45 protein-coding genes and 1 pseudogene are annotated in these 46492 nt (G+C 72.7%); 20 read left to right on the top strand and 26 right to left on the bottom strand.

The features are described 5' to 3' along the window. Positions 1 to 268: 268 nt before the first annotated feature. On the bottom strand, positions 269 to 1816 hold the full coding sequence (locus ABZ484_RS23820) for a DUF3152 domain-containing protein (RefSeq protein ID WP_358867929.1): 1548 nt from the start codon (positions 1814 to 1816) through the stop codon (positions 269 to 271). Between the two features lie 569 nt (positions 1817 to 2385). After that, entirely contained in the window at positions 2386 to 3573 is a 1188-nt protein-coding gene (locus ABZ484_RS23815; protein ID WP_358867928.1) for an alpha/beta fold hydrolase, read from the bottom strand. A gap of 200 nt (positions 3574 to 3773) precedes the next feature. Here ABZ484_RS23815 and ABZ484_RS23810 point away from each other — a divergent pair, with 200 nt between their 5' ends. From ABZ484_RS23810 to ABZ484_RS23795, 4 genes are all read left to right on the top strand, one after another. Continuing rightward, on the top strand, positions 3774 to 4001 hold the full coding sequence (locus ABZ484_RS23810; protein WP_030176217.1) for a hypothetical protein: 228 nt from the start codon (positions 3774 to 3776) through the stop codon (positions 3999 to 4001). Positions 4002 to 4211: 210 nt separating this feature from the next. Continuing rightward, entirely contained in the window at positions 4212 to 4862 is a 651-nt protein-coding gene (locus ABZ484_RS23805; protein ID WP_358867927.1) for a TetR/AcrR family transcriptional regulator, read from the top strand. 240 nt (positions 4863 to 5102) lie between these two features. Continuing rightward, positions 5103 to 5330, top strand: coding sequence for a DUF3107 domain-containing protein (locus tag ABZ484_RS23800; RefSeq protein ID WP_030176223.1), 228 nt, complete (start codon positions 5103 to 5105; stop codon positions 5328 to 5330). 188 nt (positions 5331 to 5518) lie between these two features. After that, positions 5519 to 5788 (top strand): hypothetical protein, encoded by a 270-nt coding sequence (locus ABZ484_RS23795; protein WP_358867926.1) that lies wholly within the window; start codon positions 5519 to 5521, stop codon positions 5786 to 5788. A 63-nt stretch (positions 5789 to 5851) separates the two neighbouring features. Here the strand turns inward: ABZ484_RS23795 and ABZ484_RS23790 are convergent, their stop codons facing one another. Then, positions 5852 to 6598 carry a ferritin-like fold-containing protein gene (locus ABZ484_RS23790; RefSeq protein WP_358867925.1) on the bottom strand — a complete coding sequence of 249 codons (747 nt, stop codon included), beginning with the start codon at positions 6596 to 6598 and terminating at the stop codon, positions 5852 to 5854. Between the two features lie 506 nt (positions 6599 to 7104). Between ABZ484_RS23790 and ABZ484_RS23785 the strand changes: the two genes are divergently transcribed. Further along, a complete protein-coding gene (locus ABZ484_RS23785) occupies positions 7105 to 9762 on the top strand; it encodes a DEAD/DEAH box helicase (protein WP_358867934.1) in 2658 nt (885 codons plus the stop codon). Between the two features lie 129 nt (positions 9763 to 9891). Next, on the top strand, positions 9892 to 10806 hold the full coding sequence (locus ABZ484_RS23780; RefSeq protein ID WP_358867924.1) for an alpha/beta hydrolase: 915 nt from the start codon (positions 9892 to 9894) through the stop codon (positions 10804 to 10806). 33 nt (positions 10807 to 10839) lie between these two features. Here the strand turns inward: ABZ484_RS23780 and ABZ484_RS23775 are convergent, their stop codons facing one another. Continuing rightward, positions 10840 to 11748 (bottom strand): NYN domain-containing protein, encoded by a 909-nt coding sequence (locus tag ABZ484_RS23775; RefSeq protein WP_358867923.1) that lies wholly within the window; start codon positions 11746 to 11748, stop codon positions 10840 to 10842. A 207-nt stretch (positions 11749 to 11955) separates the two neighbouring features. Between ABZ484_RS23775 and ABZ484_RS23770 the strand changes: the two genes are divergently transcribed. Beyond that, entirely contained in the window at positions 11956 to 12132 is a 177-nt protein-coding gene (locus tag ABZ484_RS23770; RefSeq protein ID WP_159007048.1) for a hypothetical protein, read from the top strand. Between the two features lie 73 nt (positions 12133 to 12205). On the opposite strand, the gene ABZ484_RS23765 is transcribed toward ABZ484_RS23770, so the two are convergent. From ABZ484_RS23765 to ABZ484_RS23755, 3 genes are all read right to left on the bottom strand, one after another. After that, positions 12206 to 12811, bottom strand: coding sequence for a MarC family protein (locus ABZ484_RS23765; protein WP_358867922.1), 606 nt, complete (start codon positions 12809 to 12811; stop codon positions 12206 to 12208). 52 nt (positions 12812 to 12863) lie between these two features. Then, the gene (locus ABZ484_RS23760; protein ID WP_358867921.1) at positions 12864 to 13721 is read right to left on the bottom strand and encodes a PHP domain-containing protein; all 858 of its coding nucleotides are present in this window, start codon (positions 13719 to 13721) and stop codon (positions 12864 to 12866) included. Positions 13722 to 13901: 180 nt separating this feature from the next. Beyond that, the gene (locus ABZ484_RS23755) at positions 13902 to 14543 is read right to left on the bottom strand and encodes a DUF6758 family protein (RefSeq protein ID WP_358867920.1); all 642 of its coding nucleotides are present in this window, start codon (positions 14541 to 14543) and stop codon (positions 13902 to 13904) included. A 185-nt stretch (positions 14544 to 14728) separates the two neighbouring features. Between ABZ484_RS23755 and ABZ484_RS23750 the strand changes: the two genes are divergently transcribed. After that, complete coding sequence (locus tag ABZ484_RS23750) at positions 14729 to 15958, top strand: MFS transporter (protein WP_358867919.1); 1230 nt, start codon at positions 14729 to 14731, stop codon at positions 15956 to 15958. 31 nt (positions 15959 to 15989) lie between these two features. Here ABZ484_RS23750 and ABZ484_RS23745 read toward each other — a convergent pair whose 3' ends face one another. Beyond that, positions 15990 to 16586 carry a suppressor of fused domain protein gene (locus ABZ484_RS23745; RefSeq protein ID WP_030176240.1) on the bottom strand — a complete coding sequence of 199 codons (597 nt, stop codon included), beginning with the start codon at positions 16584 to 16586 and terminating at the stop codon, positions 15990 to 15992. A 474-nt stretch (positions 16587 to 17060) separates the two neighbouring features. On the opposite strand from ABZ484_RS23745, the gene ABZ484_RS23740 reads away from it, so the two are divergent. Together ABZ484_RS23740 and ABZ484_RS23735 are read left to right on the top strand one after the other, a co-directional pair. Then, positions 17061 to 18176, top strand: a complete 1116-nt coding sequence (locus tag ABZ484_RS23740; protein WP_358867918.1) for a magnesium and cobalt transport protein CorA — start codon at positions 17061 to 17063, stop codon at positions 18174 to 18176. A 62-nt stretch (positions 18177 to 18238) separates the two neighbouring features. Continuing rightward, complete coding sequence (locus tag ABZ484_RS23735) at positions 18239 to 18751, top strand: hypothetical protein (protein ID WP_358867917.1); 513 nt, start codon at positions 18239 to 18241, stop codon at positions 18749 to 18751. A 60-nt stretch (positions 18752 to 18811) separates the two neighbouring features. On the opposite strand, the gene ABZ484_RS23730 is transcribed toward ABZ484_RS23735, so the two are convergent. Next, positions 18812 to 19582, bottom strand: coding sequence for a hypothetical protein (locus ABZ484_RS23730; protein ID WP_358867916.1), 771 nt, complete (start codon positions 19580 to 19582; stop codon positions 18812 to 18814). 357 nt (positions 19583 to 19939) lie between these two features. Here ABZ484_RS23730 and ABZ484_RS23725 point away from each other — a divergent pair, with 357 nt between their 5' ends. From ABZ484_RS23725 to ABZ484_RS23715, 3 genes are read left to right on the top strand one after another with little or no spacing between them, the layout of a single operon-like run. Continuing rightward, complete coding sequence (locus ABZ484_RS23725; RefSeq protein ID WP_358867915.1) at positions 19940 to 21319, top strand: CBS domain-containing protein; 1380 nt, start codon at positions 19940 to 19942, stop codon at positions 21317 to 21319. Then, a complete protein-coding gene (locus ABZ484_RS23720; protein ID WP_358867914.1) occupies positions 21309 to 21905 on the top strand; it encodes a DUF1003 domain-containing protein in 597 nt (198 codons plus the stop codon). The genes ABZ484_RS23725 and ABZ484_RS23720 overlap by 11 nt, the downstream gene beginning before the upstream one ends. 43 nt (positions 21906 to 21948) lie before the next feature. Next, positions 21949 to 23082: an Mrp/NBP35 family ATP-binding protein gene (locus ABZ484_RS23715; protein WP_358867913.1), complete on the top strand. Its 1134-nt coding sequence runs from the start codon at positions 21949 to 21951 to the stop codon at positions 23080 to 23082. Between the two features lie 108 nt (positions 23083 to 23190). On the opposite strand, the gene ABZ484_RS23710 is transcribed toward ABZ484_RS23715, so the two are convergent. The 5 genes from ABZ484_RS23710 to sigE all read right to left on the bottom strand — a co-directional run bounded on the left by ABZ484_RS23710 (position 23191) and on the right by sigE (position 29319). Further along, complete coding sequence (locus ABZ484_RS23710) at positions 23191 to 23862, bottom strand: hypothetical protein (protein ID WP_358867912.1); 672 nt, start codon at positions 23860 to 23862, stop codon at positions 23191 to 23193. Positions 23863 to 24100: 238 nt separating this feature from the next. Beyond that, the gene (locus tag ABZ484_RS23705; RefSeq protein WP_358867911.1) at positions 24101 to 24565 is read right to left on the bottom strand and encodes a sec-independent translocase; all 465 of its coding nucleotides are present in this window, start codon (positions 24563 to 24565) and stop codon (positions 24101 to 24103) included. Between the two features lie 228 nt (positions 24566 to 24793). Further along, positions 24794 to 26692 carry a trypsin-like peptidase domain-containing protein gene (locus ABZ484_RS23700; RefSeq protein WP_358867933.1) on the bottom strand — a complete coding sequence of 633 codons (1899 nt, stop codon included), beginning with the start codon at positions 26690 to 26692 and terminating at the stop codon, positions 24794 to 24796. A gap of 918 nt (positions 26693 to 27610) precedes the next feature. Further along, the gene (locus ABZ484_RS23695; protein ID WP_358867910.1) at positions 27611 to 28609 is read right to left on the bottom strand and encodes a zf-HC2 domain-containing protein; all 999 of its coding nucleotides are present in this window, start codon (positions 28607 to 28609) and stop codon (positions 27611 to 27613) included. Continuing rightward, positions 28606 to 29319, bottom strand: coding sequence for an RNA polymerase sigma factor SigE (gene sigE, locus ABZ484_RS23690; RefSeq protein WP_358867909.1), 714 nt, complete (start codon positions 29317 to 29319; stop codon positions 28606 to 28608). The genes ABZ484_RS23695 and sigE overlap by 4 nt, the downstream gene beginning before the upstream one ends. Positions 29320 to 29567: 248 nt before the next feature. On the opposite strand from sigE, the gene ABZ484_RS23685 reads away from it, so the two are divergent. After that, a complete protein-coding gene (locus tag ABZ484_RS23685) occupies positions 29568 to 30263 on the top strand; it encodes an O-methyltransferase (RefSeq protein WP_358867932.1) in 696 nt (231 codons plus the stop codon). 125 nt (positions 30264 to 30388) lie between these two features. On the opposite strand, the gene ABZ484_RS23680 is transcribed toward ABZ484_RS23685, so the two are convergent. Continuing rightward, positions 30389 to 30556: a DUF3117 domain-containing protein gene (locus ABZ484_RS23680; RefSeq protein WP_003966491.1), complete on the bottom strand. Its 168-nt coding sequence runs from the start codon at positions 30554 to 30556 to the stop codon at positions 30389 to 30391. A gap of 388 nt (positions 30557 to 30944) precedes the next feature. On the opposite strand from ABZ484_RS23680, the gene ABZ484_RS23675 reads away from it, so the two are divergent. Continuing rightward, positions 30945 to 31748 carry an enoyl-CoA hydratase-related protein gene (locus ABZ484_RS23675; protein ID WP_358867908.1) on the top strand — a complete coding sequence of 268 codons (804 nt, stop codon included), beginning with the start codon at positions 30945 to 30947 and terminating at the stop codon, positions 31746 to 31748. 28 nt (positions 31749 to 31776) lie between these two features. Here ABZ484_RS23675 and ABZ484_RS23670 read toward each other — a convergent pair whose 3' ends face one another. Continuing rightward, complete coding sequence (locus ABZ484_RS23670) at positions 31777 to 32361, bottom strand: DNA-3-methyladenine glycosylase I (RefSeq protein ID WP_358867931.1); 585 nt, start codon at positions 32359 to 32361, stop codon at positions 31777 to 31779. 86 nt (positions 32362 to 32447) lie between these two features. Continuing rightward, entirely contained in the window at positions 32448 to 32804 is a 357-nt protein-coding gene (locus ABZ484_RS23665) for a DivIVA domain-containing protein (protein WP_358867907.1), read from the bottom strand. A 134-nt stretch (positions 32805 to 32938) separates the two neighbouring features. Here ABZ484_RS23665 and folP point away from each other — a divergent pair, with 134 nt between their 5' ends. After that, the gene (gene folP, locus ABZ484_RS23660) at positions 32939 to 33799 is read left to right on the top strand and encodes a dihydropteroate synthase (protein ID WP_189895457.1); all 861 of its coding nucleotides are present in this window, start codon (positions 32939 to 32941) and stop codon (positions 33797 to 33799) included. A 206-nt stretch (positions 33800 to 34005) separates the two neighbouring features. Here folP and ABZ484_RS23655 read toward each other — a convergent pair whose 3' ends face one another. Beyond that, positions 34006 to 34764: a TIGR00730 family Rossman fold protein gene (locus ABZ484_RS23655; protein ID WP_358867906.1), complete on the bottom strand. Its 759-nt coding sequence runs from the start codon at positions 34762 to 34764 to the stop codon at positions 34006 to 34008. Between the two features lie 196 nt (positions 34765 to 34960). Beyond that, positions 34961 to 36040 carry a succinyl-diaminopimelate desuccinylase gene (gene dapE, locus ABZ484_RS23650; RefSeq protein WP_358867905.1) on the bottom strand — a complete coding sequence of 360 codons (1080 nt, stop codon included), beginning with the start codon at positions 36038 to 36040 and terminating at the stop codon, positions 34961 to 34963. 94 nt (positions 36041 to 36134) lie between these two features. Between dapE and ABZ484_RS23645 the strand changes: the two genes are divergently transcribed. Together ABZ484_RS23645 and ABZ484_RS23640 are read left to right on the top strand one after the other, a co-directional pair. Then, a complete protein-coding gene (locus ABZ484_RS23645) occupies positions 36135 to 37145 on the top strand; it encodes a heavy metal transporter (protein ID WP_358867904.1) in 1011 nt (336 codons plus the stop codon). A gap of 383 nt (positions 37146 to 37528) precedes the next feature. After that, positions 37529 to 37945: an ATP-binding protein gene (locus ABZ484_RS23640; RefSeq protein ID WP_358867903.1), complete on the top strand. Its 417-nt coding sequence runs from the start codon at positions 37529 to 37531 to the stop codon at positions 37943 to 37945. A 128-nt stretch (positions 37946 to 38073) separates the two neighbouring features. On the opposite strand, the gene ABZ484_RS23635 is transcribed toward ABZ484_RS23640, so the two are convergent. Next, positions 38074 to 39165, bottom strand: coding sequence for a bifunctional succinyldiaminopimelate transaminase/glutamate-prephenate aminotransferase (locus ABZ484_RS23635; protein WP_358867902.1), 1092 nt, complete (start codon positions 39163 to 39165; stop codon positions 38074 to 38076). A 135-nt stretch (positions 39166 to 39300) separates the two neighbouring features. Next, entirely contained in the window at positions 39301 to 39621 is a 321-nt protein-coding gene (gene fdxA, locus ABZ484_RS23630; RefSeq protein WP_020942069.1) for a ferredoxin, read from the bottom strand. A gap of 140 nt (positions 39622 to 39761) precedes the next feature. Between fdxA and ABZ484_RS23625 the strand changes: the two genes are divergently transcribed. Together ABZ484_RS23625 and ABZ484_RS23620 are read left to right on the top strand one after the other, a co-directional pair. After that, positions 39762 to 40781 carry a GNAT family N-acetyltransferase gene (locus tag ABZ484_RS23625; protein ID WP_358867901.1) on the top strand — a complete coding sequence of 340 codons (1020 nt, stop codon included), beginning with the start codon at positions 39762 to 39764 and terminating at the stop codon, positions 40779 to 40781. Between the two features lie 73 nt (positions 40782 to 40854). After that, the gene (locus tag ABZ484_RS23620) at positions 40855 to 41718 is read left to right on the top strand and encodes a transglutaminase-like domain-containing protein (protein ID WP_358867900.1); all 864 of its coding nucleotides are present in this window, start codon (positions 40855 to 40857) and stop codon (positions 41716 to 41718) included. A 132-nt stretch (positions 41719 to 41850) separates the two neighbouring features. Here ABZ484_RS23620 and ABZ484_RS23615 read toward each other — a convergent pair whose 3' ends face one another. The 5 genes and pseudogenes from ABZ484_RS23615 to ABZ484_RS23595 form a co-directional block, all read right to left on the bottom strand. Beyond that, positions 41851 to 42465: a response regulator transcription factor gene (locus ABZ484_RS23615; protein ID WP_358867899.1), complete on the bottom strand. Its 615-nt coding sequence runs from the start codon at positions 42463 to 42465 to the stop codon at positions 41851 to 41853. Beyond that, positions 42462 to 43649, bottom strand: a complete 1188-nt coding sequence (locus tag ABZ484_RS23610) for a histidine kinase (RefSeq protein WP_358867930.1) — start codon at positions 43647 to 43649, stop codon at positions 42462 to 42464. Before ABZ484_RS23610 ends, ABZ484_RS23615 begins: the two co-directional genes overlap by 4 nt. Positions 43650 to 43654: 5 nt before the next feature. Further along, on the bottom strand, positions 43655 to 44395 hold the full coding sequence (locus tag ABZ484_RS23605) for an ABC transporter permease (RefSeq protein WP_358867898.1): 741 nt from the start codon (positions 44393 to 44395) through the stop codon (positions 43655 to 43657). Continuing rightward, on the bottom strand, positions 44392 to 45321 hold the full coding sequence (locus ABZ484_RS23600) for an ABC transporter ATP-binding protein (protein ID WP_358867897.1): 930 nt from the start codon (positions 45319 to 45321) through the stop codon (positions 44392 to 44394). Before ABZ484_RS23600 ends, ABZ484_RS23605 begins: the two co-directional genes overlap by 4 nt. Positions 45322 to 45540: 219 nt before the next feature. Then, positions 45541 to 46492 (bottom strand): annotated as a pseudogene (locus ABZ484_RS23595) (hypothetical protein); the annotation flags it as partial.

The raw sequence follows: 46492 nt of genomic DNA, 5'->3' as shown, positions 1-46492 counted from the left end.
CACCCTCGACGAGGACACCACGGGAAGACGCACAGGAGGCCGGACATGTCACGTCCACATCCACGTTCACTGGAAGGCAAGGTCGCGCTGGTCGCCGTCGCGCCACCAAAAGGGGTGAACGGTCGTAACTTTCCCGTGCGGGTCGCGTTCTGTCGCGCTAGGAGATCATTCGGACACGTGACGTCATGCCCGCGTCGACGGTTCGACTCCCTTCGCGCGCGCCCCTGCGGCCGGCGGCGGCATCACGGTCGAGCGTCGGCGGCTCGCGTCAACTCACGGGATACGGCCAGGGGTTGGGCAGGCAGTGGATTCCGTCGTGGTCCAGGAACTTCGTCTGCTGCTGCATGACCGGCGCGAGCGCGCCGTCCTTGTCGCAGGTGACATGGCCGTGACCCAGCCGGTGGCCGACCTCGTGGTTGATCAGCATCTGCCGGTAGGCGTACATCTTGTCGCCGTAGGTCTTCGAGCCCTGCGCCCACCGGTAGGCGTTGATCATCACGCGCTCGGTGGCGGCGGAGTCGCAGGAGACGTTGTCCTCGGTGGTGTCCAGGCCGGACTTGGCGCACCAGACGGCGGTGGTGCCGGGGCTGGCGAGCGTGATCACGAAATCGGGCCGGCCGGAGGAGACGCGCTCGAACTTACGGGCGCCGTCGTGGGCCCAGCTGCGGTCGTCGTTGAGCGTCTTCTGCACGGCCTCGGCGAAGAGAGCCCCGTCGAGTCCCAGGCCCTCCTCCACATCGACCCGGTAGGTGTACTTCCGGCCCTTGCCCGGCGCCTTGGCGAAGCCCGGCACCGCCTGGAACCTGCCCGAGCCCTTGAGGGTGGGGCTGAGCGCGTACTTCGCGTTCATCTTCTGGCTGTACGTCAGCGCAGGTGCGGCGGCCGGCACGGACGGTGCCGCCTGCTGGTCCGTGCCCGCGTCGTCGCGGGCGTCGCGGGCCTGGTCGGTGGCGGACTTCGATCCCGCGCCGGTGCCGGCGTGGCCGTCCGTGACCTGCCCGGCGACGATGACGGCGAGCACGGTGGTGACGGCGGCGGCCGCGATGCCGGTGAACGTCCGCCCCTTGGTGCTGCCGCCCGGCGCGGGTGCGCCGGTGGGCGGTGCGTCGTCCTCGTCGGTGCCGGCCTCGGCGACGCGCCCCGCCGCGGCGGCCGTGGAGGCAGTGGAGGCCGTTGAGGCTGGGGAGGCCATTGAGTCCGGGGAGGCCTGAGCTATCGGAGCGCCGGGGGCGGCAGCGGCCGCCGGGCCGGCCGAGAGATACGTCCCCGTCCCGCCGTTGCGGGGCCGGGGCGTGAAGACGTCGTCGACGCCGTCACTGTCGCCGAAGGCGTCGAGATACTCCTGGCGGGGTCCCGCCTCGGGTGCCCGCCGCTGCCGGGGGATCGGTACGCCGGGGCGGGCTGCCATGCCCGCGGCAGCACCGGGCCCTGCCGAGGCGCCGAGGCCGGGCGCCCCTGCCCGTCCCGGCACCGCGCCGCCCGCCCCACCGGCACGCGGCCCCAACTCTCCCCAGCCGCCCCCGCCTTCACGCTGCTCCGGATGTCCCCCCCGAGCTCGCGGCACACCATGGGCCGGGGTGCCGTCGGGGAGCCGGGGAACACCGTGGGCGGGCGTGCCGTCGGGGAGCCGGGGCACGCCGTGGGCGGGCGTGCCGTCAGGCAGGCGCGGGGCCACGTGGGCAGGCGCGCCGCCGGGGAAGCGGGGGACCCCATGGGCCGGCGTGCCACCAGGGAAGTGGGGGACCCCATGGGCGGGCGTGCCGTCGGGGAAGCGGGGGACGCCGTGCGCCGGTGTTCCGTCGGGGAAGCGGGGCACCCCCTGCGCGGGTGTCCCGCCGGAGAGACGCGGACCCCCGGGGGTAGCAGCGCCGTCGGGCAGGCGCGGGACTCCGCGCGCCGGAGTGCCGTCGGGCAGGCGCGGGACCCCATGGGCGGGCGTGCCGTCCGGGAACCGCGGAACACCGTGGGCGGGCGTGCCGTCGGGCAGGCGCGGGACACCGTGTGCCGGTGTGCCGCCAGGGAAGCCGGGTGAGCCGGAGGTGAAGCCGGTCGGTGCGCCCGGGACCGGGGTCGAGGGCCCCTCGGGGACGCCGTATGCCCCATACGTCTCGTATGCCGGGACACCGCCCATCGGTCGCTGTCCTGGCAGCGGGCCGGAGCCCGGCCACCGCGCGGGCGGCACCCTGCTCGGACCCGAACCCGGACCCGAACCCGAACCTGGACCCATGCCTGGCCCCGGTCGGCCCTCGGGGGCCGTGCCCGTGCCCTGCCCCGGTACGGAGCCCGTTCCCGGGCGGCCTCGGCCGCCGTCCCGTGTTGCGGCTGTGTCCGCGGTGTCGCCCTTGGGGGCCGGTCCGCGACGGCTGTGGCGTCCCACCTGGTCCCTCAGCCCCCCATACTCACGCCGGAAGGCCCGTCATCGGCCCCCGCGCCGTCCGAGCCGGCGCGCTCTCTCACCGGACCCACCGGACCCACGGGATTCACCGGACCCACCGATGCCTCCTCCGCGTCCACCTGTCTCACCGGCCCATCCCCCGCGTCCGCCCTTCTCGTCCCAGCCGCCCCCTCGACCGCCTCTCTCGGCGGAGCCTGCGCAACGCCCGTCCCTCTCGGTGGAACCTCCCCCGTGTCCGCGAGCAGTTCTCGGAAGGCCGTCGCCACCGTCTCCGGGTACTCCATCATGGCGACATGGCCCGCGTCCGGCAGAGTGAGGAGGCGGGAGTCGCGGAAGGCACGGGCGGCACGGTGGGCCATGCGGTAGCCGACGAGCTGGTCCCGGCCGCCGTAGATCAGCAGCGTGGGCGCGAGGACGCGCTCGGCCTGGCGCCACAGTCCGTGCTGGCCGCCCAGCGTGTACGCGTCCACGATCCCGCGCGCGGAGCGCGCCATGGCATCCCAGAAGTACGGAAGCCGCAGCCGGCGTTCCATCTCCTCCACCGCATTGCGGAACCCCTCGGGCGTGACCCGCCCCGGATCGCCGTAGCAGAGGGCCATCACTCCACGGACCCGCTGCTCCGCCGTCCACTCCCGGGTGAGCCGGGTGAAGAAGGCGGCCACGCCGGGGAGCGCCAGCAGCGCCGTCGGCACGGCGCTGCGCTGCACCCGCAGCTCGGGCAGCGCGGGCGAGACCAGCGTCAGCGTCCGGACGAGGTCCGGGCGCAGCGCGGCGACGCGCGTGGAGACGGCACCGCCGAGCGAGTTGCCGAGCAGGTGGACCGGCCCGCGGTCGGAGGCGTCCAGAAAACGGATGACCGCGCGCGCGTGGGCGGTGACCGAGTAGTTGCCGTCGTCCGGCGGCGGAGAGTCCCCGAAGCCCGGCAGGTCGATCGCCTCGCCGTCCACGACGTCCTGGAGCAGCGCCATCAGCGCCGACCAGTTCTGCGAGGAGCCGCCGAGCCCGTGGACGTACAGCGCGGGCGGCAGGCCCTTTTGGGCGGGCGGCCTGGAACGCACCGTCAGGGTGATCCCCGACAGTCCGACCGAGCGCAGTCGCTCGCCCTCCTCGACCCTGACGGGTGCCACCCTGGGAAGAACGTTGGCGGGCGGCACGGAGGGCAGCTCGGTCGAAGACATGCGGCAATGTTACGAGACGATCACGTACCGGCTCATGTGTTCGCCGTCACAGATCGCGCGCATTCGGAGCTGTGTTCGCAGCGGTATTCGGGCCCCGGACCGCATGGCGTCCACATCGGGTGTCTCCTACGCTCGTACAGAGGGCACCCGCATGTAGCCCCTGTTTCTTCCGGGGACACTCACAAGAAGGGAGCCCGGGCATGGCAGTCGACCCCACCGATCCCGAGACGTTCGAGAACGAGAACGAGGAGGAGAACGTCCCGGAGATCGACGTCGAGGCCCCGGAGGGCGACATCGCCGAGCAGCAGGCGGAGCTGGCGCAGGAACGCGACGAGCCGCTGACGCGCGTGGAGCCCGACCGGGCGAACGAGGCCGACCTCGTCGAGCAGGCGCGGGTCGTGTCCCTCGACGAGGACGACTACCGCTGACGGCCGACGCACCGCTGAGCGGCCCGACCACCACGACTGAACAGCGGTGGAGCCCTCGTATGCCCTAACTGAACCCGTTCGAAACCATTGGACCGGTTTCTTCACCGTCCGGTACGTGAAATTCTGCGCTCGCACCGCGCACAGTACGGTTACCGAAAAGTACGATGGCGGCGCGGCGCACACCGCACAGGGACGACTTTGGGAGGCGGCGTGACAGCCATCGAGCAGACAGAGGCGGCACGCCCGCGAGGCACGCGCCTGCCGCGCCGTGCCCGACGGAACCAACTGCTGGGCGCCGCTCAGGAAGTCTTCGTGGCGCAGGGCTACCACTCGGCGGCCATGGACGACATCGCCGAGCGGGCCGGCGTCAGCAAGCCGGTGCTCTACCAGCACTTCCCGGGCAAGCTCGACCTCTATCTCGCACTGCTGGACCAGCACTGCGAGTCGCTCATCCAGGCCGTGCGCAACGCGCTGGCGTCGACGACGGACAACAAGCAGCGCGTGCGCGCCACGATGGACGCCTACTTCGCCTACGTCGAGGACGACGGCGGGGCCTTCCGGCTGGTCTTCGAGTCGGACCTGACGAACGAGCCCGCGGTGCGCGAGCGCGTCGACAAGGTCACGGTGGAGTGCGCCGAGGCGATCTGCGACGTCATCGCCGAGGACACCGGTCTCTCGCGCGCCGAGTCGATGCTGCTCGCCTCGGGCCTGGGCGGCCTCGCCCAGGTGGTGGCCCGCTCGTGGCTGCACAGCGACCGCAGCGTCCCGCGCGACCAGGCGGTCCAGCTGCTGACGTCGCTGGCGTGGCGCGGCATCGCGGGCTTCCCGCTGCACGGCACCGAACAGCAGCAGCACCACTGAGCCTGCCTGCCGGATCTGCCTACCGGATCCGCTTGCGGGACCTGCCTACCGGATCTGCCTGCCGGACCTGTCTGCCGGAGCGCAGGCCGAGCCGGCGGGGCGAACCGGCGGGATTGTTCCCGCCGGCTGTTCGCTCCTGGCGTGCCCGGGCGCAGCGTACGGATCCCCTCACCGGGCTAATGTGTGCTGGGTACGGCGCGGAAGGCCGCGCACTTCACTGACCGTCGGAGGGACATAGCCGTGGAGGTCAAGATCGGCGTGCAGCACGCGCCTCGCGAGATCGTTCTGGAGAGCGGTCAGAGCCCCGAGGAGGTCGAGCGGGCGGTCGCCGAGGCGCTGGCCGGCAAGTCGCAGCTGCTGACCCTCGTGGACGAGCACGGCCGTAAGGTGCTGATCCCGGCCGAGCGTCTGGCGTACGTCGAGCTGGGCGAGCCGTCGCCGCGCAAGGTGGGCTTCGGCGCGCTGTAGTCACGCGAGTCGAGAACGCGAGCGGGGTCCAGCCGGCCGGTGGTCGGCGGGACCCCGCTCGTCTCGTTCTGCCGGCCCGTTCACAGGTGGCGCACGAACAGCCCACAGGGGAGGGTTGTGTTCCGCAGGTCAGGGGTATGACCGGCTACGACCGAGAGGCTCCGGCCGACCGCCTGGGAGGGACCCTCATGTTCTTGGAAACGCTCGGCTCCGCCGTGCTCGGTCTGCTGCTCGGCTGGGCCGCGTTCCACCGGCTGTCCCACCGGCTGCCGTCCCGCCTGCTGGTCCTGTCGACCGCCGTGGCGGGTGCGCTGTTCGGGGGGTTCGTCACCCACAGCGCGCTGGGCTCCGGCGGCATCCTGCTGAACCTGCTGGGCGCTGCGGTCGTCTCCGCCGCCTCCCTGTCCCTGCTGCTGCGCCCGGCCGGCCGCCTGCGCCGACGATCCCTGACGGCGTAGCCGCCGAGGACCGCCGGGAACCAGGGCGCGGGAACTCGGGCGCGGGGGCTCAGGCGCAGGGGCTCACGCCGCCAGGCCCAGCGCGGCCATCCGCTTGGTGTGGGCCTCGGTGATCCGGGAGAACATCTTGCCGACCTCGGCGAGGTCGAAGCCGTCCGCGACGCCGCCGACGAGCATCGTGGACAGCGCGTCCCGGTCGGCCACGACCCGCTGGGACTGCGACAGGGCCTCGCCCATCAGGCGGCGCGCCCACAGCGCGAGCCGGCCGCCCACGCGCGGGTCCGCCTCGATCGCCGCGCGCACCTTCTCCACGGCGAACCCGGCGTGCCCGGTGTCGTCGAGGACGGCGAGGACCAGCTCGCGCGTGTCGGAGTCCAGGCGGACGGCGACCTCGCGGTAGAAGTCGCTGGCGATCGAGTCGCCGACGTACGCCTTGACGAGCCCTTCCAGCCAGTCCGAGGGCGCCGTCTGCTTGTGGAAGCCGTCGAGCGCGGCGACGAACGGGTCCATCGCGGCCGTCGGCTCCTCCCCGATCTCCGTGAGCCGGTCGCGCAGCCGCTCGAAGTGGTGGAACTCGGCCGACGCCATCTTCGCCAGCTCGGCCTTGTCCGCGAGGGTGGGCGCCAGCTTGGCGTCCTCCGCGAGCCGCTCGAAGGCCGCGAGCTCCCCGTACGCGAGAGCCCCGAGCAGGTCCACGACCGCGGCGCGGTACTGCGGGTCCGCGGCGGCCGTCGTCCAGTCCTGGGCGGCGATCCCGGTGCGTTCGGCGGGGGCGTCGGCGGCGTTCTCAGGCTTGTCAGAGCTCGTCATGAAGCGCACAATAGCCCGCTCGCCGCCCCTTCGAAGGACCCGGTCAACCGGTGTGACGACGACTACGTGACCAAATCGGCCATCGCGTGTGCACGATTCCGGGGTATGGTGGTAATGCGCCTGCTGGTACGCCGACGTGTTTCGGTGTGCCTCGACAGGCCGCACGCATGAGGATGCCCGGTCGGTGGCCCGATCGGCTCCGACCCGACAGCCCTCCCAGGCCGTACGCCACTGTGCGTACGACGACCGGAGGGACCTCCAAGCGGTACGAGCGCTAGAGCGTCGGCAGAGGTCCCGTGCCATACGGCTTGCCTGAGCGGTATGCCCGTACGGCGGCCGACGTCCCCAAGGCACGGTCACGCGACAAGACCCCCGCGCTCGCCTCGCACCGCGCACACAGAAGAGGCAGCACCCTGACTACGACGTTCCGATCCCTCGGGATCCTCCCCGAGACCGCCGAGGCCCTGGAGGCCGTCGGCATCACCACTCCCTTCCCCATCCAGGAGATGACCCTCCCCGTCGCCCTCTCCGGCACGGACGTCATCGGCCAGGCCAAGACCGGCACCGGCAAGACGCTCGGCTTCGGCCTTCCGCTCCTCGAGCGCGTGACCGTGCCCGCCGACGTCGAGGCGGGCCGCGCCGAGCCCGAGGCTCTCACCGACTCCCCGCAGGCGCTGGTCGTCGTCCCCACGCGCGAGCTGTGCGTCCAGGTCACCAACGACCTGTTGACCGCCGGCAAGGTGCGCAACGTGCGGGTCACCGCGATCTACGGCGGCCGGGCCTACGAACCCCAGGTGGAGGCCCTGAAGAAGGGCGTCGACGTGGTCGTCGGCACCCCGGGCCGCCTGCTGGACCTGGCCGGCCAGAAGAAGCTGAATCTGAAGCACGTCAAGTGCCTGGTGCTCGACGAGGCCGACGAGATGCTCGACCTGGGCTTCCTCCCCGACGTCGAGAAGATCATCGACATGCTGCCGGCCAAGCGGCAGACCATGCTGTTCTCGGCGACCATGCCGGGCGCGGTCATCGGCCTCGCGCGCCGCTACATGTCCCGGCCCACGCACATCCGCGCCACCGCGCCGGACGACGAGGGCGTGACGGTCGCGAACATCAAGCAGTTCGTCTACCGCGCGCACTCCATGGACAAGCCCGAGATGGTCGCCCGCATACTGCAGGCCGAAGGCCGCGGGCTGGCGATGATCTTCTGCCGGACCAAGCGCACGGCGGCCGACATCGCCGAGCAGCTCCAGCGTCGCGGCTTCGCCTCCGGCGCGGTCCACGGCGACCTCGGCCAGGGCGCCCGCGAGCAGGCGCTGCGCGCCTTCCGCAACGGCAAGGTCGACGTCCTCGTCTGCACCGACGTCGCCGCGCGCGGCATCGACGTCGAGGGCGTGACCCACGTCATCAACTACCAGTCCCCCGAGGACGAGAAGACGTACCTGCACCGGGTCGGCCGTACCGGTCGCGCGGGCGCCAAGGGCACGGCGATCACCCTCGTCGACTGGGACGACATTCCGCGCTGGCAGTTGATCAACAAGGCGCTGGAGCTGGACTTCAACGACCCGGTGGAGACGTACTCGAGCTCCCCGCACCTGTTCTCCGACCTGGACATCCCCGCGGGCACGAAGGGCACCCTGCCGCGCTCGGAGCGGACCCGCGCCGGACTGGACGCGGAGGAGCTGGAGGACCTCGGCGAGACCGGCGGTCGCGGCGCCCGCGGGCGCGGTGGCCGGGGCGGTCGCGGCGAGGCGCGCTCCACCGACCGCGAGCGCGAGCGTGAGCGCCCGGCGCGCACCCCGCGGCGGCGCCGCCGGACGCGCGGCGGCGCACCGGTGGACTCGGATACGGCGGCCTCCGGTACGGCGTCTTCGCACACGCCGGTCGCGGACGCCCCGTCCGATGTCGCGTCGGCGGGATCCACGGCCGGGGACGAGACCACCACCCGTACCCCGCGCCGACGTCGGCGCACGCGCGGCGGCGCGGCGGCGCAGCCGGTGGCAACCGCTGCCTCCGTGGCCCCGGAGGCCCCGGAGGACACTGCCGAGTCGCCGGCGGCCGCGGAGGCCGTGGTGACGACGGCGGAGGGCCCGGCCCTCGACGCCCCCGAGACCCCGGAAAAGCCGCGCCGCCGCCGCACCCGCAAGTCGGCGGAGCGCACGGTCGAGGCGTCGGCCGTCACGGCCGAGGCATCGCCCGTCACGGCCGAGACCGCGGTCGCAGTCGACACCGAGGACACCGAGCAGGCGCCGGCCGCGCGCCGTGCCCGCAAGAAGGTGGCCGCCACCGCCCAGACCACGTCGGACACGGCGGAGGGCAAGGCGCAGCAGGCCGAGTCGGCGGAACAGGTGGGACAGGCGGGACAGGCGGAGGAGCCCAAGCCCCGCCGCCGCACCCGCAAGGCCGCCGAGCCCGTCACCGCCGAAGCGGCGGTCGACACCGCCGAAGGCGCGACCGAGGCCGAGGCCAAGCCGCGCCGCACCCGCAAGAAGGCCGCCGCCCCGGAATCGGCGGTCGACACCGCCGAAGGCGCAACGGCGTCCGAAGCCAAGCCCCGGCGCACCCGGAAGACGGCCGCCACGGCTGCCACGGCCGGGTCGCCGCAGGACGCCGAGGCGAAGCCGAAGCGCACCCGGAAGGCCGCGGCCACCGCCGACGACGCCGTCGAGACGGCCGAGGGCGTGACCGCCGCCGAGGCCAGGCCGAAGCGCACCCGCAAGGCCGCGGCCTCCGCACCGGAAGCCGCCGCCGACACCGGCGACGCCACCGAGGGCACGGAGGCCAAGCCGCGCCGTACGCGCAAGAAGACGGCCGCCGCTGCCGAGGCGACGGCGGTCGCCGAGGAGGCGGAGGCCAAGCCGCGCCGCCGCACCCGCAAGGCCGCCGAGCCCGTCACCGCCGAAGCGGCGGTCGATACCGCCGAAGGCGCGACCGAGGCCGAGGCCAAGCCCCGGCGCACCCGGAAGAAGGCCGCCGCGGCCCCCGAGGCGACGGCTGCCGTCGTCGACGGTGCCGACGAGGTCAAGCCGCGCCGCCGCACCCGCAAGGCCGCCGAGCCCGTGACCGCGGAGATCCCGGCGCAGGCCACCGGTGAGCCCGAGCCGGAGGCCAAGCCCAGGGCGCGGCGCACCCGGAAGGCGGCGGCCTCGGTGGAGTCCGCGGAGGCCTGAGCTCACGACCCGACGGCCCGGCCCACCTCGTGTGGGACCGGGCCGTCGGCGTCCCTCCACACGGTGACGCGCCCGTGATGGAGGCGTTCCGCCCGCGTCCTTCGCCCGCGCGCCCGATAACCTCGCGGCATGAGCAGGCCTCCGACCTTCCGTCCGCCGGCCGGTGCCCGGGCCTACCGGTTGCGCACCGCTCGCGGTGAGTTCGCCGTCGTCGACGCGCCCGCGGCGCCCGGTGCCCAGGCGCGGGGCACCGCGCTGCTGCTGCCGGGGTTCACCGGGAGCAAGGAGGACTTCAACCCGCTGCACGAACCGCTCGCGGCGCGCGGCTACCGGACCGTGGCCGTGGACGGGCGAGGCCAGTTCGAGTCGGACGGGCCGGCGCACGACGAGTCGGCGTACGCACAGGAGGAACTCGCGCGGGACGTCCTCGCACAGGCCGAGGCGCTCGGCACACGCGTGCATCTGCTCGGGCACTCCCTGGGCGGGCAGATCGCCCGCGCGGCCGTGCTGCTCGACCGCTCCCCCTTTCTCTCACTCACTCTCATGGCCTCGGGCCCGGCGCAGATCTCCGCCTCGCAGCGGCAGCGGGTGAAGCTGCTGCGGGACGCGCTGGGTGTGATGACGATGGCCCAGGTGTGGGACGTCATCCAGGCGATGGAGCCGCCCGAGGAGACGGACACGGCGCCGGACGCGGGCCTCGATGCCCGGGAGGACCTTCGGCGGCGCTGGCTGGGCAACAAGCCCGCGCAACTCCTCGCCACCGGGTACCAGTTGTGCACCGAGCCGGACCGCGTCGCCGAACTCGTGGCGGTCGGGCTGCCGTTCCATGTGCTGTCGGGGGCGCGGGACGAGACCTGGCCGCTGCCGCTCCTGGACGACATGGCCGTACGGCTCGGCGCCCGGCGCACGGTCGTCGTGGGCGCCGAGCACTCCCCCAACTGCGACCAGCCGCTCCCCACCGCCCGCGCCCTCGCCGACTTCTGGGACGACGCCACCCGCGACACGGACGAGACCGAGGCCCCGCGCCGGACCGGCGCCCACTGAGTGCCACCGAGGGCCGAAGCACCGCTGGTACTGCTAGTACTGCGCCTGCAAGTGGTCCCAGAAGCCGTCCCGCAGGGCGCGGCGCAGGTCGGCCTGGCCGCGCAGCGAGTACTGCAGCAGCCCCTCGGCCTCGACCAGGAGGTCCTGGTCGACCGAGCCGGGCAGGTAGGGATGGCCGGGGAGGAGTTCCACCAGGGTGTCCCGGCCGCGTGCCGCGAGCCACTTCGCGGCGATCTGCGCGCCCACGAAGCGGACGTCGTCGCGGCTGGGCCGGACGCCGCCCGCCGGGTCGTACGTCACGGCCGTGCGCCGGGAGACGTACGGCTTGAAGAAGTCGAGGTCGAGGGTGCGCTGGCTGTCGACCTCCCACAGCAGCGGCTCGGCCTGGTTGCGGCCCTCGGGCGCCTCGATGCCCCAGAGGTGGACCCGGGCGCCGTAGCCCTGGGCGGCCTCGACCGCCGAGACCAGGTCCTCGTCGCCGCCGAGCAGGGCCGCGTCGCTGATGGCGCGGTGCCGGGCCAGGGACTCCAGGTCCGTCCGGATCAGTGAGTCGACGCCCTTCTGCTGGTTGTTGGCGTTGAGGTTGCCGAGGCGGACCTTGACGTCGGGCAGTTCGGCGATGGACTGCTGCTCGGCGGTGTGGATGCGGCGGCGGGCGCCGTCGTACCAGTAGACGCGCAGCAGCCGGCTGTCGGCGAAGACGGTCCGGGCGCGGTCGATGAGCGCGTCGATCAGACCCTCGGCGTCCAGATCGAAGGCGCGGCGGTCCTCCGTCCCGGCGACCAGCCGGCCCACGGCGGCGTAGAGGTAGCCGGCGTCGACGAAGATCGCATGGGTCGAGGGTGTCTTGGCCACCTCGGCGAGCATGCGTTCCAGCAGCTCGTTCGTCCGGTCGATGCGGGCGGCCAGCGCCGCATGGTCCTCGTTCATGGCCTCGTTCATCGCCTCCATTGTCCCGGCGATCACGCTGCGAACACAACCGGTCCCGGTCGGTCGAGCAACCGCTCTCTACCGGTCAGTAATTAGACGTTCGAAAAATTTCTTTAGTTTAGGGAATGTTCGTAACACACGGATCGTTGACTATGCATGGAACACGGGGCTCAACCTCCCCGTAAACCACCCACCTCACCAGTAATTCTCCGCAGGAGGATGACCAGACGAAGGGAGAAGCCCGTGCGCTTCGAGATCATGCGACTCGACGAGGTCGACGGCACCACCGTGGACAGCACCGTCGTGGACGCCGCCTCCGTCAACCGGATCGTTCAGCAGGCCGCCGCGATCGGCCAGCGGCTCTGGATCCGCCCGGCCGAGACCACAGCCTCGTAACGGCGGACCGTTTTTGACGCTTCGAGCCCCCGTACGGCACTCACGCCGTACGGGGGCTTCTTGCATATCGGCCTCAGGCGCCCCGGACCACCTGGAGGACACCGTTGATGATCTGCTGCACGGCGATCGCGGACAGCATCATGCCCGCCAACCGGGTCACCAGCACCACACCGCCGTCCTTGATGACCCGGATGATCAGCAGCGAGTAGCGCATCACCAGCCACAGCACGACGTGGATCGCGAGGATCGCCGACCACACCGACACCTGCGTGGCCACGCTGTCGGCCCTCTGCACGGCGAGGATCACGGACACGATCGCGCCGGGACCGGCGAGCAGCGGCATGCCCAGCGGGACGAGGGCGACGTTCACGTCCTTCGTCTGTTTCGGCTCGTCGGTCTTGCCGGTGAGCAGGTCGAGCGCGATGAGCAGGAGCAGCAGCCCGCCCGCGATCATCAGCGCGGGCACGGAGACGTGCAGATAGTCGAGGATCTGGTGGCCGAGCAGGCCGAACACCGTGATCACCCCGCCGGCCACGCAGACGGCCTGGAACGCCATCCGCCGCTGCACCCGTGCGGCGCGTCCACCGGTCAGCGCTATGAAGATCGGAGTGATCCCAGGGGGATCCATGATGACAAAAAGGGTCAGAAAGAGAGAGCCGAAGACGGCGACGTCGAACATGAGGGCCTTGCGAAAGAAGTGAAGAGGTGAGAGTGGACCGAAGCGTCGTGGCTCAGACTCCGCCGGCGCCCGGCACCGGGAACGCCCCGGCAGCCCGCCGGGTGATCTCCCCGTAGACCTCGGGGTCCGTGGTGAACTCGCCGAGCGAGACGGACTTCCGGCTGCCGTGGTAGTCGCTGGAACCGGTGACCAGCAGCCCCAGTTCCGCGGCAAGGCCGCGCAGCCGCGCCCGGGTGTCCGGGTCGTGGTCCATGTGGTCGACCTCGATGCCGTCCAGTCCCGCGGCGGCCATCTCGGCGATGGCGGACTCCGGCACCGTGCGGCCCCGCTTGACGGCCGCCGGGTGGGCGAACACGCAGACCCCGCCGGCCCCCTTGACCAGCCGGATCGCCTCGAAGGGGTCCGTCTCGTGCTTCTCGACGTAGGCCCGGCCGCCGTCGGCCAGCCACTGGTCGGTGAAGGCGTCGCCCACGGTCGGTACGACACCGAGCTCGACGAGCGCGGAGGCGATGTGCGGCCGTCCGACCGAGCCGTCGCCCGCGATCCTCGCGACCTGCTCCCAGGTCACCGGCACGCCGAGCGCGTTCAGCTTGGCGATCATGCCCTTGGCCCGCGGCACCCGGTCGTCCCGGACCAGCTCACGCTCGGCGAGCAGGGCCGGCTCGGTGGGGTCGAAGAGGTAGGCCAGCATGTGCATGCTGGTGCCGTCGATACGGCAGGACAGCTCGGCGCCGGTGACGAGGGTGAGCCCCTCGGGCAGCGCGGCGATCGCCTCGGCGTGTCCGCGGGTGGTGTCGTGGTCGGTCAGCGCGACGACGTCCAGACCGGCCGCCGCGGCGTTCAGCACCAGCTCGGCCGGGGTGTCCGTGCCGTCGGACGCGGTGGAGTGGGTGTGCAGATCGATGCGCACGACACGGACTCCAGGCGGTGACGGGACGGAAGGGGACACCCAAGGATAACGGGAGCCGGAGCATGCCCTGTCACACCCGAGACGCCGGGACGCCCCCTACACGCTCCCCCTCCCTCTTCCCCCCTCCCCAATCCTCCGCACCTCAGGTCCGGGCGTCCCTGCGGAGACGACAGCCGGCCCCTAGGGATGCAGCAGCCGCGGCGAGAGCGCCCCGCACGGCACCAGCTCGACCTCGGCGCCGGCGTCGCGCAGGTCGGCCAGCACCAGTTCGTCGTACATCAGCAGCCCCGACTGCTCGGGCCACACCACCGCCCACAGCCACAGCCCGCGCGCCTCGCCCGCGAACACGGCGCGGTCGACCGGGGCACCGGAGACGTGCCAGAGCGGGGTGGGGCGGCCACCGGCCAGCACCTTGGCGTCCGGCGGCTTCTCCACGTTCAGGGACGGCCCGGGGTCCGGGCCGTCGATGCCGGCGTAGCGCGCGCCGAGGCCGACGCCGAGTTCCTCGGCGACCAGGATCAGCTCCCCCACACCGCCGAGCGGGCCGGGACCCGAGCAGGCGACGGCGGTGGCGCGACCGCCGCTGCGGTCGTCACCCGCGTAGACCACGCCGGTGAACAGCCAGCCGACCGGCAGCGGCCACGGCATCCACACCGGCACCTGGGTGCGGTGCATGACCACACCAAGGGCCTCGACGCTGGGCGGGATCACGGGCTGCAGCGGATACACCGTCCCGTGCACCTCGCACCGCCAGGCGTCGCTGAAGAGTCCGGGAGCCCTGACCCGGCCACCGCACTTCGGGCAACTGGGTTCGCCCCTCATAGGGCCCCACGGTCCTACCCGGACCGCGCCGCGTCAAGGACGATCACCCGACCGGAGGGAACACCTGACCAGGCAGAACTAGATGCATGTTGCATCAATTAGCCGAGCTAACTTACTATGTGTATAAGCCAACCAAATTGGCGACCCTCTACCTCACGGCGATCTCACCGGGATTGGAGCACGGCATGGCCGAGGACCCCTTCGACGCGGGAGCGGGCAGCATCCTGCGGCAACCGAAGGCCGTCTGGGCGACGGCCGGCGCGTCCGTCGTCGCCTTCATGGGCATCGGGCTCGTCGACCCGATCCTGCCCTCCATCGCCAAGGGCCTGAACGCCACCGCCAGCCAGGTCTCCCTGCTGTTCACCTCGTACTTCCTGATCACCGCCTTCGCGATGCTGGTGACCGGCTTCGTCTCCAGCCGCATCGGCGGACGCAAGACCCTGCTGCTCGGCCTCGCGTTCGTCGTGGTCTTCGCCGCCCTGGCCGGCACCTCCGGCTCGGTCGGCCAGCTGGTCGGCTACCGGGCCGGCTGGGGACTCGGCAACGCGCTGTTCGTCTCCACCGCCCTCGCCGTGATCGTCGGCGCGGCGGCCGGGGGCAGCGCCGCCGCGATCCTCCTCTACGAGTCGGCGCTCGGCCTGGGCATGGCGTGCGGCCCGCTGCTCGGCGCGCTGCTCGGTGACGCCAGCTGGCGCTACCCGTTCTTCGGCACCGCGTTCCTGATGGCCGTCGGCTTCCTGTGCATCACGGCGTTCCTGAAGGAGCAGCCGAGGCCGGCCCGCAGGACCTCGCTGCTGGACCCGATCAAGGCGCTCGGCCACGGCGGTCTCGCCTCGGCGGCGGTCTCGGCGTTCTTCTACAACTACACGTTCTTCACCGTGCTGGCCTTCACGCCGTTCGTGCTGAACATGACGCCGTACAAGTCGGGCGCGGTGTTCTTCGCCTGGGGCGTGCTCCTCGCCGTCTTCTCGGTGATCGTGGCACCGCGCATGCAGAAGCGGTTCGGCTCGCTGAAGGTGCTCGGCGGTTCGCTGGTGCTGCTCGCCGCCGACGTGGTCGTGCTCGGCTACGGCGACCACACCACCGCGATCGTCTGCACGATCCTGTCCGGCGCGTTCATCGGAGTGAACAACACCGTCTACACCGAGCTCGCCCTCGGCGTGTCGGACGCTCCGCGCCCGGTGGCGAGCGCGGGCTACAACTTCGTGCGCTGGTTCGCGGCCGCCGCCGCGCCCTATCTGGCGCCGAAGATCGAGGAGTGGACCGACCTCCACATCCCCTTCGTGGTCGCCGGCGCCACGGCGCTCGCGGGCGCGCTCGTGGTCCTGCTGCGGCGCCGTGCGCTCACGCACGAGGCGGAGGAGCACCAGCCGCAGCACGCGACCCAGGACAGCGTCGCGGTGTTCGCCAACTGACGCTCCTCGGCGATTCGTTGAGTGAGATCGGTCACTCCAGCGGGACGGACCGGCGGGCGGGGTCCCGCAGGTCCGTCCCGTTCGTCAGCCAGCGCTCCTGGAGGGCCTGCGCGCCGTGCACCCGCTTCCAGGCGGCCTCGTTCGGTGTCATCGGCAGCAACGGCAGGAACCGCACGGGGTCCAGCGGCGCGTCGAGCTCCAGGTCCTCCACCAGGCCGCCCGGCTCGGCCACCAGGACCGAGGTGAAGGGCGCGCCGGGCCACAGCGGCTCGCCGACGTCGAGCGAGGCCCCGGGCGCCACGACCACGCCCTCGACCTGCGGGGACGCGGCCAGCACGGCCAGCGGGCGGAGCACCTTGCCGGTGTCGGCGAGGCCGGCCCTGACCGACAGGACGAGTTCGGCACGCGGCCCCTTGACGGGGTCGGCGAGCATCGCCGTGGGGTCCGTCATCGGGTGCGCGGACATGCCGAGGGTGGCGTAGCGGACGATGGCCCCCTCCCCGTCCTCGCCGGCGAAGCGGAGCACCTCGATGCGGTCCGTGCCGAGGAAGGTGACCGCCGCCCGCGCGTCCGGCTCGCCGAGCGCGGAACGCAACCGGGCCTCGACCAGAGGAAGAACATCAACCATGCGGCGAGCATAGAACTCGTCAGTAGCGGGCAAAGCGGCGCCTTGACACGTCGGCCGACTGATATTCTTGCCCGGTGGTTCGGGGCAGCACGCAGAAGCGTTGCTATCGGGTCCCGACGCCGAGGGAACTCCCTTACGAGGGACCGGCCGGAGGAGGTGGGGCTGTCATGGATCGAAGTCGACCGTGCAGTAGCACCCGCTCTTCCCGCCGTTGACGCAGCCTTTTCCGGTTGCGTCTGCTCGTACTGTCTGGCCACCGCCTCCCGTATGCGCGCCTTCACGCGGAAGAGCACTACGTCTCGCTTTGCCTGATCTGCGTCAGTAGCTGAATCAGCAATGAAGCCCGCCACCGCGACGGTGCGGTGCTCCCCGCTTTGTGGACGTGCGAAACATCTACGCACCGGACGTCCTCATTCCGGGCAGTTCCGACCGCTGTCGGCGGCTCTTCGTTGCTCGTCGCGAAGGAGCCCCGCCATGTCGATGATTCGTGACCTGCGTGCCGTGGTCCGCCCGTCCCGTCCGGCGCCGCGCAAGGAGACCGGCGCGTACGACACCACGCGCGACCCGGCGTCGTCCTCCGCCGTCGTCGACTGCGCCGTCTACCGCGACGGTGCACGCCTCGAGACGCCGAAGCCGCTCACCCCGCAGGAGGCCATGCGCCATGTGCGGCGCGACGGCGGCTTCGTGTGGATCGGGCTGCACGAGCCGACCGAAGCGGAATTCGCCGGTATCGCCACCGAGTTCGGACTGCACCCGCTGGCCGTCGAGGACGCGGTCCAGGCCCACCAGCGGCCCAAGCTGGAGCGCTACGACGACTCCCTCTTCACCGTCTTCAAGACCGTCCACTACGTCGACCACGACCGGCTCACGGCCAACAGCGAGGTCGTCGAGACCGGCGAGGTGATGTGCTTCACCGGGCGGGACTTCTTTATCACCGTCCGGCACGGCGGCCAGGGCTCGCTGCGCGCCCTGCGGCACCGGCTCCAGGACGACCCCGAACTGCTGGCCAAGGGCCCCTCGGCCGTCCTGCACGCCATCGCCGACCATGTCGTCGACGGCTACATCGCGGTCGCGTCCGCCCTTCAGGACGACGTGGACGAGGTCGAGACCGAGGTGTTCTCGCCGGGCCGGGGCCGGACCCCGCGCGGCACCGACGCCGGCCGGATCTACCAGCTCAAGCGTGAGGTCATGGAGTTCAAGCGGGCGGTCTCGCCGCTGCTGCGGCCCATGCAGCTGCTGAGCGAGCGGCCGATGCGGCTGATCGACCCGGACATCCAGAAGTACTTCCGGGACGTCGCCGACCACCTCGCCCGTGTCCAGGAGCAGGTCATCGCCTTCGACGAACTGCTCAACTCCATCCTCCAGGCCAACCTCGCCCAGGCGTCCGTGGCGCAGAACGAGGACATGCGGAAGATCACCGCCTGGGCCGCGATCATCGCCGTCCCGACGATGGTGTGCGGGGTCTACGGCATGAACTTCACGTACATGCCGGAGCTGCACTGGAGGTACGGCTACCCGGTGATCATGAGCATCACGGTCGCGATCTGCCTCGGCATCCACCGCACACTGAAGCGGAACGGCTGGCTGTGAGGCCTGCCGGTGGCGGCGACGGCCCTCGTGGGCAGGGCCCCGTCCCTCGTTAGTCTTCTGCCATGACAAGAGCGACGCTCGACCTGGCCCTCGTCGAGGAGGCCACGAAGAAGTCCGGCCTCATCTGGGTCAAGGGCCCCGGCGTCCCGGCCCGTGCCCTGTGGCACGTCTGGCACGAGGGCGCGGCCTGCCTGGTCGGCGGCGGCCCCGGCGAGCAGCCGCTGCCGCACCTGGCCGACGGGGGTGTCGCCGAGGTGACGGTGCGCAGCAAGGACAAGGGCGGCCGGCTGGTCACCTGGGCCGCGAAGGTCGTGGAGCTCGCGCCCGGGTCTCAGGCGTGGCAGGCGGCGGTGGCGGAGCTCAAGGGCAAACGCCTGAACGCGCCCGACGGCGAGGCCATGACCGACCGGTGGGCCCGCGAGTGCCGCGTCCTGCGCCTGGAGCCGACGGGGACGGTCGCACCGCTGCCCGACGGCTCGCTGGCCCAGGCTCCGCTGCCGACGCCCGCGACGACCCGCCGGCCGATCCCGGCCGGACTGCCCCGGCTGCTGCTGCGGAAGCGGCGGCGGAAGTAGCCGGGCCACCGGAGGCGGGGCGAGCGTGAGGGTGCGGGTGAGCGTGAGGGTGCGGGTGTTTCAGGACGTCGGCAGCTGCTTGCCGTAGTCGACCGTGTCGTTCTTGTCCGGTTCGGTCAGGGAGAAGTCCTTGCCCCACTCCGAGAAGGTGAGCGTTCCCGCGTCGCCCGCGCGCACCAGGCGCACCGGGTAGGGCGTGCCCTCCAGGGAGACGTCCAGGGTGCCGCCGGTGCCCTTGCCGCCGGTGATGCGGATGGTGCGGACGCCGGACTGCTCGTGGTGGCCGTCCGCGGCCAGGGTGCCGTGCAGCGTGAGCAGGCCGTCGAGGAGGACGTTCTTGTCGGTGAAGCCGCTGAAGCGCTGGTACGCGGGGTCGTCCTGCGGCACCTTCACGTACTTGCCGTCGAGCTTGTCGGCGGCGCCCGTGTCCGTGCCGCCGCCACCGTCCTTGCCGTCGCCCTCGGCGTGGCTCCAGAAGTCGGCGTCCGCCTTCAGATACAGCTTCTTGCCGATCCGCAGCAGCCCGAAGGTCACTCCCTGCGAGGTGACCGAGCCGGATCCGCCGTCGGCCTTCAGGCGCATGTCGAGCCGGTACGTACGGCCGTTGCTGACGACGTTCCCGGACAGGTGCACGGCGTCCGCGGAGTCCGCCGCCGTCCGCGTCCTGGCCTGGATCCGGTCGGCCGGCAGTTTGCCGACGCCGTTGGTGCCCGCGTCCGGATCCTTCTCGGAGCACCCCGCGAGTCCCGCTCCCGTGACGGCGACCAGCGCGCACAGCGCGCTCACCAGCGCGGCCCGGCGGGAACGGCGGCCCTGGGGAATCGCGGTCACAGGTGGCGCTGCCTTTCTGACGGGAGCGACGGGTGCGAGGCATGCGAGAGGTGCGACGGGTGATACCCGAAGCGGCGTAACGCAGCGTACCGGTGCCGCCGACGAGGAACGGAGCCAGTCCGTCCGGACCGCTCACCAGGGCGTATCCGAACCGGACGGGCTAGCCTGAAGCCCACCTGAACGGGCAAGCGGGAAAAGACACCCACCACACCCACGAGATGCCGTACGCATCACGAGCACGCGCAACGGCAGAGCACGCGACAACGCCGCAACGGCACGCAGACACAAGGGCACAGCAGGAACAAGGGCACAGCAGGCACAACGGCAAGCAGGCACAACGACAAGGGAGGCGCGGCCATGGCAGCGGGCGCCCCGCGGATCTTCGTCTCGCACCTGTCCGGCGTCGCCGTCTTCGATCCGGCCGGCGACCAGGTGGGGCGCGTGCGGGATCTGGTCGTCATGCTGCGCGTCGGGCGCCGGCCGCCCCGGCTGCTCGGGCTGGTCGTCGAACTCTCCACCCGGCGGCGCATCTTCCTGCCCATGACCCGGGTGACGAGCATCGAGTCCGGCGAGGTCATCACCACGGGCGTGCTCAACGTCCGGCGGTTCGAGCAGCGGCCCACCGAGCGGCTCGTCTTCGGTGAACTGCTGGACCGGCGGGTGACGCTGGTGGAGACCGGTGAGGAGGTCACCGTCCTGGACCTGTCGGTGCAGCAGTTGCCCGCGCGCCGGGACTGGGAGATCGACCGGGTCTTCGTCCGCAAGGGACGCAAGGGCGGCGCCTTCCGGCGCGGCAGGGGCGAGACGCTGACGGTCGAGTGGTCGGCGGTCACCGGCTTCTCCCTGGAGGAGCACGGGCAGGGCGCGGAGAACCTGCTCGCCACGTTCGAACAGCTGCGCCCCGCGGACCTCGCCAACGTGCTGCACCACCTCTCCCCCAAGCGGCGCGCCGAGGTCGCCGCCGCCCTGGACGACGACCGGCTCGCCGATGTCCTCGAGGAGCTTCCCGAGGACGACCAGATCGAGATCCTCGGCAAGCTGAAGGGCGAGCGCGCGGCCGACGTCCTGGAGGCCATGGACCCGGACGACGCGGCCGACCTGCTCGGCGAGCTGCCCGTGGAGGAGCAGGAGCGGCTGCTGGGCCTGATGCAGCCCGCCGACGCGGCCGAGATGCGGCGGCTGATGTCGTACGAGGAGCACACGGCGGGCGGTCTGATGACGACCGAGCCGATCGTGCTGCGCCCGGACGCGACCGTCGCAGACGCCCTGGCCCGCGTCCGCAACCCCGACCTGTCCCCCGCGCTCGCCGCCCAGGTCTACGTCTGCCGTCCGCCCGACGAGACCCCGACCGGCAAGTACCTGGGCACGGTCCACTTCCAGCGGCTGCTGCGCGACCCGCCCTACACCCTGGTCAGCTCGCTCCTCGACGACGATCTCCAGCCGCTCGCCCCGGACGCCGCGCTGCCCGTGGTCGCCGGGTTCTTCGCGACCTACGACATGGTGGCGGCGCCCGTCGTCGACGAGGCCGGCTCGCTGCTGGGCGCGGTCACCGTGGACGACGTGCTGGACCACATGCTGCCGGAGGACTGGCGGGAGACCGAGTTCCACCTGGACGAGCAGGCGGCTCTCGGACCGGTGGCCGGACCGGCGGCCGGACGGGGCGGCGGACCGGCTGCCGGACCGAGCGCCGGACCAGCTGCCGGACCGGGCAAGGGGGCGGGCGCCCATGGCAGCTGACCGTGACAGCGTCCGCGAGCGCCACCCGGCGGGCGCCACCGCCGCCGGCCGGCCCCGGGCGGGCCGGCTGGACCAGCCGCGCGCTCCCCGGCGCAGGCTGCTGCCGGAGTACGACCCGGAGGCCTTCGGGCGGATGTCGGAGCGGATCGCCCGCTTCATCGGCACCGGGCGGTTCCTGGTCTGGATGACGGTGGTGATCCTGGTGTGGGTGCTGTGGAACGTCGCGGCACCGCGGCATCTGCGCTTCGACGAGTACCCGTTCATCTTCCTGACGCTGGCGCTGTCCCTCCAGGCCTCCTACGCCGCCCCGCTGATCCTGCTGGCGCAGAACCGGCAGGACGACCGCGACCGGGTCAACCTGGAACAGGACCGCAAGCAGAACGAGCGGTCGATCGCCGACACCGAGTACCTGACCCGGGAGATCGCCGCGCTGCGCACCGGCCTGGGCGAGGTGGCGACGCGCGACTGGATCCGCTCGGAGCTGCAGGACATGATGAAGGACCTGGAGGAGCTCCGGGACGGCCATCGCGAACATGCCGTATTCCCGGCAGAGCGCCCGCGCGGGCGTGACATGGACGACCGCTGACGGGGGTCCCGGGGCCGCCGCCGCGGGCCGTACCATCGTCCTTATGGCTACGGAAGACGCGGTGCGCGCAGCGCTGGCGACGGTTGACGACCCCGAGATCCACCGACCCATCACCGAACTCGGGATGGTCAAATCCGTGGACATCGGCGCGGACGGAGCGGTCGCGGTCACGGTGTACCTGACGGTCTCCGGCTGTCCCATGCGCGAGACGATCACCCAGCGTGTGACCGACGCGGTCTCGCGGGTCGAGGGCGTCACCCGCGTCGACGTCTCGCTCGACGTCATGAGCGACGAGCAGCGCAAGGAGCTGGCGAACGCCCTGCGCGGCGGCCAGGCCGAGCGCGAGGTCCCCTTCGCCAAGCCGGGCAACCTCACCCGGGTCTACGCGGTCGCCTCCGGCAAGGGCGGCGTCGGCAAGTCCTCGGTGACGGTGAACCTGGCGGCGGCGATGGCGGCCGACGGCCTGAAGGTGGGCGTGGTCGACGCCGACATCTACGGCCACAGCGTGCCGCGGATGCTCGGCGCGGACGGCCGCCCGACCCAGGTCGAGAACATGATCATGCCGCCGTCGGCGAACGGCGTGAAGGTCATCTCCATCGGCATGTTCACCCCGGGCAACGCGCCGGTCGTCTGGCGCGGCCCGATGCTGCACCGCGCGCTCCAGCAGTTCCTGGCGGACGTGTACTGGGGCGACCTGGACGTGCTGCTCCTGGACCTGCCGCCGGGCACCGGCGACATCGCGATCTCCGTGGCGCAGCTGGTCCCGAACGCCGAGATCCTGGTCGTGACGACGCCGCAGCAGGCCGCCGCCGAGGTCGCCGAGCGGGCCGGCTCGATCGCCGTGCAGACCCACCAGAAGATCGTCGGCGTCGTCGAGAACATGTCCGGCCTGCCCTGCCCGCACTGCGGCGAGATGGTCGACGTCTTCGGCACGGGCGGCGGCCAGCTGGTCGCCGACGGCCTGACCCGCACCACCGGCACGACGGTCCCGGTCCTCGGCAGCATCCCGATCGACGTCCGCCTGCGCGAGGGCGGCGACGAGGGCAAGCCGGTCGTCCTGACCGACCCGGACTCCCCGGCGGGCTCGGCCCTGCGCGCGATCGCGGGCAAGCTGGGCGGCCGCCAGCGGGGGCTGTCGGGGCTGTCCCTGGGGATCACGCCGAAGAACAAGTTCTGAGCCTCCGCCGCCTGCGGGCGGCCTCCTGAGCCCCCTGGTCGGGCTCTCAGGCGCTCGTACGACGAAGGGGCGCCGTCCGCTGCGGACGGCGCCCCTTCGTCGTAGCTGTCACGCGTAGGCGGTGATGTCCTTGACCTTGGCGAAGCCGAGCCCGTAGGCGCTCATGCCCCGGCCGTACGCCCCCACGTGGACCCCTTCCTGCGTCGACCCCGCGAGCACCCAGCCGAACTCGGACTCGCGGTAGTGGAAGGGCGCCGGAACGCCGTCGACGGGCAGGGAGAGCGTCGACCAGTCCGGGCCGGTGAGGTCGTCGGCGAGCACCCACGCCGTCTCCGTCTGCTGCTCCAGCCAGTCGTCGCGCAGGGCGTGGTCCATCTGCATGGGCCAGGTGAAGGACAGCAGGCCCACTCCGGCGAGCCAGGCCGCCGAGGAGACCGAGGTGGCCTCCAGCTGCCCCGTGCCGTCGGCGAGGCGCCGCACCGGGTTGGCGGCGACGGTGACGACGACCGCGAACCTCTCCTTGGGGTCGTCCGGGGAACCGGACACGAACTCGTTGCGCACGGAGGGCTCGTCACCGTGCCCGATCGAACCGTGCTCGACGGAACCGTCCGCCGAGGTGCCGACCTGCATCAGCCAGCGCGGCCCCGTGAAGGCCTCGTCGAGGCCGTACCACGGGAAGGGCGCCAGCAGGTAGCCGTCGACCGTGCGCTGGGCGGAGGCAAGCCGCTGCCCGTCCTCCGCGGCCGGCGCCTGCGCGACCGCCCTACTTGTCGTCTCCATGTACCCGGACGCCTCCTCGCTCTCGCCGGACCGGGGCTGCCCGCCCCCCTTCGGGCGTACGCGTCCGGTCCGCACAACAACTCGGCAGCATATCGAGCCCGTCTCGGGCAGCCGGGAAATCACCCGGCGCCGTGGGTCGCGGGAGGGGCGGGTTCAGGCCGCACGGGGCGGCGTCGGACCGGGTGGCGTCGGACTGGGCGGCCTCGGACTGGGCGGCCTCGGACTGGGCGGCGTCGGTCTACGTGGCGTCCGCGTCGAAGGGCGGGCGGTCGTCGGGGCCGGTGCCGTCCTCGGGCTTCTTGGTCATGTCGACCCGGCCGCCCGCCGAACCCGAGGAGGAGGAGGCGGCGGAGGAGGACGAGGAGGACGTCGCATCGGAGTCGCGGCTGTGGACGGCGTCCGTGACCTCGGCCATCTCCTTCTTCAGGTCGAAGCCGTTGCGGATCTCCTTCAGCCCCAGGTCGTCGTTCTCCAGCTGCTTGCGGATGAACGTCTTGGGGTTGAGGTCCTCGAACTCGAAGTCCTTGAACTCCGGGCCCAGCTCCTGGCGGATGTCCTGCTTGGCGCTCTCCGAGAACTCGCGGATCTTCCGGATCGTGCGCATCACGTCCTGGATGACCTTCGGGAGCTTGTCCGGACCGAACACGAGCACGGCCAGGACGATGATCGTCACCAGCTCGAGCGGTCCTATGTCATTGAACACCTGAAGCTCCTTGCGATGTCCGTGTCCTCGGCCCTCGGGTGGTCCGGTGTGTACGGGTTCCGTCCGTGGTCCGGGCCGGAACCACGGTACCCGCCCCATGTGCGCTCCCGGTACCGTCCCGAGGCCTCGGAGTGCGTGTACGCGACCAGTTTTCCGGCTTGTTTGCCTTGCGGCGGCCGTGTGTTGTCCCGTGTCGCGGCCGGGGCCGGCTTCCCTGTGAGCTTCGCGTCAGTCACTGTTCGAGGACCCGAGCACGAGGGAGACCTTCCGCTGGGCGCCGTCCCGCTCGATGGTCAGCTCCAGGCGGTCGCCGGGGCGGTGGGCGCGCGTCTTGACGATCAGCTCCTCACCCGAGTGGACGTGCTGGCCGTCCACCGCCGTGATGACGTCACCCGCCTTGATCCCGGCCTTGGCCCCGGGTCCGCCCGGGGTGACCGCGGAACCGCCGTCGCGACCCTCGGTGCCGACCTTGGCGCCGTCACCGGCGTAGTTCATGTCGAGGGTCACGCCGATCACCGGATGGCTGGCCCTGCCCGTGTTGATCAGCTCCTCGGCGACGCGCTTGGCCTGGTTGACCGGGATGGCGAAGCCGAGCCCGATGGAACCGGCCTGGCCGGTCTGCGGGTCCGAGCCGCTGTCGGCGGAACGGATGGCCGAGTTGATGCCGATGACCCGGCCCCGGGAGTCGAGCAGCGGGCCGCCGGAGTTGCCCGGGTTGATGGGCGCGTCCGTCTGCAACGCGTCGACGTACGACAGATCGCTCCCGTCGCCCTTCTCGCCGCCGGCCGTGATGGGGCGCTCCTTGGCGCTGATGATGCCGGAGGTGACGGTGTTGGCGAGGTCGAAGGGCGCACCGATGGCGACGACCGGGTCGCCCACCTGCACGTTGTCGGAGTTGCCGAGGGGCATCGGCGTCAGCCCGCGCACGCCGCGGACCTGGACGACGGCGAGGTCGTAGCCGGTGTCGCGGCCGACGATCGTGGCCTTCGCGGTCTGGCCGCCGCTGAAGGTCACCGATATGTCGCCCCCGGCGCCGCCGCCGGCGGCGGGTTCGACGACGTGGTTGTTGGTGAGGATGTGGCCGAGGCGGTCGAGCACGAAGCCGGTGCCGGTGCCCTGCTCCTCCGAGCCGGTCACATGCAGGGTCACCACGCTGGGCAGGGCGCGGGCGGCGATCCCCGCGACGCTGTCCGGGGCTCGTCCGGCGGGCTCCTTCCCGGCCTGCGGCAGCTCTACGGCGCCCACGCCGCCGTTGCGCTCGACGTACGCCCCCACGAGCCCGCCGAGCCCTCCGGAGACCAGCGCGAGCACCAGGGCCCCGCCGAGCAGGGCCCGCCGCACCCGTCTCCGCCGCTGCTCCGCACTCGGCACCGGGGCCCCGCTCTGCTGCAACGGCCCGCCGAGGGGCGCCGCGGCCCAGGGGTCGTACCGCTGCCAGGGACCGGCGGGCGCGCCGGGGACGACGGGGTCGGCAGGGTGGGGCGCCGGGTGGCCGGCGCCGGGTGCGGACGGAGCGCCCGTCGCCTGGCCCTCCGACTCGGCGGCGGCGGCGTAGGCGTCGCCGCCCTTAGGCGACGAAGGGGCGGCCGGGACCGGAGCACCAGGCGCTTGGCTGACCGAGGCTGAAGAGTCGATGGGCCGGGGGGCCGGGGCCGGGACCGGCGTCGAGGTTGAGTGCGGCGGGGCCGGGACACCGGGGGCCGGGCTCGGCGTCGGGGACGGGGTGCCCTGAGCCGGGGCCGGGGTCGGGGTGCCCGGAGCCGGGGCCGGGGTGCCCTGAGCCGGGGCCGGGGTCGGGGTGCCCGGAGCCGGGGCCGGGGTCGGAGTTGGGGCCGGGGTGCCCGGGGCCGGGGCGCTGGACGCGGGGGCCGGGACGCCGGGGGGCGGGCTCGGCGTCGAGGACGGAGCCGGGGCGCCAGGGGCCGGGACCTGGACGCCGGGAGCCGGGCTCGGCGTCGAGGACGGAGCCGGGGCCGGGGCGCCGGGGGCCGGGACGCCAGGGGCCAGGCTCGGAGCCGGGGCCGGGATACCGGGAGCCGGGACCTGGACGCCGGGAGCCGGGCTCGGCGTCGAGGACGGAGCCGGGGCCGGGGCGCCGGGGGCCGGGCTCGGTGTCGGAGCCGGGATACCGGGAGCCGGGACCTGGACGCCGGGAGCCGGGGCCGGGGTATGCAGCGTGGATGCCTGGGCCTGTGTGGAGCCGGGCGCGGGTGTCACCGCCGGGTGCTGGACCGGCGGGGCCGGGGCCCAGGGGCCCGGTTCGCCGTACGGCGGGGTGCTGTAGGGGTCGGGGTCGTGGAGGGGTGTGCGCCGTTCGGCGGTGCCCACCGAGTCGCCAGGAGCGGCGACCTGGCGCTCACCCGCACCGTCCACGGCGCGCTCCACCCCGCTGTCCCCAGCGTGTTCCACCGGGCCGTGGCCCGCCTGGCCCGCCTGTTCCGCCACGCCGTCCAGCGCCTCGTCCGCCGTGCGGGCGACCGCCAGGTCCGCCGTACCGTCCGCCGTGCGGGCGACCGCCAGGTCCGCCGTGCCGTCCGCCGTGCGGGCGACCGCCAGGTCCGCCGTGCCGTCCGCCGTGCGGGCGACCGCGTCGGTCTGTCCGGGGCCGGTCCGGTCGTCCAGGGGGTTCGTCGAGGCAGGCCGGGCGAGGGGGAAGTCGCCGTCGTCGTGCTCCCCGTCCCGGGTACCGTCCTCGCGCGGGCGCGCCTGAGGGCGCTCCAGCTCGTAGTCCCCGCTTCCACCGCTGGCCCGGGACGTCGGCGTGCCCGGCTCCGCGCTCGCGGTCCCGGTCGGCTCCGCGGGCTCGCCTGCCGCTGCCGTGCTCCCCGGCCCGGCCGGGGGGACTGGCCGGGGCCGGGTCCACCACCTCGGGCGGGTGGACTTCGTGGGCTTCCCCTCGTTCATGCTCTCCCCACAGGTGCCCGCGGCACGCCTCGTCGGCGGTGGCCGTGCTTCGTCGACTGCCGCGCCCTGACCCGTGTCATGGGCGCGGCCACCTGGATTCAACCAGGTTCGCGGGCCACCGCGCAGAGGTGTCCGTGCCGGTCAGTGCGCCGGGTACGGGGTGGGGTGGGTGGGGGAAGCGGACGTGGGGCCGGGGACCGGTGCGGCGAGCAGGCCGGGTGCCCTGAGCTGAGGGTCGGGCGACCAGGCGGTCAGGGAGACGGGCGCGGGCGTGCCGAGCGGACGTATCAGCGGGGACATGCCCGCCCCACCGGCGGCCACGGGCGTCACCGGCGGTCGCGCCGTGTTCTGCACGGCTCCGGTGGCCGCGGTCGGCGCCCCGGGAAGCAGCGGCGCGGACAGCGAGGTGGGCGCCGCCGGTACCGCGTCGGACGACGACCGCTGGGCCTGCGCGAGCAGGGGTAGGGCCGACTGACGGCGTCGCGCGCTCTCGGAACCCGTCGCCGCGCCGCCGCCCCCCGTTCCCGCCGGAGTCACATTGCTGCCCGCCCCGGAGCCGCCGCGCGCCTCCGCGGCCGGGTCGCCCGCGGCTCCGGTGGTCACACCGCCCAGGGCCACCGCGGCCAGCGACACCGCCCCGGCGGCGACGAACGCGAACCGCAGGCCCCGAGAGGCCGAGCGCTCGCCGTCGGGGCGGCCGACGGGGTGGACCCGGAAGCCGCTCTGCTGCTCCGGCTCGTCGAGTGCGGAGGAGTGGGGGCCGACCGGCACATAGCGGAACTCGAACGGGTCGCCGCGCCGCACGCCGAACACGCCCGACCCCCCGGATCCCCCGGCGAAGCCCGGGAACCCTCCGGCGGCCGGCGGCGAGCCGCCGTCGCTGTCACTTCCCGCGGGCAGGCCCTGGAGGCGGGCCAGAAAGCTCTCGGAGGGCGGCGGCGGGGCCGTCTCGGCGAAGACGTTCTTCAGCCGGCGCTGCGCGTCGACCTCCGCCTTGCATTTCGGGCAGGTGGCGACGTGCGCCAGGACGCGCTCACGCGTGTCGTGGCCGAGCTCTCCGTCCACCAGGGCGGAGAGCCGGTCTCCCAGATGCTGTTCCGCGAGGCCGCTCGCGGCAGGGTCGGTTCGTGATCCACTCACGCGGTCGCGCCCCCTCCTCCCAGCGCGGGAACCCGGGGCATGAAGGCGCGGCGCTCGGCGCGGGCCTCGGCCCGCGCCTCGGGCGAGCGGTGCGCGAGGGCCTTGCGCAGCTGCGAGCGGCCGCGGTGGATGCGGGAGCGGACCGTGCCGAGCTTGACGCCGAGGGTCGCGGCGATCTCCTCGTAGGACAGGCCCTCGATGTCGCACAGGACGACCGCGGCGCGGAACTCCGGCGCGAGGGTGTCCAGCGCCTGCTGGACGTCCGCGTCGAAGTGCGCGTCGTTGAAGAGCTGCTGGGGGGTGGGCTCCTTGCTGGCCAGCCGCTCGGCCGCGTCCTCGCCGAGCGCGTCGAAGCGGATGCGCTGCTTGCGGCGGACCATGTCCAGGAACAGGTTCGTGGTGATGCGGTGCAGCCAGCCCTCGAAGGTGCCCGGCGTGTAGGTCGACAGCGAGCGGAAGACGCGGACGAAGACCTCCTGGGTGAGGTCCTCGGCGTCGTGCTGGTTGCCGGTGAGGCGGTAGGCCAGGCGGTAGACGCGGCCGCTGTGTGTGCTGACGATCTCCTCCCAGGTGGGCGGAGTCCACGCCTGCCCGTCCGCGTCGGTGGAGAAGGTCGCGGTCGAGGCGAAGCCGTCGGCGCGGCTCGGGTCAGCAGCGGTGTCGGTCACGGATTTCGGCCTGCCCGCCGATCCGAGAAAGCGCCGTAGCACTCCTCCCCGATCCACAGGCGCAGCCGCACCTCCCCTGTCGGCTCTGGTGGTGTCCAGTGGAGCCCCTACCATAGCCACCTCGCCCGTTAGCTCCGGATAAGCGGTTTTACGAGAATTTGACACGCGCTGCCACGGCTCATCCGGCTGCGTCAGCACTTGCCCTTCGTCCTGATCCATCCCATATCCCCCGTCGCACCCCCGGTCACGCCCCACGGCACTTCCTCACCCCTTCAAACGACCGGGCTCATCTGCGGGTTCCCGCCGCCAACGGATACAGTCACGCCCAGGCAACCACGGGACAGGAGAGGGCCATTACCGGCAACCGGCAGACGGACTGGGCGTTCGCCGACGCCTATGTCGCCGAGGACGACGCGCTGCGCTGGGCCCGCGACCGGGCCCGTGAGGCAGGCCTGCGCTCGGTGTCTCCCGGCGCGGGCGCGGCGCTGCGGTTGCTCGCCGCCACCGTGGACGCCAAGGCCGTCGCGGAGATCGGCACCGGTACCGGCGTCTCCGGCATCCATCTGCTGAACGGCATGCGCCCGGACGGGGTGCTGACGACCGTCGACACCGAACCGGAGCACCAGCAGTCCGCCCGCCAGGCCTTCCGCGCCGCCGGCTTCGCCAGCAACCGGGCCCGGTTCATCCCCGGCCGCGCGCTGGACGTGCTGCCCCGGCTCGCGGACGCCGGATACGACCTGGTGTTCTGCGACGGCGACCGGCAGGAGTTCCCGGACTACCTAGCTGAATCGTTGCGCCTGCTGCGTCCGGGCGGCCTCGTCGTCTTCGAGGGCGTCTTCGCACACGGGCGGACGGTGGACTCCGGACCGCAGCCGGCGGAGGTCCTGCGGCTGCGGGAACTCCTGCGCACGGTCCGCGAGAGCCCCGACCTCCTGCCGTCGCTGCTCCCGGTGGGCGACGGCCTCCTGTGCGCGGTCAGACGCTGACCCCACCGGCCCGCCGACCGGCTCCCGCCCGCCCCGGGCCCCGCGAAAAGCCGGCACCGGGGAAAAGCCGGCCCCGGCATCACGTGGATGCCGGGGCAGCTGAAAAGTGTGTGATCGCTCGCGCGTCAGCCGACGACCTTCTTGAGGGCGTCGCCGAGCGCGTCGGCCTCGTCAGGGGTCAGCTCGACGACGAGTCGACCGCCGCCTTCGAGCGGAACGCGCATGACGATGCCCCGCCCCTCCTTGGTCACCTCGAGCGGGCCATCACCCGTCCGCGGCTTCATGGCCGCCATGCTCGTTCCCCTTCCTGAAACCCAGCTCATCGTCAAAGCCGACGGCCCACCGAAGGGCAGGCGCGGTCCTCGTCCACAACGGCCCAGGACACGCGACACCGGCATCGAACACATTGCTTCCCGGCCATTATCCCGCATCTCAGGACCCGATGACCAACATCGGTAGGCATCGCTTGGGCAACGCGCGCGAGCAAAACCACTCAATTCGGCGATGTGGCTGCGATACTGCGCGCCCGCACGGACGTCGTTCGGCGACCACCCCGGGGAAATTGTTTGACGCAGGTCACACGTCGGCTCCACGCTCCGGCCGGTGATCTCCGTCATGCTGTCCTTCGGACAGGCGTACCGAACGGTACGTCGACAGCCGCGACACCGGAGGGGATGTCCCATGGCCGACACCGTGCTCTACGAGGTGAGCGACGGGCTCGCGACGATCACGCTGAACCGCCCGGAGGCGATGAACGCGCTGAACATCGCGACGAAGGTCGCCCTGCGGGACGCGGTCCGGTCCGCTGCGGCCGACGACGGCGTACGGGCCGTACTGCTGACCGCCGCCGGGGACAGGGCGTTCTGCGTGGGCCAGGACCTCAAGGAGCACATCGGGCTGCTGACCGCCGACCGGGAGGCCGGGTCGGGGCAGACGATGAGCACCGTCCGGGAGCACTACAACCCGATCGTGCGGGCGCTCGCCGGCGCCCGGAAGCCGGTGGTGGCCGCCGTGAACGGTGTCGCCGCAGGGGCCGGCTTCGGATTCGCGCTCGCCGCCGACTACCGGATCGTGGCGGATACGGCGGCCTTCAACACCTCGTTCGCCGGTGTGGCCCTGACCGCCGACTCCGGCATCTCCTGGACCCTGCCGCGGGTCGTCGGGCCGGGCCGCGCCATGGACCTGCTGCTCTTCCCGCGCAGCATCTCCGCCCAGGAGGCCCATGAGCTGGGGATCGCCAACCGGGTCGTGGCGGCGGCCGAGCTGCGCGCCGAGGCCGAGAAGGTGGCGCGGGCGCTGGCCGAGGGCCCGACGCTGGCGTACACCGCGCTCAAGGAGTCCGTGGCCCACGGCCTGACGCACTCCCTGGAGGAGACGCTGGAGAAGGAGGACGAACTCCAGACGCTGGCGGGACGGTCCGAGGATCACGCCATCGCCGTACAGGCCTTCGTGAACAAGGAGAAGCCGAAGTACCTGGGCCGCTGACCGCGGCCCCGGCCCGCCGCCCCCGAGGTCACGGGCGGCGGGCGACGCAGTCCGCGAGGTGGTCGTCGACCAGCCCGCACGCCTGCATCAGGGCGTACGCCGTCGTCGGGCCGACGAAGCGCAGTCCGCGCTTCTTCAGGGCCTTGGACAGGGCCGTGGACTCCGGGGTGACCGCCGGGACGTCGGAGAGCGTCCTCGGGACCGGACGGCCGGCCGGGTCGGGGGCGTACGACCAGATGAAAGCGTCCAGCTCGCCCGGGGACCACTCGGCGAGCACACGCGCGTTGGCGAGGGTCGCGTCGATCTTGGCGCGGTTGCGGATGATGCCCGCGTCGGCGAGCAGGCGCTCGCGGTCCGCGTCGGTGAACTCCGCCACCTCGGCGATCCTGAAACCGGCGAAGGCGGCGCGGAAGCCGGGCCGGCGGCGCAGGATGGTGATCCACGACAGGCCCGACTGGAAGGCCTCCAGGCTGAGGCGTTCGTAGAGGGCGTCGTCGCCGTGGACCGCGCGGCCCCACTCCGCGTCGTGGTACGCCACGTACTCCGCCGCAGACAGCGCCCACGGGCAGCGCAGTGCGCCGTCCGGCCTGGCCAGCGCGGCGCCCGCGGTCACCGTGCCGCCGGTCACCGCGTCGTCGGTCACCGGTTCGTCCGTCGCCGGGTCGTCGGTCACCGTGCGCTCCGTCACCGTGCTCTCCGTCACTGCTGGTCCTCCGGTTCGGGCTTGGCCATGCGGACATGGGCCGCCGCGGCCTGGGCGCCGGCCAGCGCGGACTCCAGGTCGGCGATCCGGGCGTCGCGCTCGGCCAGCTCCGCGCCCAGCCGGCCGAGCGCGTCGTCCACGTCCGCCATGCGGTAGCCGCGCAGGGCGAGCGGGAAGCGGAGGCACTCCACGTCGGCGCGCCCCACCCGGCGGTCCGGCGGCAGCGGGTCGTGCAACCGCTCGGGCGCGGCCTCGGGCAGCGGACCGGTGCCCTCACCGCCGCCCACCACCGCGAGTGTCACCGCGGCGACCACGACCGCGAGCGCGACGACCAGGAACAAGAACATAACCATCGCTGGGGTCCCCACGGAGTCCGGAGTCTGTCGTATGTGTCAAGGTCCGATCGTGCCATGCGACGCTGACAGTTAGGGTCGCAGGCGGCCGAAGGCCGGAACGTATCGGAACGCACGAGGAGAGGTCACAGGGGATGCTCAGGCTGGGCAGGCGTGAATTCGACACGCACGAGCCGGTGATCATGGCGATCGTCAACCGGACCCCGGACTCCTTCTACGACCAGGGGGCGACGTTCCGCGACGAGCCGGCCCTGGCGCGCGTGGAGCAGGCGGTCGCCGAGGGCGCCGCGATCGTCGACATCGGCGGGGTGAAGGCGGGGCCCGGCGAGGAGGTCACCGCCGAGGAGGAGGCCCGGCGCACGGTGGGCTTCGTGGCCGAGGTGCGGCGGCGGTTCCCGGACGTGGTGATCAGCGTCGACACCTGGCGCGCCGAGGTCGGCGAGGCGGTCTGCGAGGCCGGGGCCGATCTGCTCAACGACGCGTGGGGCGGCGTGGACCCGCGGCTCGCCGAGGTCGCGGCGCGGTACAAGGTGGGGCTGGTGTGCACCCACGCGGGCGGCGCCGAGCCGCGGACCCGGCCGCACCGGGTGACGTACGACGACGTCATGGCCGACATCCTGAAGGTGACCGTGGGGCTGGCCGAGCGGGCGGTGGCGCTCGGCGTGCCCCGGGAGTCGGTGCTGATCGATCCCGGGCACGACTTCGGGAAGAACACGCGGCACAGTCTGGAGGCGACGCGGCGGCTGGACGAGATGGTCGCCACCGGGTGGCCGGTGCTGGTGTCCTTGTCCAACAAGGACTTCGTCGGGGAGACGCTGGACAAGCCGGTGAAGGAGCGGGTGCTGGGGACGTTGGCCACTACGGCTGTTTCCGCGTGGCTGGGGGCGCAGGTGTACCGGGTGCACGAGGTTGCCGAGACTCGGCAGGTGCTGGAGATGGTGGCGTCCATCGCGGGGCACCGGGTGCCCGCCGTGGCCCGGCGGGGGCTGGCGTAGGCCCCCGGGCCGGCGCAGGGCTTTTTCGCCCCCGCCGCCCCTACCCTTCCCGACCCTGGGGGCTTTGCCCCCAGACCCCCATGGGTGCGTTCTCGGGTTTCTTCGGGTGCGGGTGGGTGGGGGCTGGGCGCGCCCGCGCGGCGGAGCCGCACATCGACACAGCCCCGCGCCCCTGGGGCCCTGCGGGCCCCTCAGGCCCCGGCCCCTTACCTGCCCGCCTCCTTCGACATCAGGGCGACCGCCTCGTCCACGTCGTCCGTCACGTGGAAGAGGCTCAGGTCCGCTTCCGCGGCCTTGCCCTCGGCGATCAGGGTGTGCTTCAGCCAGTCGACCAGGCCGCCCCAGTAGGCGGTGCCGAAGAGGACGATCGGGAAGCGGGTGACCTTCTGGGTCTGGACGAGGGTGAGGGCCTCGAACAGCTCGTCGAGGGTGCCGAGGCCGCCGGGGAGGACCACGAACCCCTGCGCGTACTTCACGAACATCATCTTGCGGACGAAGAAGTAGCGGAAGTTGAGGCCGATGTCGACGTAGGGGTTCAGGCCCTGCTCGAAGGGGAGCTCGATGCCCAGGCCCACCGAGGTGCCACGGGCCTCGCAGGCGCCCTTGTTCGCGGCCTCCATGGCGCCCGGGCCGCCGCCGGTGATCACCGCGAAGCCCGCCTCGACCAGGCCGCGTCCCAGCCGCACCCCGGCCTCGTACTCGGGCGAGTCCACCGGCGTACGGGCCGAGCCGAACACGCTGATCGCGGGTGGCAGTTCGGCCAGCGTGCCGAAGCCCTCGATGAACTCCGACTGGATGCGCAGCACCCGCCAGGGGTCGGTGTGCACCCAGTCGGTGGGAGCGCGCTCGTCCAGCAGTCGCTGGTCGGTGGTGCTGGCCTGGACCTGGCCCCGCCGTCGGAGGACCGGTCCCAGGCGCTGCTCCTCCGGTGGCCGCTTCTTGCCCTCGGGGTTGCCTGTAGGCATGTGCACTCCCTCCGCGTTCGGGCCTCCCCCGGATCCCGGCCGGGACCGGGACCTCGGAGAGAGGACGTTCCACCTCAGCGTAGATCTACGCGGGTTACGGGCGGGGGACCTCGGCATGTCCGCGGTGCAGACCCCCAGGAGGGTTCCCCGCGACGGTCGGGCGCTCGGGCGGTCAGGCGGTCGCGCGGTCGGGCCCTCAGGCGGTCAGCCAGGCCCGCAGTCGCTCCTCGCCGGCCAGGATCTTCGCCGTCTCCACCCGCTCGTCCCGCTTGTGCGCGAGGAGGGGGTTGCCGGGGCCGTAGTTGACGGCCGGGACCCCGACCGCCGAGAAGCGGGACACGTCCGTCCAGCCGTACTTGGGCCTCGGGGTGCCGCCGACCGCCTCGACGAACGCCGCGGCGGCCGGGTGGCTCAGGCCGGGCAGGGCGCCGGGACTGTGGTCGTCGATCACGAACTCCTCCACCCCGCAGTCCGCGAAGACCTCGCGGACATGGGCGATCGCCTCCTCCTCCGTACGGTCGGGGGCGTAGCGGAAGTTGACGGTGACGACGCACTCGTCGGGGATCACGTTGCCCGCCACCCCGCCGGAGATGCCGACCGCGTTGAGGCCCTCGCGGTACTCCAGGCCGTCGATGACCGGGTAGCGGGGTTCGTACGACGCGAGGCGCGCGAGGATCGGGGCCGCCGCGTGGATGGCGTTGGAGCCCATCCAGCCGCGCGCCGAGTGGGCCCGCTCGCCCCCGGTCCTCAGCAGCACACGCAGGGTGCCCTGGCAGCCGCCCTCGACCTCGCCGTCGGAGGGCTCCAGCAGGACCGCGAAGTCGCCTTCCAGCCACTCCGGGTGGGCCGCGGCGACGTGCCCCAGACCGTTGAGCTCGGCGGCGACCTCCTCGTTGTCGTAGAAGACGAAGGTCAGGTCGCGGTTGGGGGCGGGGACCGTGGCCGCGATGCGCAGCTGGACGGCCACGCCGGACTTCATGTCGCAGGTGCCGCAGCCCCAGAGCACCCCGTTCTCGTCCAGCCGGGAGGGCACGTTGTCGGCGATCGGGACGGTGTCGATGTGACCGGCCAGGACGACGCGCTGGGACCGGCCGAGGTTCGTCCGGGCGACGACGTTGTTGCCGAGGCGGTCGACCGTCAGGTGCGGCAGGGCGCGCAGCGCGGTCTCGATCGCGTCGGCCAGCGGCTTCTCCGTGCCGCTCTCCGAGGGGAAGTCGACGAGCTGCGCGGTCAGCCGCGCGGCGTCCAGCGTGAGGTCAAGCGGGGTATCGGCCATGGCCTCGACCCTAACCCGGCGAACCGCCGGGACGCGCCCGCGTCTTGTCCCCACCCGCCTCGGTGGCCCCACCCGTCTCCAGTACCTTGTACGCGTGTCAGAGCCGTCCCCCACTTCGAAGCGTCGTGGCCGCCTCCTCAGGATCGGGGCGGCCCTGGTGGTCCTGCTCGCGGTCGCGGGGTACCTGGCGGTGCAATACCTCACCGGCGGCACGGGAGGACCGGGCTGCAAGGTCGTCTCCGCCGACGACGACGGCGTCGGCTACGAGTTCACCCCGGAGCAGGCGGTGAACGCCGCGACGATCGCGGCCGTCGGCACCGGGCGCGGGATGCCCGAGCGCGCGGTGACGATCGCGCTGGCGACCGCCCTTCAGGAGTCGGGCCTGCGCAACATCGAGCACGGCGACCGGGACTCCCTGGGGCTGTTCCAGCAGCGGCCCTCGCAGGGCTGGGGCACACCGAAGCAGATCATGGAGCCGACGTACGCGGCGGGCGTGTTCTACGAGCACCTGGCCAAGGTGCCCGGCTACACGCGGCTGCCGCTCACCGTGGCCGCGCAGCGGGTGCAGCGCAGCGGCTTCCCGCAGGCGTACGCCAAGCACGAGCCGGACGCCACCCTGCTCGCCGCCGCGCTCACCGGGCGCGCCGCGGCCACGCTGACCTGCCAGGGCCGCCCGAGCGCCACCCGCGCCTCGGGTCCGGACGCGGTACGGGCCGCCCTCGTCCGGGATTTCGGGCGGGAGGTGCTCCAGGAGGCCGGCGCCGAGGTGGGCGGCAGCGGCAACTCCTCGACACGACCGACGCCGACGTCCTCGCCCTCGCCGGGCGGGGCGTCCGGCACGGACGACCGGACCGTGACACTCCCGGTGCGCGACACGGGCACGGGAGCCGTCGGCGGCGGGCGCGGCGCGGTGCAGCGCGGCTGGCAGCTGGCGCACTGGGCGGTGGCCAACGCCTCGGCGCTGCACATCGAACGGGTCTCGTACGCCGGACGCGAGTGGACCGCCGGGGTCACCGACGGCAGGTGGCGCACGACGGACGCGAAGAACGCCGACGGCACCGCCGGGCAGGGCTCGGAGGCCGTACGCATCACCACGGCGCGTTAAGGGCCCGTTGCGAAAGTCCCTGGTACGGACGTACGGATCTTCACCCGCCAGGGTTATGTGGCGCAGGCCGGACCGGCGGGGTGCGCAGGTTTTCGTGCCGTCACTCCTGTGGTCGCCGGGGCCCTTGGGAGTACTGCGACGTAAGGATTCAGCAGAAAGTGGCGCCACGCCCCCTTTTCCGACCTCTTTATCCGGTTTCCGCCCCAACCGATAATGCGACGCATTACCAATTCTTTACATCGGGCCGCCGCAACCTTCGCGCCCTTCGAGCGGTAGTCACTGCGTCCGAGCCCGGCCGGGCGGCGGCCTCCACGGCCGACGGTCGACCTCAACTGCCGGGCCGCACAGGACAGTTCAGAGTTCTCATCCGTCGAAGGAGCAACATGTCCCTCCCCCTGACCCGCCGGATCGCCCGTGCCGCGCTGCTCGTCGCTGCGGGAGCGGCTGCCGGGGTCGGTGCGGCCGGCTCCGCCGGCGCCGCCCCCGCGCTGCCGGCCACTCCGAACCTCGGCGGCATGACCGCCCTGGACGGGGCGAACGTCGGCAACACCGTGGACGGTGCGGCCCAGCACGTCACCGGGGTCGCGGGCGACACCGGCAGCAAGGCGGTCCAGCAGGCGGTGCCGGCCGCGGGCAAGACCGGCGGCAAGCTCGTGAAGAAGGCGACGCCGGTGGCGCAGAAGGCGGCGGGCGACGCGGCGGGGGCCGCGGGTGGTCTGCTCGGTGACACGGCGAAGACGGCCACGAAGGGTGGGGGGCCGGTGCAGGGGCTGCCGGTTTCCGGTCTGCCGCTCGGCTGACGCGCCGCTTGTACGGCCCGACGGGGTCCAGGGAGTTTCCTGGGCCCCGTCGCCTTGCGTGGGCGCATCGGCCTTCTGCCGCTGGGCCGGCGTTGCTCGACCGGACCCGGGGAGTTGTCGGCCGCCGGTTACAAGCGGGCCACCGCTGCTGCCACTCGTTCGTCCGTGGCGGTGAGGGCCACGCGGACGAACCGGTCCCCTGCCGGGCCGTAGAAGTCGCCGGGGGCGACCAGGATGCCCCGTTCGGCCAGGTGGGAGACCGTGTCCCAGCAGGACTCGTCCCTCGTGGCCCACAGGTAGAGGCTGGCCTCGCTGTGCTCGATGCGGAAGCCGTGGGAGAGCAGGGCCTGGCGGAGGGCGGCGCGCCGGGCGGCGTAGCGCTCGCGCTGCTCGCGGACGTGCGTGTCGTCGCCCAGGGCGGCCACGACCGCCGCCTGGGTCGGCGCCGAGGTCATCATGCCGCCGTGCTTGCGGATCTCCAGCAGCGGGCCGAGGACCGCCGGGTCACCGGCCAGGAAGGCCGCGCGGTAGCCCGCCAGGTTCGAGCGCTTCGACAACGAGTGCACCGCGACGATGCCCTCGTAGGAGCCGCCGTTGACGTCGGGGTGCAGGACCGAGACCGGGTCGGCCTCCCAGCCCAGCTCCAGGTAGCACTCGTCGGAGAAGAGCAGGACGCCGTGCTCGCGGGCCCAGGCGACGATCCGCGTCAGCTCCTCCTTGGCCAGGACCTCGCCCGTGGGGTTGGAGGGCGAGTTCAGCCACAGGAGTCTGAGGTTCGCCGGGTCCAGGCCGGTCGGATCGTCGTAGGCCTCGTGGTCCGCGCGGGCCAGACGGGCGCCGACCTCGTAGGTCGGGTAGGCCAGGCGCGGGAAGGCGACCTTGTCGCCGGGGCCGAGACCGAGCTGCGTGGGCAGCCAGGCGACCAGCTCCTTGGAGCCGACGACCGGCAGGACGTGGCGGTGGGTGATCCCGCGCGCGCCGAGGCGCCGCTCGACCCAGCCGGTGATCGCGTCACGCAGCTCCGGCGTGCCCCAGACCGTCGGGTAGCCCGGCGAGTCGGCCGCCGCGATCAGCGCCTTCTGGATCAGCTCGGGGACCGGGTCGACCGGGGTGCCGACCGACAGGTCGACGATGCCGTCCGGGTGCGCTGCGGCCGTCTTCTTGTACGGCTCCAGCTTGTCCCAGGGGAAGGTGGGAAGTCGGTCGGAGACTGCGGACACGGGGATCAGGCTCACTTTCTTCGGTGGCGTGCGCCCGGTACGGCGAACGCCTCGGTCCCGTACGGCAGTCCGAAGCGCCGGAGGCGATCAGGCCGTACGGGACCGAGGCGGCGCGGTGTGCGGGCCGCTTGAGGGTTACTCGCCCTGCGGCGGCAGCGCGGCGATGACGGGGTGGTCGCGCTCGATCAGCCCCAGCTTGCTGGCACCGCCGGGAGAGCCGAGCTCGTCGAAGAACTCGACGTTCGCCTTGTAGTAGTCCTTCCACTCCTCCGGAGTGTCGTCCTCGTAGAAGATCGCCTCGACCGGGCAGACCGGCTCACAGGCACCGCAGTCGACGCATTCGTCCGGGTGGATGTACAAGGACCGCTGGCCCTCGTAGATGCAGTCGACCGGGCACTCCTCGATGCACGCCTTGTCCTTGACGTCGACACAAGGCTGCGCGATGACGTAGGTCACGCTGTCGTTCCTCCTCGATAGGGCGCTGGCGGGCCTCCACAGGCTCCGCCGCCTGGCGCGCGGGAGCGCGGCGTCGTCGATGCCCGCCCCTAGTATCTCCGTTCCGGGGCATGATCCGAACAGGAGGGGTGAACTGACCTGTGGAAATCTCGTCGACAGGACGCTTCGAGGTCCGTATCACCGCCGCTGACGTGGGCAAACGGGTCTCGGTACGGCGCTTGAGCGAACCTGGGGGAACGGGTGAGAAGTTCACCGACACGGTGGGTGTTCTCACATCATGGGACGACGGTGTGCTGCTGATCACACGAAAGGGCGGCGAGGCCGTCCGGATCGCGGAGTCCTCGCTGGTCGCCGGGAAGGTCGTACCGGCCGCTCCGGCCCGGCGCCGGGGACCGGCGGCGACGTACGAGGAGCTCGCGCGGGTCGTCGCGCGGGCCTGGCGGCCGGTGGAGAGTGAGCGGCTCGGCGAGTGGGAGCTGCGGGCGGCCGGCGGGTTCACGCGGCGGGCCAACTCCGTGCTGCCGCTCGGCGATCCCGGCCTTCCGCTCGACGAGGCGCTGACCGCCGTACGACGCTGGTACGGCGAGCGCGGTCTGCCCGCGTACGTCCAGACCGCCACCGGGGCCGAGGGCACACAGGAACTGCTGTGCGCGGAGCTGGAGCGGCGCGGCTGGGTGCGCGAGGTGACCGCCGAGGTGTGGACCGGGGCGCTCGCGCCGGTCGCGGACCGGGCCGAGGGCTCCGGGGTCGTGCTGTCCCGCACGGCCGACGAGGCATGGCTCGCGCGCTACCAGCGCAAGGGGGTGAGCGGGGTGGCCCTGAAGGTCCTGGGCAGCGGGCCCTCGGTGTGGTTCGCGACGGTTCCCGGCGCGGCGGCAGGGGAGGCGCCCGCCGCGATCGGGCGGTGTGTCGTCGACGGGCGGTGGGCGTCCTTCGCCGCCGTGGAGGTGGATCCGGCGCGGCGGCGGCGGGGCCTGGCCACCACCGTCATGGCCGCGCTCGCCCGTCAGGCCCTCGCGGAGGGGGCGTCGGCCGCGTGCCTCCAGGTGGAGACCGACAACGCGGGAGCGCGCGCACTGTACGCCGGCAGCGGCTTCGCGGCCCACCACGCCTACCACCACTACCGGGAGCCCGCGACGGAGCCGCCGGCATCCCCGTGACGTTCGACCGCGTGACGTCGAACCGCGTGACGTCCATCCGCGTGACACCCCCGTGAAAGGGCAAGAGCCTGCCATGCCGGCCATACGTCCCTCCTGTCCCCCGCCACCCCCCGAACGGGCCGCCGAGCTGCGCCGGCGGTTCGCCGAGGAGGCGCGGGCCGAGCGGCCCGACCTGTCGGTGCTGTGCCTGCTGGTGGGCGCGACGGCCGACGGGACCCTGGACGAGGCCGGTCTGGACGCGGCGCAGATGGAACTGGACGAGCTGGCCGGCCGGCTGCCGTACCGGCCGGGCGGCCCCCGTGCGTGGGCGCAGGCCCTGCGCGATCTGCTCGGCGGACGGTACGGGTTCCACGGCTCGGCCGCCGACTATCAGCGCCTGGAGTCCTCGCTGCTGCACGAGGTGCTGCGGCGGCGGCGCGGGCTGCCCATCCTGCTGTCGGTGGTGTGGATGGAGGTCGCCCGGCGGGCCGGGGCTCCGGTGTACGGGGTCGCGCTGCCCGGTCACTTCGTGGTGGGGTTCGGCGCGGCGGAGGAACAGGTGCTCGCCGATCCGTTCGACGGGGGCCGGGTGCTCACCGGGGCGGACGCGGAGCTGCTGGTCGTCGGCGCCACGGGGGCGCCGCTGCATCCCTCGATGCTGGCTCCGGCGGGTCCGCTGGACGTCGTGCTGCGGATCCTGAACAACATCCGGGCCTGGGCCGCGGCGCGGCCCGAACGGTCGGACGTGGCGCTGTGGGCCGTGGAGCTGTCGCTGCTGCTGCCGTCGCATCCGGCGCGGCTGCGCTACGAGCGGGCGCAGCTGCTGGTGCAGCGGGGGGACTTCGTGGGTGGGGCGCGGGAGCTGGAGGCGTACGCGGAGGTCGTCGGGGCGGTGGACGAGGCCGCGGCGGAGCGGGTGCGGGGGCAGGCTCGGGCGGCCAGGGCGATGCTGAACTGAGGGGTGCGCTCGCCGGGTGCCGCTGCGCCCACCCGTGCCGCCGGGTGCCGCTGCGCCCACCCGTGCCGCCTGGGGGCACCTCCCAGGCGTCGAGCACTGGGGGAGGCACGACCGCCCGCAGGCTGCGCGGCCCTACAGCCAGCCCTTCTCCCTCGCTATGCGGACCGCTTCCGTCCTGTTGCGGGCCGCCAGTTTCTGGATGGCCGTGGAGAGGTAGTTGCGGACCGTGCCCTGGGAGAGGTGGAGGGCCCTGGCCAGTTCGGCGTTGGTGGAGCCGTCGGCGGCGGCGCGCAGGACCTCGCGTTCGCGGTCGGTCAGCGGGTTGGCGCCCTCGGCCAGGGCCGCGGCGGCGAGCGTGGGGTCGATGACCCGCTCGCCGGCCAGCACCTTGCGCACCGCCTCGGCGAGCTGGGCCGCGGGGGCGTCCTTGACCAGGAAGGCGTCGGCGCCCGCCTCCATGGCGCTGCGCAGATAGCCGGGGCGGCCGAAGGTGGTGAGGACGACCAGCCTCACCCCGGGCAGCTCCTTGTGCAGCCGCGCCGCGGCCTCGATGCCGGTGCAGCCGGGCATCTCGATGTCGAGCAGGGCCACGTCGACGCCGTGGGCGTGCGCGGCGGCCACGACCTCGTCCCCGCGGGCCACCTGGGCGACGACCTCGATGTCCTCCTCGAGGCCGAGGAGAGCGGCCAGGGCCTCGCGGACCATGGACTGGTCCTCGGCGAGAAGGACCTTGATCGTACTGCTCATGCCCGGGATCCTACGTCCACCGCGGCACCGGCCGGGACCCGGGCGACGAGCCGGAAGCCGCGCTTGACGCGGCCCGCCTCCAGCGTGCCGCCGGCCTTCTCGAGGCGCTCGGTCAGGCCCGTCAGACCGTTGCCGGGGCCGTCACCGGAACCGCCCGAGCCGTCGTCCTCGACGGACAGTTCCAGCGTCGGGCCGTCGAGGGTCTGGCGGCGTACGACCTCCACGGCGCAGCGCCGGGCGCCGCTGTGCCGTACGACGTTGGTGACCGCCTCGCGCAGCGCCCAGGCGAGCGCGGACTCGCTCTCCTCGGGGACCGCGGTCAGGTCGGGTTCGGCGGGCAGTTCCGCGCTCACGCCGGCCGCGGTCAGCGCGACCCGCACGCCGGCGAGCTCGGCGGCCAGGCGGGGGCGGCGGTAGCCGGTGACGGCCTCGCGGACGTCGACGAGGGCCTGCCGGCTGACCTGCTCGATGTCGGCGACCTGCTGGGCGGCCTGGTCGGGCCGGTCCGGCAGCATCCGGCCGGCCAGCTCGCTCTTCAGCGTGATCAGGGAGAGCGAGTGGCCGAGCAGGTCGTGCAGGTCGCGGGCGAGGCGCAGGCGCTCCTCGTTGGCGGCGAGGTGGGCGACGGTGGCGCGGGCCTGGCGCAGCTCGACGGTGGTGCGCACCAGCTGGCCCACACCGGTCATCGCGAAGCCGATCAGCAGCACCAGCAGGACCAGGTTCTTGGCCTCCTCCAGGTCCGTGCGCCAGCCGACCAGCGTCATCACGGCGGCCGTGGCCGGGATCGCCCAGTAGGCCGCGCGGATCGGGAGGGTCGCCCCGCAGGCGACGGAGACATAGCAGAACAGGCCGAGCCATCCTCCGCCGAGCGTGAGACACAGCACCACGGCCAGGACGGCCAGGAAGCAGATGAGCGCGACGACCACGGGCCGGGGGAACGGCCGTCCCATGTTCCGGAAGACCAGCGCCATGTAGGCCCCGACGAAGGTCACCAGGCCCAGCCAGCCGGCCACCGTGCCGGAGGGCGTGTGGTTCCCGGCTGCCAGGTCGCGGACCGGCGCGCTCAGGAAGACCAGCCAGACGCCGATCCAGACGACCTTGCGCAGCAGCTCCCGCCGGTTGCCGGGCGGCCGGCCGATGCCCCATGTGTTCTCGTCCCGCTCCCGGGGCCGGTCCTGGGTCATGATGCTCACGCCTTCAGCGTGTCCTTCCGGTACAGCCAGGCCGCGCCGCCCGCGAACAGGGCGAAGAAGACGACCAGGATGGCGATGTCCTTGCTGTGCGGGGCCTGGCTCTGTTCGATGGCCTGCCCCAATGCAGCGTACGCGTGCGTGGGCAGCCACTTGGCGATGTCCTGGAGCCACTGCGGGAAGGTGGTGGCCGGCATCCACAGGCCGCCGAGCATGGACAGGCCGAAGTAGACGATCATGGTGATCGGGCGGACCGCGTCGCCGGTGGCGAGGTATCCGATGGCGACGCCGAGGGCGGCGAAGACGAGGCTGCCGGCCCAGATCGAGCCGGTCAGGGCGAGCCACTGCCAGGCGTCGAGGCGGACGTGCTTGACGGCGGCGGCGACCGCGAAGACGACGACGATGGACGGCAGGCTGACCACGGCGGCGCTGGCCGTCTTGGCCAGGACGTAGCCGCGGCCGGGCAGGGAGGTCAGCCGGAGCTGGCGGACCCAGCCGCTCTCCCGCTCCTTGGCGATGCGCTCGCTGTTGCCCATGAGCACGGCGGTCAGGGCGCCGAAGGAGGCCATGGAGACCATCATGTAGGTCGGCAGGGTCAGGCCGGTGCCGTCGACCTTGGTGGTGCTGTCGGCCTTGCCGGCGATGATCAGGAACAGGATCGAGGGGTAGAGCACGGAGAAGAACAGGAACTTGCGGTTGCGCAGGGCGCGGGCGAGTTCCAGCTTGATCAGGCTGTTCACGACTGCTTGGCCTCCTCGGCCTCGGTGATGGCGACGAACGCCTGCTCAAGACCGAGCCCGGCGACTTCGAGATTGCGGGGGTAGACGCCGAGCCCGTACAGGGCGTGGACGGTCGCGTCGGCGTCGGAGGACTGGATGCGCACGGTCTGGCCGGACACGTCGATCGCGGTCAGGAAGGGCAGGCCGCGCAGGGCGGCCTCGTCGATGGCGCCCTCCAGGTCGAAGCGGACGCTGCGGGCGCCGGCCTTCGCCTTGATCTCGGCGGCGGTGCCGTCGGCCAGCAGCCGGCCCCGGTGCAGCACCAGCACCCGGTCGGCGATGGCGTCGGCCTCTTCCAGGTAGTGGGTGGCGAACAGGACCGTACGGCCCTGGTCGGCCTGCTCGCGCATGGTGGCCCAGAAGGCCTGCCGGGCGGAGACGTCCATGCCGGTGGTCGGTTCGTCCAGGACGATCAGGTCGCTGTCACCGGCGGTGGCGAGGGCGAACCGGACCCGCTGCGCCTGGCCGCCGGAGAGCTTGTTGACCTTGCGGTCGGCGATCTGGGCGATCCCGGCGCGGGCCAGCACGTCGTCGACCTTGAAACGCTTGGGGTGCAGGTCGCAGGCCAGCCGCACCAGCTCGGCGACGGTGACCTCCTCCATCAGCCCGCCGCTCTGGAGCATGGCGCCCACGCGCCCGGCGACGATCGCCTCGCGGGGACTGGTGCCGAAGACGGCGACCGAACCGCTGTCGGCGTGCTTGAGGCCGAGCAGCAGGTCGAGGGTGGTCGACTTGCCGGCCCCGTTCGGCCCCAGCAGCGCCACGGTCTCCCCGGGGTGCAGGGCGAGGGTCAGCCCGTCCACGGCCCGTACGTCGCCGTAGCTCTTGGTCACCTGGTCGAACGCCACCACCGCGGTCGCGGTGGCGGTCTCCGCTGTCATCGTCATGGCCCCCATGGTGGCCGGGAGGCCGGGGCGCGGGGCAGTGTCGCGGGTCCTGACTGCGGGATGACAGATGTCATACGGACGGCATGACTGTCATACGGACGGCCATGATTGTCGTACGGGCGGCCATGGTCGTCGTACGTGCGGCATGGCGGCGGGCCGACATGGTGCGGGGGCGCCCGGCGCGTACCGCGCCCGACGCCCCCGCACCGCGGGTGGTCCCTAGTTGGGGGTGGTGTCGATGACGCCGACCCGGTTCGTGGTGCTCGTCAGGGCGGGACGCAGGGCGCCGATCACGTCCTCGACGGTCACGGGGGTCTTCTTGCCGGTGCCCCTGGTGATCAGTACGCCGTCGAAGGCGCGGCCGTACAGCTGCTTGAGCGCCGCCTTGTCGTAGTACTCCACGAGCTTGCCGTCGACCGCCTTGACGCCCAGGAACTTCCACAGCGACTTCTGCGGGCTGAACAGCACCGCGTGCGCCGGGTCGGTCATGACCGTCACCCTGTCCGACATCGCCGGCTTGGCGAACGCCTTCATCATCCGGTCGACCTCGGCGTCGGAGACCGTCGGCTTCCGCGTGGTGGTGGGCACCTGGACCGGCGCGGTCGTGCCCGTCTCCACCTGGGTGCGGTAGGCCTGTTCGACCGCCTGGGCGGAGCGGGCGGCGTCGATGCCCTTGCCCGTCCTGCCGTACACGGCGACCGCCTTGCCCGGCTCGAACTTGATGGTGCCGTCGGCCGACGACCCGGCGCCGCCGGCGGCGTTCGCCAGGGCGGCCTGGAGCTTCTCCTCGTCGACGGGCATCCGCGGCTCGACCACCCGGTGGTTGCCGAACAGGGAGCCGATCACGGAGACGGGGTTGTAGTCGCTCTTCGCCGCCGCGCTGGCCGTGGCCTGGGTGTCGAACTGAAGTCCGGCCTGGTCGGGCTTGAGGGTGACGGTCCTGCCGTCGACCGACAGCTTGAGCGGCTGGTTCACCTTCTTGCCGAAGGCGTCGTCGAGCTTCTTCACCGCGTCGTCGCGGGTGCCGCCGCCGATGTCGACGCCGAGCACGGTGGTGCCCTTGGGCACGTCGGAGTGGTTCATCAGCAGCCCGGCGCCGTAGGCGAGACCGGCGACGACGACCACGGCGACGCCGAGCAGCGCCACCTTGCTGCGGCCCTTCTTCTTGGGC

This window comes from Streptomyces sp. NPDC006393 (assembly GCF_040628575.1).
Lineage (GTDB): Bacteria > Actinomycetota > Actinomycetes > Streptomycetales > Streptomycetaceae > Streptomyces.
Note: the sequence above shows the minus strand (reverse complement) of the source record. Positions and strands in the feature narration are given on the sequence as shown.

Bases quoted from the DNA above. Each gene is read 5' to 3' on its own strand.
- ABZ484_RS23815 (WP_358867928.1), bottom strand. From the start codon at position 3,573: ATGTCTTCGACCGAGCTGCCCTCCGTGCCGCCCGCCAACGTTCTTCCC.
- ABZ484_RS23810 (WP_030176217.1), top strand. From the start codon at position 3,774: ATGGCAGTCGACCCCACCGATCCCGAGACGTTCGAGAACGAGAACGAG.
- ABZ484_RS23795 (WP_358867926.1), top strand. From the start codon at position 5,519: ATGTTCTTGGAAACGCTCGGCTCCGCCGTGCTCGGTCTGCTGCTCGGC.
- ABZ484_RS23790 (WP_358867925.1), bottom strand. From the start codon at position 6,598: ATGACGAGCTCTGACAAGCCTGAGAACGCCGCCGACGCCCCCGCCGAA.
- ABZ484_RS23785 (WP_358867934.1), top strand. From the start codon at position 7,105: ATGACCCTCCCCGTCGCCCTCTCCGGCACGGACGTCATCGGCCAGGCC.
- ABZ484_RS23780 (WP_358867924.1), top strand. From the start codon at position 9,892: ATGAGCAGGCCTCCGACCTTCCGTCCGCCGGCCGGTGCCCGGGCCTAC.
- ABZ484_RS23775 (WP_358867923.1), bottom strand. From the start codon at position 11,748: ATGAACGAGGCCATGAACGAGGACCATGCGGCGCTGGCCGCCCGCATC.
- ABZ484_RS23770 (WP_159007048.1), top strand. From the start codon at position 11,956: ATGACCAGACGAAGGGAGAAGCCCGTGCGCTTCGAGATCATGCGACTC.
- ABZ484_RS23765 (WP_358867922.1), bottom strand. From the start codon at position 12,811: ATGTTCGACGTCGCCGTCTTCGGCTCTCTCTTTCTGACCCTTTTTGTC.
- ABZ484_RS23755 (WP_358867920.1), bottom strand. From the start codon at position 14,543: ATGAGGGGCGAACCCAGTTGCCCGAAGTGCGGTGGCCGGGTCAGGGCT.
- ABZ484_RS23750 (WP_358867919.1), top strand. From the start codon at position 14,729: ATGGCCGAGGACCCCTTCGACGCGGGAGCGGGCAGCATCCTGCGGCAA.
- ABZ484_RS23745 (WP_030176240.1), bottom strand. From the start codon at position 16,586: ATGGTTGATGTTCTTCCTCTGGTCGAGGCCCGGTTGCGTTCCGCGCTC.
- ABZ484_RS23740 (WP_358867918.1), top strand. From the start codon at position 17,061: ATGTCGATGATTCGTGACCTGCGTGCCGTGGTCCGCCCGTCCCGTCCG.
- ABZ484_RS23735 (WP_358867917.1), top strand. From the start codon at position 18,239: ATGACAAGAGCGACGCTCGACCTGGCCCTCGTCGAGGAGGCCACGAAG.
- ABZ484_RS23725 (WP_358867915.1), top strand. From the start codon at position 19,940: ATGGCAGCGGGCGCCCCGCGGATCTTCGTCTCGCACCTGTCCGGCGTC.
- ABZ484_RS23720 (WP_358867914.1), top strand. From the start codon at position 21,309: ATGGCAGCTGACCGTGACAGCGTCCGCGAGCGCCACCCGGCGGGCGCC.
- ABZ484_RS23715 (WP_358867913.1), top strand. From the start codon at position 21,949: ATGGCTACGGAAGACGCGGTGCGCGCAGCGCTGGCGACGGTTGACGAC.
- ABZ484_RS23710 (WP_358867912.1), bottom strand. From the start codon at position 23,862: ATGGAGACGACAAGTAGGGCGGTCGCGCAGGCGCCGGCCGCGGAGGAC.
- ABZ484_RS23680 (WP_003966491.1), bottom strand. From the start codon at position 30,556: ATGGCGGCCATGAAGCCGCGGACGGGTGATGGCCCGCTCGAGGTGACC.
- ABZ484_RS23675 (WP_358867908.1), top strand. From the start codon at position 30,945: ATGGCCGACACCGTGCTCTACGAGGTGAGCGACGGGCTCGCGACGATC.
- ABZ484_RS23665 (WP_358867907.1), bottom strand. From the start codon at position 32,804: ATGGTTATGTTCTTGTTCCTGGTCGTCGCGCTCGCGGTCGTGGTCGCC.
- folP (WP_189895457.1), top strand. From the start codon at position 32,939: ATGCTCAGGCTGGGCAGGCGTGAATTCGACACGCACGAGCCGGTGATC.
- ABZ484_RS23655 (WP_358867906.1), bottom strand. From the start codon at position 34,764: ATGCCTACAGGCAACCCCGAGGGCAAGAAGCGGCCACCGGAGGAGCAG.
- dapE (WP_358867905.1), bottom strand. From the start codon at position 36,040: ATGGCCGATACCCCGCTTGACCTCACGCTGGACGCCGCGCGGCTGACC.
- ABZ484_RS23640 (WP_358867903.1), top strand. From the start codon at position 37,529: ATGTCCCTCCCCCTGACCCGCCGGATCGCCCGTGCCGCGCTGCTCGTC.
- ABZ484_RS23620 (WP_358867900.1), top strand. From the start codon at position 40,855: ATGCCGGCCATACGTCCCTCCTGTCCCCCGCCACCCCCCGAACGGGCC.
- ABZ484_RS23615 (WP_358867899.1), bottom strand. From the start codon at position 42,465: ATGAGCAGTACGATCAAGGTCCTTCTCGCCGAGGACCAGTCCATGGTC.
- ABZ484_RS23610 (WP_358867930.1), bottom strand. From the start codon at position 43,649: ATGACCCAGGACCGGCCCCGGGAGCGGGACGAGAACACATGGGGCATC.
- ABZ484_RS23600 (WP_358867897.1), bottom strand. From the start codon at position 45,321: ATGACGATGACAGCGGAGACCGCCACCGCGACCGCGGTGGTGGCGTTC.